Annotated in this window: 57 protein-coding genes and 2 pseudogenes; 46 read left to right on the top strand and 13 right to left on the bottom strand. The window is 48.4% G+C overall.

The features are described from left to right. Nucleotides 1-1,079: 1,079 nt before the first annotated feature. Nucleotides 1,080-2,471: an McrB family protein gene (locus Q0R17_RS18310; RefSeq protein WP_293937704.1), complete on the top strand. Its 1,392-nt coding sequence runs from the start codon at nucleotides 1,080-1,082 to the stop codon at nucleotides 2,469-2,471. Between the two features lie 2 nt (nucleotides 2,472-2,473). Next, the gene (locus tag Q0R17_RS18305) at nucleotides 2,474-4,804 is read left to right on the top strand and encodes a DUF2357 domain-containing protein (protein ID WP_293937703.1); all 2,331 of its coding nucleotides are present in this window, start codon (nucleotides 2,474-2,476) and stop codon (nucleotides 4,802-4,804) included. A gap of 512 nt (nucleotides 4,805-5,316) precedes the next feature. Here the strand turns inward: Q0R17_RS18305 and Q0R17_RS18300 are convergent. After that, a complete protein-coding gene (locus tag Q0R17_RS18300) occupies nucleotides 5,317-5,889 on the bottom strand; it encodes a DUF4337 domain-containing protein (RefSeq protein ID WP_293937702.1) in 573 nt (190 codons plus the stop codon). A 609-nt stretch (nucleotides 5,890-6,498) separates the two neighbouring features. On the opposite strand from Q0R17_RS18300, the gene Q0R17_RS18295 reads away from it, so the two are divergent. The 5 genes and pseudogenes from Q0R17_RS18295 to Q0R17_RS18275 all read left to right on the top strand — a co-directional run bounded on the left by Q0R17_RS18295 (nucleotide 6,499) and on the right by Q0R17_RS18275 (nucleotide 10,816). Continuing rightward, a complete protein-coding gene (locus tag Q0R17_RS18295) occupies nucleotides 6,499-8,445 on the top strand; it encodes an FAD/NAD(P)-binding protein (RefSeq protein ID WP_293937700.1) in 1,947 nt (648 codons plus the stop codon). 168 nt (nucleotides 8,446-8,613) lie between these two features. Then, a pseudogene (locus tag Q0R17_RS18290) lies at nucleotides 8,614-8,918 on the top strand (transposase); the annotation flags it as partial. A 594-nt stretch (nucleotides 8,919-9,512) separates the two neighbouring features. Continuing rightward, nucleotides 9,513-9,689 carry a hypothetical protein gene (locus Q0R17_RS18285; RefSeq protein ID WP_293937698.1) on the top strand — a complete coding sequence of 59 codons (177 nt, stop codon included), beginning with the start codon at nucleotides 9,513-9,515 and terminating at the stop codon, nucleotides 9,687-9,689. Nucleotides 9,690-9,762: 73 nt separating this feature from the next. Next, nucleotides 9,763-10,095, top strand: coding sequence for a hypothetical protein (locus Q0R17_RS18280; RefSeq protein ID WP_293937696.1), 333 nt, complete (start codon nucleotides 9,763-9,765; stop codon nucleotides 10,093-10,095). 4 nt (nucleotides 10,096-10,099) lie between these two features. Next, the gene (locus tag Q0R17_RS18275) at nucleotides 10,100-10,816 is read left to right on the top strand and encodes a conjugal transfer protein TraL (protein ID WP_293937694.1); all 717 of its coding nucleotides are present in this window, start codon (nucleotides 10,100-10,102) and stop codon (nucleotides 10,814-10,816) included. A 361-nt stretch (nucleotides 10,817-11,177) separates the two neighbouring features. Here Q0R17_RS18275 and Q0R17_RS18270 read toward each other — a convergent pair whose 3' ends face one another. The 3 genes from Q0R17_RS18270 to Q0R17_RS18260 are packed head-to-tail and all read right to left on the bottom strand — an operon-like array spanning nucleotide 11,178 to nucleotide 14,825. Beyond that, a complete protein-coding gene (locus Q0R17_RS18270) occupies nucleotides 11,178-12,209 on the bottom strand; it encodes a phage portal protein (RefSeq protein WP_293937692.1) in 1,032 nt (343 codons plus the stop codon). Continuing rightward, nucleotides 12,206-13,057: a terminase large subunit domain-containing protein gene (locus Q0R17_RS18265; protein WP_293937690.1), complete on the bottom strand. Its 852-nt coding sequence runs from the start codon at nucleotides 13,055-13,057 to the stop codon at nucleotides 12,206-12,208. Before Q0R17_RS18265 ends, Q0R17_RS18270 begins: the two co-directional genes overlap by 4 nt. 1 nt (nucleotide 13,058) lies before the next feature. Then, on the bottom strand, nucleotides 13,059-14,825 hold the full coding sequence (locus tag Q0R17_RS18260) for a terminase ATPase subunit family protein (RefSeq protein ID WP_293937688.1): 1,767 nt from the start codon (nucleotides 14,823-14,825) through the stop codon (nucleotides 13,059-13,061). Nucleotides 14,826-14,984: 159 nt separating this feature from the next. Here Q0R17_RS18260 and Q0R17_RS18255 point away from each other — a divergent pair, with 159 nt between their 5' ends. The 27 genes from Q0R17_RS18255 to Q0R17_RS18125 all read left to right on the top strand — a co-directional run bounded on the left by Q0R17_RS18255 (nucleotide 14,985) and on the right by Q0R17_RS18125 (nucleotide 35,156). Continuing rightward, nucleotides 14,985-15,815, top strand: coding sequence for a GPO family capsid scaffolding protein (locus tag Q0R17_RS18255; RefSeq protein WP_293937686.1), 831 nt, complete (start codon nucleotides 14,985-14,987; stop codon nucleotides 15,813-15,815). Between the two features lie 30 nt (nucleotides 15,816-15,845). Next, nucleotides 15,846-16,871, top strand: a complete 1,026-nt coding sequence (locus Q0R17_RS18250) for a phage major capsid protein, P2 family (RefSeq protein WP_293937684.1) — start codon at nucleotides 15,846-15,848, stop codon at nucleotides 16,869-16,871. A 2-nt stretch (nucleotides 16,872-16,873) separates the two neighbouring features. Beyond that, nucleotides 16,874-17,533: a phage terminase small subunit gene (gene gpM / locus Q0R17_RS18245; protein WP_293937682.1), complete on the top strand. Its 660-nt coding sequence runs from the start codon at nucleotides 16,874-16,876 to the stop codon at nucleotides 17,531-17,533. Between the two features lie 112 nt (nucleotides 17,534-17,645). After that, nucleotides 17,646-18,113, top strand: a complete 468-nt coding sequence (locus Q0R17_RS18240) for a head completion/stabilization protein (RefSeq protein WP_293937680.1) — start codon at nucleotides 17,646-17,648, stop codon at nucleotides 18,111-18,113. Then, nucleotides 18,110-18,316, top strand: a complete 207-nt coding sequence (locus tag Q0R17_RS18235; protein ID WP_293937678.1) for a tail protein X — start codon at nucleotides 18,110-18,112, stop codon at nucleotides 18,314-18,316. Before Q0R17_RS18240 ends, Q0R17_RS18235 begins: the two co-directional genes overlap by 4 nt. A 2-nt stretch (nucleotides 18,317-18,318) precedes the next feature. Continuing rightward, nucleotides 18,319-18,681: a putative holin gene (locus tag Q0R17_RS18230; protein ID WP_293937676.1), complete on the top strand. Its 363-nt coding sequence runs from the start codon at nucleotides 18,319-18,321 to the stop codon at nucleotides 18,679-18,681. After that, nucleotides 18,678-19,754, top strand: a complete 1,077-nt coding sequence (locus Q0R17_RS18225; protein ID WP_293937674.1) for an N-acetylmuramidase domain-containing protein — start codon at nucleotides 18,678-18,680, stop codon at nucleotides 19,752-19,754. Before Q0R17_RS18230 ends, Q0R17_RS18225 begins: the two co-directional genes overlap by 4 nt. Then, the gene (locus Q0R17_RS18220; protein WP_293937673.1) at nucleotides 19,751-20,245 is read left to right on the top strand and encodes a hypothetical protein; all 495 of its coding nucleotides are present in this window, start codon (nucleotides 19,751-19,753) and stop codon (nucleotides 20,243-20,245) included. The genes Q0R17_RS18225 and Q0R17_RS18220 overlap by 4 nt, the downstream gene beginning before the upstream one ends. Before the next feature lie 2 nt (nucleotides 20,246-20,247). Then, nucleotides 20,248-21,390, top strand: a complete 1,143-nt coding sequence (locus tag Q0R17_RS18215) for a hypothetical protein (RefSeq protein WP_293937671.1) — start codon at nucleotides 20,248-20,250, stop codon at nucleotides 21,388-21,390. After that, nucleotides 21,383-21,589 (top strand): hypothetical protein, encoded by a 207-nt coding sequence (locus Q0R17_RS18210; protein WP_293937670.1) that lies wholly within the window; start codon nucleotides 21,383-21,385, stop codon nucleotides 21,587-21,589. Before Q0R17_RS18215 ends, Q0R17_RS18210 begins: the two co-directional genes overlap by 8 nt. Next, on the top strand, nucleotides 21,586-22,065 hold the full coding sequence (locus Q0R17_RS18205) for a phage tail protein (RefSeq protein WP_293937669.1): 480 nt from the start codon (nucleotides 21,586-21,588) through the stop codon (nucleotides 22,063-22,065). The genes Q0R17_RS18210 and Q0R17_RS18205 overlap by 4 nt, the downstream gene beginning before the upstream one ends. Further along, nucleotides 22,058-22,498 (top strand): phage virion morphogenesis protein, encoded by a 441-nt coding sequence (locus tag Q0R17_RS18200; RefSeq protein ID WP_293937667.1) that lies wholly within the window; start codon nucleotides 22,058-22,060, stop codon nucleotides 22,496-22,498. Before Q0R17_RS18205 ends, Q0R17_RS18200 begins: the two co-directional genes overlap by 8 nt. A 13-nt stretch (nucleotides 22,499-22,511) precedes the next feature. Then, nucleotides 22,512-23,294 (top strand): DNA adenine methylase, encoded by a 783-nt coding sequence (locus tag Q0R17_RS18195; RefSeq protein WP_293937666.1) that lies wholly within the window; start codon nucleotides 22,512-22,514, stop codon nucleotides 23,292-23,294. Between the two features lie 65 nt (nucleotides 23,295-23,359). Beyond that, a complete protein-coding gene (locus tag Q0R17_RS18190) occupies nucleotides 23,360-24,037 on the top strand; it encodes a phage baseplate assembly protein V (RefSeq protein ID WP_293937664.1) in 678 nt (225 codons plus the stop codon). Next, a complete protein-coding gene (locus Q0R17_RS18185) occupies nucleotides 24,037-24,396 on the top strand; it encodes a GPW/gp25 family protein (RefSeq protein WP_293937662.1) in 360 nt (119 codons plus the stop codon). The genes Q0R17_RS18190 and Q0R17_RS18185 overlap by 1 nt, the downstream gene beginning before the upstream one ends. Beyond that, nucleotides 24,393-25,295, top strand: coding sequence for a baseplate J/gp47 family protein (locus Q0R17_RS18180; protein ID WP_293937660.1), 903 nt, complete (start codon nucleotides 24,393-24,395; stop codon nucleotides 25,293-25,295). The genes Q0R17_RS18185 and Q0R17_RS18180 overlap by 4 nt, the downstream gene beginning before the upstream one ends. Further along, on the top strand, nucleotides 25,292-25,741 hold the full coding sequence (locus tag Q0R17_RS18175) for a phage tail protein I (protein WP_293937659.1): 450 nt from the start codon (nucleotides 25,292-25,294) through the stop codon (nucleotides 25,739-25,741). The genes Q0R17_RS18180 and Q0R17_RS18175 overlap by 4 nt, the downstream gene beginning before the upstream one ends. Before the next feature lie 176 nt (nucleotides 25,742-25,917). Continuing rightward, entirely contained in the window at nucleotides 25,918-26,427 is a 510-nt protein-coding gene (locus Q0R17_RS18170) for a phage tail protein (protein WP_293937656.1), read from the top strand. Further along, complete coding sequence (locus Q0R17_RS18165; RefSeq protein ID WP_293937654.1) at nucleotides 26,424-28,046, top strand: hypothetical protein; 1,623 nt, start codon at nucleotides 26,424-26,426, stop codon at nucleotides 28,044-28,046. The genes Q0R17_RS18170 and Q0R17_RS18165 overlap by 4 nt, the downstream gene beginning before the upstream one ends. Continuing rightward, a complete protein-coding gene (locus Q0R17_RS18160; RefSeq protein WP_293937651.1) occupies nucleotides 28,046-28,303 on the top strand; it encodes a hypothetical protein in 258 nt (85 codons plus the stop codon). The genes Q0R17_RS18165 and Q0R17_RS18160 overlap by 1 nt, the downstream gene beginning before the upstream one ends. Before the next feature lie 74 nt (nucleotides 28,304-28,377). Further along, nucleotides 28,378-29,547: a phage tail sheath protein gene (locus Q0R17_RS18155; RefSeq protein WP_293937648.1), complete on the top strand. Its 1,170-nt coding sequence runs from the start codon at nucleotides 28,378-28,380 to the stop codon at nucleotides 29,545-29,547. 15 nt (nucleotides 29,548-29,562) lie between these two features. After that, nucleotides 29,563-30,069 (top strand): phage major tail tube protein, encoded by a 507-nt coding sequence (locus tag Q0R17_RS18150; RefSeq protein WP_293937646.1) that lies wholly within the window; start codon nucleotides 29,563-29,565, stop codon nucleotides 30,067-30,069. Between the two features lie 27 nt (nucleotides 30,070-30,096). Continuing rightward, nucleotides 30,097-30,393 carry a phage tail assembly protein gene (locus Q0R17_RS18145; RefSeq protein ID WP_293937643.1) on the top strand — a complete coding sequence of 99 codons (297 nt, stop codon included), beginning with the start codon at nucleotides 30,097-30,099 and terminating at the stop codon, nucleotides 30,391-30,393. Between the two features lie 8 nt (nucleotides 30,394-30,401). Then, nucleotides 30,402-30,518 (top strand): GpE family phage tail protein, encoded by a 117-nt coding sequence (locus tag Q0R17_RS18140; RefSeq protein WP_293937707.1) that lies wholly within the window; start codon nucleotides 30,402-30,404, stop codon nucleotides 30,516-30,518. Beyond that, complete coding sequence (locus Q0R17_RS18135) at nucleotides 30,515-33,667, top strand: hypothetical protein (RefSeq protein WP_293937641.1); 3,153 nt, start codon at nucleotides 30,515-30,517, stop codon at nucleotides 33,665-33,667. Before Q0R17_RS18140 ends, Q0R17_RS18135 begins: the two co-directional genes overlap by 4 nt. Nucleotides 33,668-33,669: 2 nt before the next feature. Next, nucleotides 33,670-34,113, top strand: a complete 444-nt coding sequence (locus Q0R17_RS18130; protein ID WP_293937639.1) for a phage tail protein — start codon at nucleotides 33,670-33,672, stop codon at nucleotides 34,111-34,113. Beyond that, a complete protein-coding gene (locus Q0R17_RS18125; protein ID WP_293937637.1) occupies nucleotides 34,110-35,156 on the top strand; it encodes a phage late control D family protein in 1,047 nt (348 codons plus the stop codon). The genes Q0R17_RS18130 and Q0R17_RS18125 overlap by 4 nt, the downstream gene beginning before the upstream one ends. A 91-nt stretch (nucleotides 35,157-35,247) precedes the next feature. On the opposite strand, the gene Q0R17_RS18120 is transcribed toward Q0R17_RS18125, so the two are convergent. Together Q0R17_RS18120 and Q0R17_RS18115 are read right to left on the bottom strand one after the other, a co-directional pair. Further along, the gene (locus tag Q0R17_RS18120; protein ID WP_293937635.1) at nucleotides 35,248-36,051 is read right to left on the bottom strand and encodes a hypothetical protein; all 804 of its coding nucleotides are present in this window, start codon (nucleotides 36,049-36,051) and stop codon (nucleotides 35,248-35,250) included. Beyond that, nucleotides 36,038-36,886 (bottom strand): hypothetical protein, encoded by an 849-nt coding sequence (locus Q0R17_RS18115; RefSeq protein WP_293937632.1) that lies wholly within the window; start codon nucleotides 36,884-36,886, stop codon nucleotides 36,038-36,040. Before Q0R17_RS18115 ends, Q0R17_RS18120 begins: the two co-directional genes overlap by 14 nt. Nucleotides 36,887-37,036: 150 nt before the next feature. Between Q0R17_RS18115 and Q0R17_RS18110 the strand changes: the two genes are divergently transcribed. Then, nucleotides 37,037-37,426 carry a helix-turn-helix domain-containing protein gene (locus Q0R17_RS18110; RefSeq protein ID WP_293937628.1) on the top strand — a complete coding sequence of 130 codons (390 nt, stop codon included), beginning with the start codon at nucleotides 37,037-37,039 and terminating at the stop codon, nucleotides 37,424-37,426. Between the two features lie 32 nt (nucleotides 37,427-37,458). Here the strand turns inward: Q0R17_RS18110 and Q0R17_RS18105 are convergent, their stop codons facing one another. The 4 genes from Q0R17_RS18105 to Q0R17_RS18090 form a co-directional block, all read right to left on the bottom strand. Next, nucleotides 37,459-37,761 carry a DNA-binding transcriptional regulator gene (locus tag Q0R17_RS18105; RefSeq protein WP_293937626.1) on the bottom strand — a complete coding sequence of 101 codons (303 nt, stop codon included), beginning with the start codon at nucleotides 37,759-37,761 and terminating at the stop codon, nucleotides 37,459-37,461. Further along, nucleotides 37,754-38,068 carry a DNA-binding protein gene (locus tag Q0R17_RS18100; protein ID WP_293937624.1) on the bottom strand — a complete coding sequence of 105 codons (315 nt, stop codon included), beginning with the start codon at nucleotides 38,066-38,068 and terminating at the stop codon, nucleotides 37,754-37,756. Before Q0R17_RS18100 ends, Q0R17_RS18105 begins: the two co-directional genes overlap by 8 nt. 95 nt (nucleotides 38,069-38,163) lie before the next feature. Beyond that, nucleotides 38,164-38,565 carry a type II toxin-antitoxin system HicB family antitoxin gene (locus Q0R17_RS18095; RefSeq protein ID WP_293937621.1) on the bottom strand — a complete coding sequence of 134 codons (402 nt, stop codon included), beginning with the start codon at nucleotides 38,563-38,565 and terminating at the stop codon, nucleotides 38,164-38,166. 51 nt (nucleotides 38,566-38,616) lie between these two features. After that, the gene (locus tag Q0R17_RS18090; RefSeq protein WP_308446366.1) at nucleotides 38,617-38,799 is read right to left on the bottom strand and encodes a type II toxin-antitoxin system HicA family toxin; all 183 of its coding nucleotides are present in this window, start codon (nucleotides 38,797-38,799) and stop codon (nucleotides 38,617-38,619) included. A 177-nt stretch (nucleotides 38,800-38,976) separates the two neighbouring features. Between Q0R17_RS18090 and Q0R17_RS18085 the strand changes: the two genes are divergently transcribed. Continuing rightward, nucleotides 38,977-39,342: a type II toxin-antitoxin system RelE/ParE family toxin gene (locus Q0R17_RS18085; protein ID WP_293937618.1), complete on the top strand. Its 366-nt coding sequence runs from the start codon at nucleotides 38,977-38,979 to the stop codon at nucleotides 39,340-39,342. Beyond that, nucleotides 39,335-39,670: a helix-turn-helix domain-containing protein gene (locus Q0R17_RS18080; RefSeq protein ID WP_293937615.1), complete on the top strand. Its 336-nt coding sequence runs from the start codon at nucleotides 39,335-39,337 to the stop codon at nucleotides 39,668-39,670. The genes Q0R17_RS18085 and Q0R17_RS18080 overlap by 8 nt, the downstream gene beginning before the upstream one ends. Nucleotides 39,671-39,722: 52 nt before the next feature. Here Q0R17_RS18080 and Q0R17_RS18075 read toward each other — a convergent pair whose 3' ends face one another. Together Q0R17_RS18075 and Q0R17_RS18070 are read right to left on the bottom strand one after the other, a co-directional pair. Then, complete coding sequence (locus Q0R17_RS18075) at nucleotides 39,723-40,880, bottom strand: DUF4875 domain-containing protein (RefSeq protein ID WP_293937612.1); 1,158 nt, start codon at nucleotides 40,878-40,880, stop codon at nucleotides 39,723-39,725. 117 nt (nucleotides 40,881-40,997) lie between these two features. After that, a complete protein-coding gene (locus tag Q0R17_RS18070; RefSeq protein WP_293937610.1) occupies nucleotides 40,998-41,837 on the bottom strand; it encodes a helix-turn-helix domain-containing protein in 840 nt (279 codons plus the stop codon). A gap of 171 nt (nucleotides 41,838-42,008) precedes the next feature. On the opposite strand from Q0R17_RS18070, the gene Q0R17_RS18065 reads away from it, so the two are divergent. From Q0R17_RS18065 to Q0R17_RS18025, 9 genes are all read left to right on the top strand, one after another. Next, nucleotides 42,009-42,209, top strand: coding sequence for a hypothetical protein (locus Q0R17_RS18065; RefSeq protein WP_293937607.1), 201 nt, complete (start codon nucleotides 42,009-42,011; stop codon nucleotides 42,207-42,209). Nucleotides 42,210-42,315: 106 nt separating this feature from the next. Continuing rightward, entirely contained in the window at nucleotides 42,316-42,564 is a 249-nt protein-coding gene (locus Q0R17_RS18060) for an ogr/Delta-like zinc finger family protein (protein ID WP_293937604.1), read from the top strand. A 78-nt stretch (nucleotides 42,565-42,642) separates the two neighbouring features. Next, a complete protein-coding gene (locus Q0R17_RS18055) occupies nucleotides 42,643-43,203 on the top strand; it encodes a replication endonuclease (protein WP_293937601.1) in 561 nt (186 codons plus the stop codon). A 3-nt stretch (nucleotides 43,204-43,206) separates the two neighbouring features. Further along, a complete protein-coding gene (locus tag Q0R17_RS18050; RefSeq protein ID WP_293937598.1) occupies nucleotides 43,207-43,671 on the top strand; it encodes a hypothetical protein in 465 nt (154 codons plus the stop codon). After that, nucleotides 43,671-45,599: a replication endonuclease gene (locus Q0R17_RS18045; RefSeq protein WP_293937595.1), complete on the top strand. Its 1,929-nt coding sequence runs from the start codon at nucleotides 43,671-43,673 to the stop codon at nucleotides 45,597-45,599. The genes Q0R17_RS18050 and Q0R17_RS18045 overlap by 1 nt, the downstream gene beginning before the upstream one ends. A 33-nt stretch (nucleotides 45,600-45,632) precedes the next feature. Next, nucleotides 45,633-45,878, top strand: coding sequence for a hypothetical protein (locus tag Q0R17_RS18040; RefSeq protein WP_293937592.1), 246 nt, complete (start codon nucleotides 45,633-45,635; stop codon nucleotides 45,876-45,878). Further along, nucleotides 45,875-46,420, top strand: coding sequence for a 3'-5' exonuclease (locus Q0R17_RS18035; RefSeq protein ID WP_293937590.1), 546 nt, complete (start codon nucleotides 45,875-45,877; stop codon nucleotides 46,418-46,420). Before Q0R17_RS18040 ends, Q0R17_RS18035 begins: the two co-directional genes overlap by 4 nt. Further along, on the top strand, nucleotides 46,413-46,664 hold the full coding sequence (locus tag Q0R17_RS18030; protein ID WP_293937587.1) for a hypothetical protein: 252 nt from the start codon (nucleotides 46,413-46,415) through the stop codon (nucleotides 46,662-46,664). The genes Q0R17_RS18035 and Q0R17_RS18030 overlap by 8 nt, the downstream gene beginning before the upstream one ends. A 197-nt stretch (nucleotides 46,665-46,861) precedes the next feature. Next, nucleotides 46,862-47,095 (top strand): DUF4224 domain-containing protein, encoded by a 234-nt coding sequence (locus tag Q0R17_RS18025; RefSeq protein WP_293937584.1) that lies wholly within the window; start codon nucleotides 46,862-46,864, stop codon nucleotides 47,093-47,095. Nucleotides 47,096-47,156: 61 nt separating this feature from the next. Here the strand turns inward: Q0R17_RS18025 and Q0R17_RS18020 are convergent. Then, nucleotides 47,157-47,289 (bottom strand): annotated as a pseudogene (locus tag Q0R17_RS18020) (IS1595 family transposase); the annotation flags it as partial.

Below are 47,289 nucleotides of genomic sequence, written 5' to 3'. Positions count from 1 at the left end.
GATTCGACTAGGTTCGTTTGATGAGCGACAGGTAACAGGTGCAAAAAATGATTACTTAACTTTAACGCGAAAAGTGTCACCTATGTCTGTGGACTAAAGTGTTACCTATGTCCTTGACCTTTACACCCCACGAAGCACGAAGGCCCCTCGCTGCGGATAATCAGCTCGGCGACAAAGGCTGCTCGCTCGCTGCCTCGCTACCCCTTTGCCGAAACCCCGAGCCGCTTATTCCTCGCTCAGCGTGCTTCAAGGGGACTTTTAAGCCCGATACTGAGATCATTGCTCTTGGGTTTTTACATTGTTTGCTAATGCAAAATCAAATTCAGTTAACGCGTATATGGTTTATTCCCGGTTCTATCAACTCAAGCTTATGTTGTTAAGAGCGGTGGGTTTCGTAGGGTGGGCAAAAGAGCTTTATCTTGCCCACGCGGGAGGTACAGCGTGGGCATAAAAACGTACCCACCCTACAAGTACTTATGTTGATCGGATTGGGTTTACCTCGTTTTACGAGAAAATGGATTCTGTTGATTAAAATATTTTCAAGCCCAGAGATCTGGCTTTTATCTCTATTCATGGCACGGGGCTTAAAAATCCCCTTGAAGCACGCCGAGCGAGGAATAAGCGGCTCGGGGTTTCGACAAAGGGGTAGCGAGGCAGCGAGCGAGCAGCCTTTGTCGCCGAGCCGATTATCCGCAGCGAGGAGCCTTCGTGCTTCGTGGGGCGGCCTTCTTTGCTTACTTTCTTGGCCGTTCAAGAAAGTGAGGCCCACGCGGGGGCACCCGCACCAAAATTAACGTGCTGAAAGCACTAAAAATAATTTACTGAATAGAATCTAGTAAGCAAAATTGAACCGCTATACTCAATACCGCTCATCAAGTACAATTCAAAAGATAATTTAATTGATAGTAAGCCTCTCAACTTTCTAGGGTCAATAAAACCAGGTTATGAATAATTTAAGCCTTTATTTGAAGCCAGGAACAAAAATTGGCTCTCGATCACCCACTTATACAATTGAAAAAACGACTCAAGAGCTAATCTATCTTCGCTCTGAGCCTAATGCAAAAAATACCAATGGAACTTTGCGTTTAATTCCAACGATTGTCGTGATTGACTTACTGAAAGCTATTTCAGAAAAAAAGATGTCAACCGATGAGATTAATAGAAAAAGAGACGATAACGAGTCGGAAAAGTTATTTCAAAAATTAAAACTAGATCACGATCCTTTTATTCTTGGTTATGAATCAACGATTAAGGCCATTTGCGAATACTGCATTAACAATCCGCTCAGCAACTTAGTAAGCACAAAATCACAAAAACTCCCCAAACCCTTCCTCCTCCTCGCTGGCATCTCCGGCACGGGGAAGACGCGGTTTGTGCGGGAGCAGGCGGCGGCTTCTTGCCCGGCGAGCATCAATAACTATGCGCTGATTCCGGTGCGGCCAGATTGGCATGAGCCTTCTGATTTGCTGGGCTATGTCTCCAGAATTGGCGGCACGCATTATGTGGCTACGCCGTTTTTGCAGTTTATGGCGGCGGCCTGGCGGGGTGCGGTGCAGCCTAATACGGGCTACGTACTCAAAGATACCCAGGAGATCACCCCATTTTGGGCTTGCTTAGATGAAATGAATTTAGCGCCGGTTGAGCAATATTTTGCAGATTATTTATCGGTATTAGAAACGCGGCAATGGGATGAGCAAGGCTACACAAGCGAGGCTATTTTTGCGCCAAGCGCCCTGCTGAAATCTGAAGCGCCCCAGGTCATCAGCAAGCTACGCACTGACCTAGGATTTACCGATGCAACATGGGATGGGCTGTGGGCGCATTTTCTGCAAAATGGTATGCCGCTACCGCCCAACCTGATTGTAGCTGGTACGGTGAATATGGATGAAACCACGCATGGGTTTTCTCGCAAGGTGATTGATCGCGCCTTTACCATCGATTTTGGCGAGTTTTTCCCAAATGAATTCGATGAATACTTTAAGCCCAAACGCCAAGCCGTAACCCTCAGCTTTCCGCTTGCCTCACGCATCGCCGACCCTGCTGAGCTGGCCACGGTGCTGGCCGACCCTGATGGCAAAAAGAGCATCGCGTTTTTAAAACAGATCAATCACACCTTGGCAAACAGCCCTTTTGCCTTGGCATTTCGTGCGCTAAACGAGCTGTTGCTGATGCTGAAGTGCTTTTCACCGCAAGATGAAGCCGCGCTGTATGCCGTGTGGGATGATTTTTTAATGGCCAAATTACTGCCCAGGCTAGAGGGCGATGAAGACAAGCTCAGCAATGAGAATGGCAACCTGCTGACGCAGTTAAATCACTTACTAAGCGCTCAATTTAAAGCCTTCCCCACCCGCCCTGATCTCTTTAATACCGAGAACGATGTTGCGCCGCAGATTAAATTTCGCTCGCTTATAAAACTAGATTGGATGAGTAAACGCCTTGAACGCGATCGCTTTACTTGCTTCTGGCCCTAGCCATGCCTGATCTGCTTAGGCTAGAAACCAGCGATTGGTCGCTTAATGTGTGGAGCCGCGATATTGCGCCCTCGCAAAAACAGCTCTCGGCTACCTTGGCCGCTAGGCAAGCCTCGGCCCTGCCTATGGCGATTCGGCTGCGGCCCTCTAAATTTAAAAGCTGCACCCCGCTGCCTTGCATTGCAGAACACGAGCTTTTGCTGCGCGAGCCTATTTTCTTTGAAAACCGCAGCTACGAATTTGAATTTACCTTTAGCCAAGCGATGGATACGGCAGAAATTCGCCATCGGCTGACTAGCGTTTGCGATGCATTTCGCTTCACCGGCAGCGCACTGCGTGGCACGCTCAATACTGGCAATGATGTAGGTTGGCTGCGCTTGGGCCTGCATTACTGCCGCCACGGCCAATGGCAAGAAGCGGCGCTGGCGTTTGAAGTGCTGCCGGTTAAAATGGTGATGGTGGATGATCTAGAAAAAATCAATGCCGCCATTGATCACAGCTATCCGCTGTGGCGCTTTGCCCTAGCGCAAAAGACCGATCACGAGCTAGCCCAATCCAGAAAACCGCATGAACGCTTCCCTTTGCTATGGCTGGCGCAATTTGCGGCACTGCGGGACGCCTTGCTTAAAGAAATCCACTATATCTGCAACGCCCCGCATAATCGGCTACAGACCAGCTGCCGCACGCTTCGCGCCGATCGCCTGCGAGGCAGAATGGGCTATCGCTTAGAAGAAAAAGTGGCCCAAGCGCTGGCAATAGGGGATACGCAGCGTCGCTTTAAAAGCAGCAGCCAACGCCTTTCTGTGGATACCCCAGAAAACCAATTTATTCGTATGGTTTTAGAATATAGCCGCCGCAGCTTGGCCCACTTTGCCAGCGCTGCTGCCGCACACAATACAGCGCCTGATCGCGAGCGAATTTCACCTGCATTTTTTGCTGAGCTGGCCCTATGGCAAAAACAGCTAGCCCAACGCTTGGCGCATCCCCTGTTTGATGAAGTCAGCGATTTTACTGGCTTGGAGCGCGAATCGCTGGTGCTGCACCAACGTGCGGGCTACGCTGGGGCGTATCGTATCTGGCAGCAATTAAAGCTGTATCTGGATGTGTTTGGGCGTCACGCTGCGATCTCCGTTAAGCCGGTTTCCGAGCTGTATGAAATCTGGTGTCTGCTAGAGTTACGCCGCCAACTCTTAGCCTTAGGCTTTGAAGAGCAAGCCAGTCATAAAGCATTGCTGCAGGAAAAAAATCTAGAAAAAGTATTGCAGAATGGCTTAGGTGCGTCCTTCAGCTTTAGCCGTAGCGATGGCATCCTGCTGCGCTTGGCCCATGAGCCGATATTTGGCAAACCTAGCAGTAGCTATAACCAAATTTACTCTTGGAATGCCACGCAAAAGCCAGATATTTTGCTAGAAGCCACCTTCCCCAATGGCGAGCAAATTATCTGGATTTTTGATGCTAAATACCGCATTGATCAAGCAGATAAAGCAAACACGCCAGACCTAGCCCCCGACGATGCGCTAAACCAAATGCACCGCTACCGCGATGCCCTGATTCATCTTAGCCAATCGCCTGAAGGCGCAATCCTAAAAAGCCGCCCTGTAATCGGTGCTTACGTACTTTACCCTGGCTGGCATCCGCAGCAAGATACCGCCTCAGATAACCCTTATCACAAGGCTATCGAAGCGGTGGGCATCGGTGCTTTTCCCGCCCTGCCAGAGCAGGCCAATGGCTGGTTGGCCGCATTTTTACTGCAACATTTAGGCGGCAAGCCAAGCGCTATCGAATACCGTATCGAAGCACCCGATGAATACCTTGCCCAAGATTCGGTGCGCATCGCGCCGGCTGGGCTCTACCTGCGCCGTAACGGCCAACTGGTGTTTGTTGCCCCCACTGGTGGTGGCCGCACGCCAGCTTATCTAGAGCGCTTTAGGCAAGGCACGGCCCGCTGGTATCACATCCCCGTTGATACCATCAACAAGCAGCAAACCTCGCACACCATCATGCAAGACATCGCCCACTGCGCCATTGCCATCCACAGCAAGGGCAAAACCTCAGTGATCGACTATGTGTATGACGTGCGCTCTGTTAAACGTGTGGAGCGTAGCCAGATTTCTGCTGAGCAAGCAGGCAGCAATAAAGCCGCAGGCAGCGGCCAATACTGGCTATTTGAACTAGGTGCATCCCATCGGCTGGACGCGCTACTACAGCTTAATACCCAGCGGCCATTCAAATTTAAAATCACCAGCATGCGCGATCTACTAAGCGCCAGCAATGGCGATATGCTCGCCAAAAGATACGGCTATTTGTATCAAGAAGCTGGGCTGGATGCCTAGTTTGGGCAAGAGCAAGCGGAAAACCACAAGTTGCCCTGCATTTTAGGCAAGCAAACTAAAATGCCATTATTAGCCTAGGGTCTGTTGACGTTTCATTCACAATTGCGCTGAGCCGAAAAATGGCTAGGCACAAGGCATGCGACGAAGGCAATAACGGGTTATTGTCGAGGAGTATAACGCAGTGAATGGCCATTTTCCGGCCCAGCCCTTCGGGTTTGACCCATTTTTGGGGCTGCTCAGCGTTAAAAATCGCTAATGGTACTCGTGCCATGTCGCAATTTTTGCCTTGTTCAGCCCCAAAACTGGGCCAAACGCAGCCGTGAATGAAACGTCAACAGACCCTAGGTAAACCCTGATTAAATCGTCATTCCCAAATATTTCATCGGCAATCCCGAGTAAACACTGGATTAGCGCATGTGTGATAAAAACGAAATTGAATAAATAAAAATTTACCTAGTTATTTTATAAATATATTCTACTTATAATAGAAGCCAACAAAGTCGATATCTTAATTAGCTTAATAAAGCGGCAAGCCAACCGGGATGAAATGCCCAACCTAAAAAACCAGATAAACCAAATAACACACCAAAGCCACCAGAAACCCAGGCTAGCCCAAGCAACAACCAATTACTCACCAGCGCAGATACCGCAGCCACGGCTAATGCAATGGCGAGCAGTGCATCCGACATATCAAACTGATCGTCGTGATAGTTCATTTCGTCATAACTTTTAGAAAATCCTTTGGCTTTTTCTTGTAGTTGAGCTGATTCTTTTTCATATTTTACAATGGCATTTTGCTGCGTCACAATTTCTTCAGCAAAGAGTGCTTTATTATCCACGTTGCCATTAGTGGCCTGTAGCAGCTTAGCCTGATGCAATGCAGATTCAGATAAATGCAGCTTAAGTTTTTTAGATTGGTACTCAGACCAAGTATCAATCGAATCGGCCTTTGCCTGCTGCATAGCTTGCACAATATTGTCGTCTTTTACTTTGCTTATTGCCATAAAAACAGAAAGCAACACCACGGTAATCGCCACTGCATTATTTAAACGAGTATTAGATGATGTATTTGTTTCGATATCCATTGCGTAATCCCCACTAGTTATTATTAAAAATTAATTGCTGATTTTTTACTACACTTAAAATATATAGGCACAGAACGATCAGCATAATAAGTCCTGATTATGTCTATTGCTCAATAACGCCTAAATAAATCATTTTTTAGAACAGCGCCCTATTTTTTTATTTATAAGGCGGGTGAAACTTGTGAGCAATGTTCAATAAATACGCGGGCTTTACCCAACCTACGATATTTATGCTGAGTTTAAACAACAGCCATAATCAGACTTAACAATAGCTAAGGTGGCCAAGTCTTTAATTATCCTTGATAGGATGCGATCAGAATTTCCGCTAAGCATGGCTTAAAAAGCCTGCTTAGGCATCTGCTCAGTATGCAACAGATTTTTGAGTGGCAACAGGCTATTTAACTTATATAGATTAGAAGCTTCTGGCTAAATAGATTTAGCCAGAAGCTTTTTATACTGCGCGCTTCAAAGCCAGAGGGCCACCTAATATCGCTTAATAAGTTATTATCAATCTCATTCCACTTAGATATGGCTTTAGCTTGCCCACTTCATAACGAAGCCAAGCCTATTCCATCTCCTTATTTAACTCTTCATATAGCAGGGACTGCCATGAGCATCACACGCAGAGACTTTCTAAACGGCGTAGCCATAGCGATTGCGGCGGGTGTCGCCCCCATTAGCCTGCTACAAGCGGCACAGGGCGGCAATGCACTGGCCCACAAGACGCTAAGCTATCCACCCGCCCTCACTGGCCTACGCGGCAACCATCCGGGCTCTTTTGAGCCCGCACACAGCATCGCCTTCGGCGGCAAGCAATACAACTTCAAGGCCGCCCCGCTCGAAGGTGAGTATGACTTGGTGATCGTAGGTGCTGGGATTAGTGGCCTAGCAGCAGCCTGTTTTTATCAGCAATTAATGGGTGCGGATAAAAAAATCCTGCTACTCGACAACCACGACGATTTCGGAGGCCACGCCAAGCGTAATGAGTTCACCACCCCTGATGGCTTGCTACTGGGCTACGGCGGCAGTGAATCCCTGCAATCCCCGCGCTCGGTCTTTAGCCCAGTGGCACTAGGCCTGCTTAAGGTGCTTGAAGTGAATATCGACGAGCTGGCTAAGGGCTTCCAGCAGACCTTCTATCCAGATTTGGGCTTGAGTCGCGGCGTCTATTTCGATGAGAAACACTTTGGCGTAAACAAGATAGTCAGCGGCGATCCTGGTCACAGCGTGGCCGATGACATCCCGCGCGATCGCCTCAACGGCCGATCGCTAGCCGCGTTTATCGGCGATTTCCCGTTTAACGATATCGACAAAGCCGCCTTACTGGCCCTGCATGAAGAGAAAACCGATTACTTAAGCGGCATGACTCAAAAAGAGAAAGACCTCTGGATCACCAAGAATAGCTACACCACCTTTTTGCGTGACAAGGTGGGCCTTAGCGAGCGGGCGATCACTTACTTCCAGCAGCGCACCAGCGACTTTCAAGCGGTTGGCATCGATGCCACTGCTTGTTCTGATGCGCGGCTCTGTGCCCTGCCTGGCTTTGGCGGCATGAACCTGACACCTCTTGATGCTGATGAACAAGCAGAGCTAGACGATCCTTACATCTTTCACTTCCCCGATGGTAATGCGGGGCTGACGCGCCTGATGGTGCGCAAGCTTATCCCGCAGGTGGCCCCCGGCCACACTATGCAGGATGTGGTGTTAGCCAAGTTTGACTACAGCCAACTCGACCAGCCTAAGCACAAAGTACGGTTGCGCCTTGGTAGCACAGCGCTGCAGGCAAAAAATATCCATCGCACCGATAAAAGCAAGGGCGTCGAAATCAGCTACATCAAAGAGGGCAAACTTTATCGGGTGCGGGCCAAGCAGTCGATCATGGCCGGTTACAATATGATGATTCCCTACATTGTGCCCGAGCTGCCGGAGCCTCAGAAAAAAGCGCTACACCAAAACGTGAAGGCGCCGCTGGTTTACGCCAATGTGGTCATCAAGAACTGGCAAGCCTTCGTTAAGCTTGGGGTGCATGAGATCTATTCACCTACGGCCCCTTATAGCCGAGTCAAGCTGGACTACCCCGTGAACCTCGGTGGCTATGAGCATCCAAAAAACCCTGATCAGCCAATGTGCCTGCACATGGTTTATGTACCAACCCTGCCAAATACGGGCCTATCGGCACGCGAGCAATCTCGCATGGGGCGCGCCACCCTCCTCGGCATGCCTTTTGAGCAGCACGAGCAAATGATCCGTGAACAACTACAGGGAATGTTGGGCGCCGCTGGCTTTAACCATGAGCAGGATATCCTCGCGATCACGGTAAACCGTTGGTCCCACGGTTACTCTTACACCACGAACACCCTGTTTGACGATGAAGAGCAGAGTGAAAAGTGCATTGAGCTAGCTCGTCAGCCCATCGGCAACATCACCATTGCCAACTCTGACTCTGATTGGAGCCCCTACGCCCACTCCGCCATCGATCAGGCCTGGCGCGCGGTTAACGAGCTGGCCACCATGAAACAAGGATCGGCGCTCAAAAAGAAGGTCACCAAAATCTAAAAATTGAATAGCATTTGGGAAGTTTGCTCAGGCCGATAAACTCCCCGCTTATATGATTGGCGGGTGATTTTATCTATTAAGCTGCGTAAGAATAAACGCATGAGCAAACCTGAACCGAGCAAATCCCACACATTGGAGCGCCTGTCACGCGGCACTTAAATCGCGCAATGGCATGCACTCTTAACAGGAAAAAGGGGATAGCAAGCTAAATTTAGCGATGCGGCCATTCAGTTTTGCTTAACTATCAAGTGCCTATTTAATCTGCCACTACGCCAAACAACAGGCTCTGTAGAAAGCTTACTTCGACTCGCCAGTGTAGATTGGAAAGTGCCAGACTCCCGCACGATCTGCCGACGAAAAAACGTCTTAAGGTCGTCATCTCGGCACAAAAAAACATGGGCGGCTTGCAATGATTGGTCGACAGTACGGGTATCAAGATGCTGGGCGAAAGCGAGCCCATGTGGAAAGTAAGAATATTTTGTATGCGTGGTTGTCACATAAAAATAAAACTCCATCCGTACAAAATCCGGTACACCACAAAGAAAAAGCCCCGCATAAGCGAGGCTAAGTCTTTGATACTATTGGTCGGAATGAGAGGATTCGAACCTCCGACCCCTTGCACCCCATACAAAATGGTCGTATCAGATAGTCAAATGATTTTATTCATTATTTCTAAAATCGTTCTAATAAAAAAACGTGCTTTTTTCATTCAAAGAGGCTTATTTTAATTGGTTTTTTAGATATAGTATTAGAACAAATGAAAAAAGTAAATTTATAGCGTTTAATTCTAGAAAAGAGCTTGACCATTTATCACGTTTTAAATTATGATTTGTTCATGTGTTCAATAGCACATACGAGTTTTGCAGCTCGGTTACAAAGGCGGATATACCGTCGCAATGACGGTTTTTTTACGTCCGTATTCTACTGGTTCGGCCACTTCTATGGCGGGCAGTAGTAGGGAGGCTTCGGCCTGCCGGTTACCTTTGTCCGGTCTGCAAACCTTGCTACTGCCTGTCACCCCGTTTTGCAGCGGGGGCGGGTTTACCCACTACAAAGGAAGCCGCACCATGTTTAAGTTCATCTCAAAAATCCTTCGCGCTCTATCCCCTCTTGTTTCGTCCCCTATTGCCTCATTTTCGTCCCGTGATGCCGCTTGCGAGCTTGGCGCTCAGCTGGTGGGCCGTGGTGAGCGCGTCGTTATTCAGCCTTCGGCTTGCGGTTTCCTTGTTTCTCGGGTTTTCTAAACACGCTCTAAACAGTTTCTAAACAGAAACTAAACAACGCTAAACACAAACAAAACACTTTATAAGCATGTTTATGGACGATGAGCTTTTAAATTTAGCCAATCGTAAACCATCAAGTAAAGCTGCCCAGCTTCGGGCAGCTTTGCCTGAGATTAATGCGGCGCTTGATGCCGGAGCTAGTCACTTAGAAATTTTGGCGGCCCTGAATAAGCGTGGTTTTAATCTTAAGTTTACTGTTTACCAGACGATGCTTTTTAGGATTAAAAAGCAGCCGAAAAAGGAAAAACACAATGCGGCCAAGGCCACAGACACCGCCGAAAAAACGCCAGCGAAACCAGAGCAAAAACCAATCAGTGGCAAGCAGCCATTTAAGTTTAAAAATACAGCAGAAAACAAATGGGAATAACAAAATGAATATTCATTTCATATTGCAGGGCAAAGGTGGCGTAGGGAAGTCTTTGGTCGCTTCATTATTGGCGCAATATTTAACTGATTCAGGTTCTGCATTGTTTTGTGCGGATACAGATCCCGTCAATGATACTTTTTCCCGATATAAATCAATTAATGCCGAACGGATTAATGTTCTAAATGAAAACCAAGAAGTTGATTCTCGTGTATTTGATTCACTGATTGAAAAATTAATTACACATGAGGGCTGCGCTGTTGTCGATAATGGGGCTTCGACCTTTATTCCCATGGCGGCATATTTGGCCGATAACGGCGTGGTTGAGCTGCTACAAGACATGGGAAAAACTGTGTACATCCATACAGTTTTAACGGGTGGGCAAGCGATGGATGACACTGTAAATGGACTGATTGCGCTGCTGAACAGCCAACCGGCCCAAGTGGTAGTCTGGGAAAATGAATTTTTTGGGGAAGTAGAACGCGATGGTAAAAAGTTTGTGGATCTCAAGCTCTATACGGCGAACAAAGCCAGGATAAAAGGCATTATCAATATCAAGCGCCGTAATCCTTCGACCTTCGGAAAGGACATCGAGCTGATGGTTAGCAACAAACTGACGTTTGCCGATGCGCTCGCCTCCGAACAATTTAGCCTTATGCCACGCCAACGACTGGCCACAGTCAGAAAAGAAATCTATCAACAGCTTGAAGCTGCAGGCTTATAAAAATGAAAAAAAGACCATGCAATGTGGTCTTTTAAAGCCTGAAGGCCATACTGCAACGGTATGGCCGCTTAAAACTGCCAGTGCAAGTGCTTAACTGCATAAATCTGCAAGTTTTTTCACCCCTCAAAACTCCCCATCAAAGCCACACAGCCAAAGGCCGCAGCGATATTTATGCAGGTGCATAAAAACTACTCGATTAAGTGCGCGGGCGAGGCGGGGCTTCGAGTGCGCGCGCTGGGTGCTGATGGCAGGTTTTCTTACAAAATCTCGAAAATATGCAAAAAAGCCTGAAACGATGCATAAAAGCGAAAAAAAACCGCCCGAAGGCGGTTGATACATGCATGCACGCACGCACTTAAAACTATGGGCTCAAGCTATAGGGATTAAAACGGATCACCTCTACCCCTAGCCACTCATTCAACTCCAACAATCTAGCTTGTAGTGGGCGCACTTCATTCTGGGCAAACACCAAAGCGGCTTTCTCTACATCACCAAAACCGCCCGTATTATGCGGAATGATGCCCATCAGTTGCGGTGGTACACGGTGCGCCGATAGCTGATCATCACGTGTTACTGACTTGATATTAAAGAACTCATCCTTTGCAGCAATATCAGCCACTGGGATCACCTGCAGGCCGTCTTTCTTCCCGTTAGGCGCATACATAAACAAGTTTCTGAAATTGCCCGGGCCTTTGCTGTCTTTCAATGCTTTACGCAGCGTATCCACATCATCCTGTTGCTGGGCCGGATCAGTCATATACAGAATAAACCCTGCGTGGCTGCCATTCTGGTAGTAGCGGCGGCGAAACAATGTGGCCGATTCATTGAGCCACACAGCATTTAAAGCGCTTAGGTACTCAGGAAGGCCATATACCTCTTGGCTCACATCGTGCTCCATTAAGTGAAAGATCGATCCTTTCTCGAATTCGTATTCATTTTGATAGCCTTGAACAAAATAGTAGCTATCCATATCAATACCGCGCCGTGTGTACTTCGCTAGGCTAGGCTTAAGTGCCAACAATCCCCCTAAGCGGTTGAGGCGTTTTTCCATATAGGCATTGCCGAACAACATAAATTCAAAAGCAAATCGGCCAAAATCAGAACGGCTTAAAAGGGGGTGCGGCTCAAACGTACCTACCAAAATATTACGCTTCACATAGATCGCACTGGAATGATGAACTGCAGCCCGAAACGTGCGCGTTAAACCATCGAGGGAAATAGGCGGCTCAAACCATTTCCCCATACGTGTGCACTCCACATAATCCAGCAACTCACGGCGATCAAGCACTGCCACCGGCTCACCAAAAGTAAACGCCTCAGCGTGGGTTTGTTGCGTAGCTAAAGCCTGTGGCGCTTGGGTTTGTGCCATACGTTTTGCATTGCGTTTACTCATTTCAATACATCTCCAGACTGCTGCTGTTTGTTTCGGTTGTGGCTACCGTCAATAAATTGGCAATAAAACAATTGCAACCATTCATCAGGGCTGAATTCAAGGCGCAATTGATCCAAGTCCAAGCCGAATAAATTGCAGCCGCCTGCCTGCGCATCTTCAATCGTAACGATCTGCCGCCACTGCCCATCTTCACAGCGCCTGCCTTTGCCCAGTGCCACGTAGCTCACATCCAGCGGCATCTGCTCTGATTTAGCTTCACCGCAATTTAGAGACGCTCCACTCCAAAAGGGATAAGCCTCATGCCTTAATGAGGAAGGCGTAGAAAAATACGTTTGTCGATACTGGTTCTGGCTGGCCAGATCTGCGGCCCATTTTTTTAATTTATGAGACCAGTTAAACCAAAAATACTCATCCACATAAAGATTGCCGTGGTAGATCTGCTCACCCTCGCATTCAGTATCCAAAAAGCACAGATCACATTTAGAGCCTAAAAAAATCAATTCAGCCTTATTAGGCAAAACAATTTTTTTGCCTTTTAATTCAATACCGGCATATGCATAAGCAAATTGCTGAATATATGATTTAAATTGATGAGCCTGCCCCTTACTAGCAGCCAAGAAAATCTGATTACGGCCTGTTTCCAGAGCATCAAGAAAGGCCTCATGTGCAAAATAAGAGGTAGCGCCAATCTGGCGGCTTTTTAGAATATTGCGGATTCGTTCAGTCTTGCCCGCCTGATACCAGGTCAGCTGGTGATCAAATAGTCCTGCCATAAATGCGCTAGCCAATTTGCTACGCTGGGTATTGCTGATAGAAACAGATATGCGCTTATTACTGCGTTTATTCATATTAATAAATCTCCATAATGCTGCTGTTTGTTCCGGTTGTACCTTCGATAGGCTCATTGGCCATGGCGTGCATCGTTGCCCAAGCCAAATCCGCATGGCTGGCCTCTTCACTACGGCCAGCCATAAACGTCACTTGGCGGCCAGATGGGGTAATGGTTTTTTTGATAGACATGAATGCGGCCGCAATTTCGGTTTGAGCGCTGTCGAACTCCAAGCGCCCCTTGCTGATAACATCCAGCGCCTTAAACACAAGCCGTGACTTCACTTCGGGGGAATAGTTGAAACCGCGCGCTGCAGGGAAAAACTGCTTAACAAGCGGAAAAACCGCCTGGCCAATACCTGTGGTATCGATGCCGATATAGCTGACGTTATAGCGCTGCGTCATTTTCTTGATCGCCTCAGCCTGAGCCGCAAAATCCATGCCCTTCCACTGATGGCGCTCAATAATTCGAAACTTGCCCCCCGCCACCAGCGGCGGGGCTAATACAACGCAACCGGCGTTATCACCAGTTAATGCCGGATCGTAGCCAATCCACACCTGACGATAGCCGAGGGGGCGCGCCGCAAATGGCTTGTAGTCATCTGCCCACACATCCCAGCTATCCACCATGCACTTTTGCATCATGGCAAAAGGGAAAACGCTCTCGCCATCATCAATAAACTGGCAATAAAATAGCTGCGCTAACTCGTCTGGGCTGTATTCCTGCCGCAATTGACCCAGGTCGAACAGATCGCAACCGCCAGCCAACGCATCTTCAATCGTAACGATCTGCCGCCACTGCCCATCCTCGCAGCGTCGGCCTTTTTTCAATGCCGCATGAGCAATATTTAGCTGGATCTGATCTTCTTTTGACCGGCCACGGTTAAACAGCGCTCCACTCCAAAATGGGTAGGCCTGATGGCTAAGTGATGATGGTGTAGAAAAATAGGTTTGCCGCCATTGCTTCTGGCTGGCCATCCCCGATGCAACCTTGCGCAGCTCTTGATATCGAGGGATCCAGAAGTATTCGTCTAAATACAAATTACCGTGATAACTCTGCGCCGTGCGCCCATTGGTACCCAAGAAAATAAGCTCAGCTTCATTAGGTAAAACAATTTTTTCACCTTTCAAATCAACATCAGCGGTTTCACGGGCAAATTGCTGAATGTAGGATTTGAACTGGTGGGCCTGAGCTTTAGATGCTGATAAGAAAATCTGATTGCGCCCTGTTTGCAGCGCATCAATCAAGGCCTCACGCGCAAAGTAATACGTCGCACCAATCTGACGGCTTTTTAGAATATTGCGGATTCGTTCAGTCTGGCCCGCTTCGTGCCAGGTTAGCTGATAATCAAATAGCCCCTCCATAAATGCGCTGACCAGCTTGCTATGCTGCTCGTCACTGATCGCATTTTGCTGTGGTCTTTGCCGTGGGCCTTTATTGCGATTAGCAATATTCGGATTTAAATCAGTTTCATTACCGCCATTGTTGTACTTGCGTACACGCGCGACTCGCTCGCTTTGCCTGCCAAGCAAATCAAGCTCTTTCAAATCGCGGCCTTCTTTTTTCTCCTTAAAAATAAGCTGTATTTGCCGCGCTTCTAAGGCAATTTCGACACGCTCTAGCGGGTCGGTCGCATCCCATCCATCGCGCCGTTTCCAGCTGTGAATCGTCACGGCTTTTAAATTCAGCTGCTCTGCAATACGAGATACGCGCCAGCCCTGCCAATAGAGAAGTCTGGCTTGGCGGCGCGGGTCTTGGTCGACATCAACAATAGATAGATTTTCCATGTCGCAAGCCTACGACGCGGCGCACCAATCATATAAACACTGCCTTTTGTCCCTGCGCTCAGTACATACGCCCCGCATTGCCGCACCTAGCGCCTGCCGCCGATGATGTGGTTTTTATTGACCACATTCCGACGGCTAACCCGACTAGGAACAGAACACATGGCAAAAAGTAAGTTTTTTCGCGTAGCTACTGAAGGCGCAACCACTGATGGTCGCAAGATTGACCGCACTTGGATTGAGCAAATGGCCGCCAATTACAACCCGGCTAAGTTTGGTGCGCGAGTGAATATGGAGCACATCAAGGGCGTTCTGCCAGATGGCCCGTTTAAAGCCTATGGCGATGTGATTGCCGTTGAAGCCCGCAAAGTAGAAGACAATAAAATGGCGCTATTTGCCCAGATTGATCCGACCAGTGATCTGATCGCCATGAATAAAACACGGCAAAAAGTATTTACCAGCATCGAGGTTGATCCAAGCTTTGCAGGCACAGGCCAAGCGTATCTGGTTGCCCTTGCCGTAACTGACAACCCAGCCAGCCTTGGCTGCGAAATGCTGCAATTCTCGTCTACAGCAGGCACAGGTAACCCACTGGCCTCCCGCAAGCAAAACCCTGAAAACCTCTTTACCGCCGCAGAAGAATTTAAGCTGGAACTGGAAGAAGAAAGCACCAACACCAACGGTGAAGGCTTGTTTAGCAAAGTAAAAAACTTGCTGAACTTTAAAGGCAAACAGGATGAAAGCCGCTTTTCAGATATTGGCCAAGCCGTCGAAGCCTTGGCAGAAAGCCAGCGTGATGTTTTGCAAGAACATGCATCGATGTCAACCAGCATCAAAGGTTTAAGAGATCGCCTTGATCTAGCTATTGCCGCCCAAGACAGCGCAGTCAGTGACTTTAATGGCCTGAAAACACAGCTAGGCAAAACAGATGCCAACTTCAACCAGCGCCCACCAGCCCAAGGTGGCGGCTCTGTTGTGCTGACCGACTGCTAATCCCCCCCAAAAAAAGCGAGCACAAACATAATGCGTAATGAAACACGATCTGTTTTTAATGGCTATACAGCGCAAATTGCCCAATTAAATGGCGTTGACGATGTAACCAAGAAATTTGCAGTCGCCCCAACGATCCAGCAAAAACTTGAACAAAAAATTCAAGAATCCAGTGATTTCCTTAAAAAAATCAATATGGTGCCAGTCACCGAAATGGAAGGTGAAACGGTTGGTATCGGTGTTTCCGGCCCTACAGCAGGCCGCACGGACACCACACAAAACGACCGCCAAACACGCGACTTAGCCAACTTTGAAAGCAAAAAATACAAGGTTGTTAAGACTGACTTCGATACGCATATTACTTACACAAAAATAGATCAGTGGGCAAAGTTCCCAGACTTCCAAGCGAAGATCCGTGATGCCATTACCAAGCAGCAAGCGCTTGATCGCATCATGATTGGTTGGAATGGGCGCAGCGTTGCAGTACAAACAGACCGGGCGGCTAATCCACTATTGCAGGATGTGAACATCGGCTGGTTAGAGCACTACCGCCAGGATGCACCAGCCCGCGTCATGAAAGAAGTAAAAGCTGGCACGCTAAAAGTGAAAGTCGGCCCAACTGTGGCGGCAGCTGATGGCTATAAAAACTTGGATGCCTTGGTGTTTGATGCCGTAAACGATCTGATTGATCCGATTTTTTCAGAAGATACCGGGCTGGTTGTCATTTGTGGCCGTCAATTGCTCAGCGATAAATACTTCCCAATTTTGAATGCAAACCAAGCACCCAGCGAGCAATTGGCTGCTGATATGGTGATCAGTCAAAAACGCATGGGGAATCTGCCGGTTGTCCGCGTGCCGTACTTTCCAGCAAACGCGCTGATGATTACTCGCTTAGACAATCTGTCGATCTACTACCAGGAAGGCTCACGCCGTCGCTCGATTGTCGATAACTCAAAGCGTGATCGTATTGAAAATTACGAATCCGACAATGAAGCGTATGTAATTGAAAATTACGCCCTTGGCTGCTTGGTTGAAAACATCGAGCTGGTGGCGGGTTAATCATGGGGCATGCGCGAGATCACTTTCTGCGTGAATCGGCAAAAACACTGGCCGATTCAATCGATAACCCATTAGTCAACGCCAACGGCTATGAGCTGATGCTGCATAAGCTGGCTTCTGATCGCCGTCGCTTAAAAGGCATCGAGTCTACCAAAGGCAAAGTAGAACTAAAGCGTGAGCTTTTGCCCGATTACCAGCCATGGGTAGAAGGCGCACTCGCTGGCGATGGCGGCGCGCAAGACGATGTACTGATGTCAGTTTTTGTCTGGTATATCGATGTGGGTGATTTTGCTGCAGCCCTTCCCATCGCAGAGTACGCGCTACGGCATCAGCTGCAATTGCCCGACCAGTATAAGCGCACGCTGGGCACACTGATTGTCGAAGAATTTGCAGATCAATCATTGCAGCAAAAGTGTGTGCCGGTCGAAGTATTGCAACAAGTCGATCTGCTCACACTTAGCTCAGACATGCCGGATCAAGTACGCGCAAAGCTCTATAAAGCGCTGGGCTTTATGTTGGCAGAAACGGATAAGCAACAAGCTTTCGATTACATGCAAAAAGCACTTGGTTTACATGACTCATGCGGCGTTAAAAAAGACAGAGACAAGCTCGAACGTGAGCTAAAGAACTTGGCCACCGCCAGCAATAACGGCGAAGGCTAAAAAAGGGCGACCCCGCAGCCGGGCGGCACGGGGTGGCGGTAGCAGCTTTTAAGCTTGCTTACCAAAACCCCGTCCACCGCCCCCCATTTCTGCAATACGTTCAAGGATTGCCATGTCTTTTATTGCACCCGCACCTGCGGAATCTATCGAAACACGCCCAATCCGTAATACAGATTTTTTCCCTGATTTGTATTTAGCCGCCACACGCGATGCGGTACGCCTAGATGGCACCGTGAGCGATTCTCGCCTGCGTGATGCCTTAATCACGGCGATGTTATCCGTGAATAAAGCCTTGGTGGGATGGAAACAAAAGCAGCTTGCTGCTGGTTTTAAAACCATTGCCGATGTACCTGCTGAAACGATCGATAACACCAGTGAATTTGTTCTGAATTATCGCCGTGCCGTTTATTGCACCGCCGCTGCCAATCTTAATGAAAAACTAAAAAATTTTGATAGCACAGCAAAAGGCCGCACTCAGGCCGAGCAGTTAAACGATCCAATCGACGATCACCGCCGGGATGCACATTGGGCCATCAATGACATTTTAGGGATCGGCCGCACAACCATTGAGCTGATATGAAAGTACGCGCAAAGCAAGGCGATACGCTGGATGCGTTGGTTTACCGCAACTTTGGCCGCACAGCAAAGCTAGTTGAAGTTGTACTGCAATTAAACCCCGGTCTGGCAGAGCTTGGGCCTGTCTTGCCACATGGCCAACTCGTTACCTTACCGGATAAAGCGCCCGCTCCAATCAAGGCCAATACCGTCAAACTCTGGGATTAAAAATGACAGAACCCGTTTCTACTTCGTATGCCACCAGCGCAGTGACCAGTCTGGCGGTGCTTTCCCTCTTCCCCGGAATCGATGCCGCTATTGTGCTTGGTGCATTCGCGGGTGCCGTGGTTTTCGTTATGACCTCCGATGACCTCACCATTTTGAAGCGTCTCGCCTTTATGGCCATCAGCTTTATCGCTGGCTGCCTTGCTGCTCAGAATGTAGCCAGCATGATGTCTAGTTTTTTACCAAAAATTGCCGTAAGCAATGGTGTAGGTGCTTTAGTCGCTGCAGCAATCAGCGTGCGCCTTCTGCTGTGGCTAATCAGGCGGGCCAATGACCCAAGCACGCTGCTGCCGGGGAAAGAAAAATGATCAGCCTTTTACAAACCACTCAAATCCTTGTTTGCAGCTTGATCGCCCTGCGGCTGCTTACGTTTCGCTCTCCTGCATCCAGCCACAAGCCACTACTGGCCGCGCTGGCTTATGCCTTAATCATTGCGGCTGCAGCTATCCCTATTAAGGCGCTCTTTCAAATTTCGTCACCTATTAGCCCTGCGGCCTTGTTCTTACAAATCGCCTTATGCGCTGCGCTGTTTTGTGTTCGCGGCAACCTAGCTCAATTATTTTTCAAAAAAAATAAGGATAAGAAAATGCGTATTTTAATTTTAGGTAGCCACGGGCAAGACGTTAGCGAGCTGCAATACCTCCTCACTGCCGCTGGGTTTAAAGTTGAGAGTGACGGCTGGTTTGGTGAAGCCACACAAGCAACTCTGTTGAAATTTCAAACCGATCGCGGCTTAGTCGTAGATGGTATTGCAGGCGTAAAAACACTCACCACACTGCGCTCTGGCAGCAGGGCTATACAGCATCTTTCTGAAGCCGATTTAATTAGTGCAGCAATAAATCTTGGTGTGCCTGTGTCAAGTATTCGCGCCATCAACACAGTAGAAAGCAGGGGTGAAGGTTTTCTAGAGAATGGCCGAGCCGTTATTTTGTTTGAGCGGCACAAGATGCATCAGTTTTTAAAAGAGGCCGGTTTAAACGCAGATGCCCTAGCTGAAAAATACCCCAATCTGGTCAATCCAAAGCGCGGCGGTTATTCCGGTGGCACAGCAGAATGGCTGCGCTTTGATATGGCCATGCAGATCCATGCAGAAAGCGCGATCAAAGCTACCAGCTGGGGCTTATTCCAAATCATGGGCATGCACTGGCACGCATTGGGCTATGAATCTGCGGAACACATGAAGCAGGCCATGGGTGAAAGCGAAGACCAGCAACTGGATGCCTTTGTGCGCTTTGTTAAAAGCGAAGAAGCACTGCTGAAAGCGATCAAAGCCAAGAAATGGGCCGAAGTCGCCCGCCTCTATAACGGCCCAGCCTACAAAGACAACTTGTATGACGTGAAACTGGCGCGAGCAGCTGAAAAATTCGAGGCAATGGCATGAGTTTAGCTTCGATATGGAAAGCACTCATTCTGTTCGCAGTTTTGCTGGCGTGTGCAGGCAGCTACTACCAAGGTATTAAAGATACGCAAGCCCGCTTTGTTGTGCAGCAGGCCACACAACAAGAACAACTTGCAAATGTGGTAGCAAAGGTGCATGAGCGAGAAAAAACCGCAATCGCCAGTGCCTCGCTGGCCGTGACCGATTTACAGGAACAGCTAAAAAATGAACAAACGGATAAAAACAGCTTGCTGCTTAATTTGCGCACTGAGCGCCGCCGCGTGCAGCTCACCCAAGCCGCCAGTAGCACTGATGCTTTGCCCACAATTGCCACCACTGGATACAGCGATCACACAAACTTATCCAGCGACTTACAAGCAACGGCTGAGCAAGATCTTGTCGAACTCGTCAGCGAGTGCGACCGGCTGGCAATCGTTCACCGAGGCGCACAGCGGCAACTGATCGCAGATCGGCAATTAGTTAATCAGGAATAACGATGAAAATGCTTGAGCAATTCACAACGACAAAAAGTATGCGAGAAGATACTGAGGGATCAAGCTTAGTATCTGGTATCCGTCAAAAATTTAGAGATGAGCTTTGCTGGCCAGCAGCTGAATTAAATACACGCTGGGGAGTAATAACATCGGATGGCGGGGTAGTTACTAAGAATGCGGGCGACATTACGCTGAGCAGTGGCGTTTTAGCCAGCGGCAATGCTGCAATTACCTTAGGCCTTACCGCAATTTCCCCATTCAAAGTAGCTGCAGCATTTAAGTTTTCTCAAGCTAGTCAGGTTAATTGTGACACTTTTTTTGAATTAATCGACAAGGCGGGCAATACAAAACTAGCATTCGCCTTTATTGGCGGGCTTAACCAATCCCAATGCAGAGTTTTATCATTTGAAGAAACAGGAATTGCTGCGTGGGAAAATGCCAATGTCACGCTTAATATCTCTGATCGGATAAGCACTGCGCGTATTTATGAAATTCAAGTTTATCCAGATGAAATCAGATTTAGCCAACGAGATCAAAACGGCATAGGCGGGCGATCTACAATTGCAATCCGCAATGTACGTATTCCAGATCCAAATACAGAATTAAGATTGCGTATTCGGATGACTAACATTACAACTCAAGCCATTGCAACCATGTTAAGTATTAGTAGCATATGCTTTTTAGATATTAATGAGCTACCTGTTGATTTAACGAATACAGGATCAGCCTCACCTGCTGAATCAATCCCCGTTACATTAACAAGCTATGTGACATCACTTCCCCTGCCAAGCCCCACATCGGGAAGCTATGCCATCCCTTATAGCTTAACGGCCACGGCGAGTACCAACGCCACACTAGTAAAAAATAGTGCAGCCAATTTAGGGGGAGGCGTTGTTACAAACACAAGTGCAGCAGCGGTGTGGTTAAAGATTTTTAATAAAAATACAGCGCCTGTCGTTGGCACTGATACACCCGTACTTACTGTTCAAATACCTGCCGGTGGCCAAGCAAGGGTCACCGATTGCATACCTGCAATAGGGATGCGGCTGCCATCTGGACTAGCCTTTTCCATAACGGCAAACCCAGCAAAAACAGATACAACAGCCATTGCTGCAGGCGTGATTGTGGAATTAATTTATGTATAAAAATGAAACTAAAACCGTTGAGGTTTTTGGTTGGCAGCATAGTGCCCCACACACCGCTGCTGGAGTCTGGCAAATTGAATTCAAGCCAGAAGAAGACACCCAAGGCCGAGGCTATCCAGACTGGATTCCAGAAAATAGCACCTTAGATCAGCCCCAAGTGGGTGCAGTACGCGATGTAGCCGCTAAGGTCTGGCGATGATTAAGCCCTCATCACTTCGTGGCCACCTCACCCATGCCTTGCCCTGTTTGGCTCAGAACCCGGATAAGCTGCATGTGTTTATGGATGATGGCCACATTGAATGTGGAGGTGGGTCGCTCTCATTTTTATACGTTTACACACTGACCCTTGTTGTCACGGATTGGGCCGAGCACGCAGATACACTGATCGTGCCTATCCTTGCCTGGTTATCAGTGAATCAACCCGAACTGCTGCACAACCACGAACGCTGGGCAGACGGATTTACATTCCGCGCTGAAATTCTGAACCACAGCAGTGCAGATATTGAAATCCAGCTCAAACTATCCGAGCGGGTAGGCGTAAAAAACACCGCTGGCAGAATTGATGTGACTCACTTCCCTGAGCCGCCACTTGATCCCTATGCACAAGTTGAAAACTGGCAGCTGTTTATAGGCTCAGAAAAAGTAGCTGAATGGGAGCAAAAACCTAATGGCTGATTTTCAAGAGTTGGAATCATGGGCAAGCGCTTTGCTCTCCAATGTTGATGCTAAATCCCGCAAAGAGCTTGCCCGCAAGATTGCAAAAGATTTGCGGCAAGCAAATCAAAAACGCATTGCAGCACAAACAGATCCTGATGGCACAGCCTATGCACCACGCAAGCCACAAAGGAGGCAAGGTGCCATTCGTCGTGGCATGTTTAATAAGCTACGGCTGGCCAAGTACTTAAAAGCCCAGAGTGGCCCTAATGCCGCCGTTGTAGACTTCACAATGCAAGTTTCCCGGATCGCAAAAGTCCATCAATTTGGCCTGCGTGATCGCGTAAGCAGAAATGGCCCAGAAACCCAATATACAGCCCGCCCACTGATCGGCATATCTCAAACCGACATCCAAAAAATCGGCGAGATGGTTATCAACACTCTCGCCAAGTAATCGAAGTTAATCCATGAATCCAATTATTCCCTGGCTAGGCGGCAAGCGTCGCTTAGCTGACCGTCTTATCCCTTTATTTCCACAACATGAATGCTATGTTGAAGTTTTTTCCGGCGGCGCTGCGCTGTACTTTCAACGCCCTGTCGCAGCAAAAACCGAAGTGCTGAACGATATCAACGGCGAGCTGGTTAATCTTTACCGGATCGTGCAAAACCATTTAGAAGAATTTATCCGGCAGCTCAAGTGGGCCTTATCAAGCCGCCAGATTTTTGAGTGGGAGAAATCCAAGCGGCCAGAAACGCTGACCGACATTCAACGAGCAGCCCGCTTTTACTACCTGCAGCAACACGCTTTTGGCGGGCGCGTTGATGGGCAAAGTTTTGGTACCGCCACCACCGGCCCGGCAATCAACCTGTGCCGTATCGAAGAAAAATTAAGTGCGGCATGGATGCGCTTGGCCGGAACGTACATCGAGAATTTACCCTGGCAAGATTTAGTGAAACGCTATGACCGCGACCATACCTTTTTTTACTGTGACCCGCCCTATTGGCAAACAGAAGGCTATGGCGTGGAATTTGGCTTTGAGCACTATGAGCAACTGGCTGAATTTATGCGAACTTGCAAAGGGAAGGTCATGGTATCGATCAACGATCACCCCGATATTCGCCGGGTGTTTGCGGGCTTCTGGATGGAAGGGCTGGATATCAAATACTGCACAACCGCCCATGGTGCGCATAAGACCAGCAAAGAATTAGTGATCTGTAACTTTACGCCTGAAGCAATGGGCTTATTTTAATGTCCCAAACATAAACACACCCCCGCCTGAATGACCGGCACACATAGCCATGACACGATTCGTGCATGGAACAAAACGCCGATATCGCCCGCCGCTTAGAAAGCATGATCCGCATAGGCACCATTGCCGAAGTGCGACACTATGCACCGCCCGCTTGCACCGTAGCAACGGGCGGGCTCACCACCACATGGCTACCCTGGCTAGAGCTACGCGCAGGCAAAACCAAAACATGGAACCCGCCCACCATTGGCGAGCAGTGCGTATTGCTTTGCCCATCGGGTGATCCTGCACAGGGCATTGTGCTGTATGGAATTGAATCCTCAAAAAACCCAGCCCCCAGCGGCTCGCCAGATGAAACGCTGACCGTGTACCCAGATGGCGCGCGCATCAGCTACAACCATGTCAGCCATGCTTTAGTCGCTATCGGTGTTAAAACCGCATTGATACAGGCTGCGTCGCTGGTAAAAGTAGATTGCCCGGAAACCGAAACCACCGGCAACCTCACCGTAAAAGGCAATCTAATCGTAGCGGGAACCAGCACCTTAAAATCAAACACCGATGTGCTTGGCCCGCTTAGCTATGCCGCCGGTTTATCTGGTCAAGGTGGGGCAGGTGGATCAACCACCATTACTGGCCCCATCAAACAAAGCGGCGGCGAACTCAGCTCCAATGGTGTAGTGCTTGCCAGCCATACCCACGGTGGTGTGCAAGCAGGTGGCTCCAGTACTGCGGGGCCAAAATAATGGCAGGCATGAATGCACTGACTGGCCAGCATATCGACGATATCGAGCATATCCGCCAATCCGTGGCGGATATTCTGCAAACCCCGCTTGGCTCACGCCTGCAGCGCCGTGAATACGGCTCGCTCATTCCCGAACTAATCGACCAGCCCTTTAATGGCGTCACCCGCATGCGTTTAATGTCGGCCACGGTGATGGCGCTTTTACGCTGGGAACCACGCATCAAGATTAGCCGCGTCAATATTCAAATGGGTGCAAGGCCAGGTGCCGTAACTTTAGATCTGACCGCTGCGCGCAAAGATGGCCCAAGAGGCGGGCAAATGGTCAATCTATCCATGCCATTGGCAAAAAGGCTTTCATGATTGATTTATCCCTATTGCCTGCACCTAGCGTAATCGAAAAAATCGATTTTGAAACACTGCTCAAAAAGCGCAAAGCCCGGCTGCTAGAACTAACCGCCCCTGAAAACAGGCCAGATTTGGCACGTGTTTTAGCGCTGGAATCAGAGCCTCTGGTGAAGTTGCTTGAAGAAAATGCCTATCAAGAAATGGTATTGCGTGCGCGGATTAATGACGCGGCAAAAGCGGGCATGCTGGCCTATGCCCAAGGTGCCGACTTAGATCATGCCTGCGTGTGGCTCAATGTAAAGCGGCTTCTGATCGATGCTGGTGATCCAACAAGCACCCCGCCTAAACCTGCCATTTATGAAAATGACACACGGCTACGCCTGCGCGCCCAAATGGCACTCGAAGGGCTTTCAGTCGCGGGTAGCCGTGGTGCATACCTCTTCCACACCCTGTCTGCTTCAGCGCAGGTAGATCACGCGCAAATTATCCAGCCTACTAGAGCAGACGCGGGCCATGTGAGAGTCATTATTCTGGATCAACGAGCAAATGGTATTGCAGATGCAAACCTAATTAAGCAAGTTTCAGATTACCTGTCAGCGGAAACCATCAGACCACTCACCGACTACGTGACGGTTGAGGCAGCTACCCCGATTAATTTTTCGGTAGTGGCCACATTAGAAATTGATAGTGGCCCAGATAGAACGCTGCTGCTTGACGCTGCGCGTAAAAACTTGGATAGCGCCATCGCGTCCTTTAGAAAAATATCTAAAGACGCGCCACGATCAGCGATTTATGCCGCATTACATGTGCCAGGTGTTAGCCGTGTTGTATTAACAAGCCCTGCTGCAGATGTGATTTGCAATGATGCAGAGTTTCCGTTCTGCACCAGCATTACGCTGAGCATCGCGCAATGAACTTACTCCCTCCTAATAGCAGCCCTCTTGAGCGTGCAACAGCATCTGCTCTCGCCATAGACCTGAATCCAGCCGTAATTAAAACGCTATGGAATCCTGAAAAATGCCCCGCAAGCCTATTGCCGTGGCTTGCCTGGGCCGTGTCTGCAGATGGTTGGGAACTGGCAACTACAGAACAAATGCAGCGTGATTTGATTGCTAACTCTGTACAAACACATCGAATCAAAGGCACTGCTGGGGCGGTAAAAGGGGCATTGGCCGCTTTAAATATCAATATTGATTTGGTCGAGTGGTGGCAAACACAGCCTAAAGGCACACCGCACACGTTTATGTTGACCGCATGGGCTAATGAGAATCGCAACGGCGGTGCGCCACTTAGCGCAGAAACATATCAAAAAATCAGAGCCTTGGTCGATGAGCTAAAGCCGGTGCGCAGCTGGTATTAGTTTGTAACCGGCTCTCGATTTACCCAGCCACTCAATATTGCAAGTACCAGCAACCTGGCAACGCTAAGTCAATTTGAAACCGAGATAAAAACGCCCCCGCTTGAATTTATGCAGCCGCTGGCTGCTGCTAATACATCAAATCTTTTTACACTGACTCGCGTAGCGATGGAGATTCAATGAGCATCATTATTCCAGTCATGACCGACGCTGGGCTGGCGGCATGCTTTAGGGCCGACAAACTGGGGCTAGATATAAAAATCGCGGCCATTGCGGTTGGTGATGCCGCATATAAGCCAGACAGAACCCAATTAGCTCTAAAAAATGAACGCGCCAGACGAATCATTACCGGCGGCAAAAAGGCGGGGCCAACGCAAATTAGCGTGAATACATTGCTGGATAGCAATGAAGACTTTTGGATTCGAGAAGTCGGCTTTATTTCTGATACCGGCATTTTGATTGCGGTTTGGAGTGATCCTGATACGCCGCTTGCATTTAACAAAGCAGGGCAAAAACACCTGCTTTCTTATGATTTGGCGCTGAGTGCTGTTCCAGCAAATAGCATCAATATTATTGCAATAGATGCGCCAATTAACTTAACGCTAGCTACAGAGTTTGCACAAATAGCATGTGCACAAATTAGTTTTCAAACCTTGTTTTTACAACAAATTAACCGGACAAAAATATGAGTTTAGAATCCACAATTGCTGATTTAGTTATCGTAAATCAGGGTTTAACCGCCGCCGCCGTAGCGGCTACAAATGCAGCAAATGACGTTTCAAAAAAAGTACAAAGTGGCGCTTTAGCATATGGATTGGACTCTGGTATTTCCAATGCATATCGCGTTGCATATGCACCTGAGGTGACGAGCTTAATTGATGGTATGGAGTTGAAATTTAGGCCATCAAATACAAATACTGGCGTAGCAACCTTTGCGCCAAATGGAGTTGCTTCTGCTTCAATTTTGTCACAATCTTTTCAACCCTTATATGGCGGGGAAATTGTAGCTGCAGGGTACATCGGCCTGACATGGAATAGCTCTAAGTCTGCGTGGATATTAACTGATAATTTTGGAGGAATGACACGAATTGGTAATGGGGTCGTCGAAAATGGCCTAGCATTTTATGGCGGCGTTCCATTGCCGAACTCAGTTGCAACAGGGCTTCAAATCGGGCAAACCAATAATAATGCGCGGGCGATCTCTACTCCTTCTGCTAGTGGTAGCCTCTCTTATGTGACGTGTGGAGCAGATGCAAATGTACTTGAATTGAGCTGTGGTAGTACATTGGGGTCTAAAAGTGGCTTTGCGATTTCACCCGCATATGCAGATGGCAAGTCAGACCCTGGGACAATCAAAATCTATATTGGTGGTACAACAAAAGCAACATTTGATAATAGTGGGAATTTTTTGTTGGGCGTACCTACGGGTAGTGCTCATGTGATTCAAAAAAACACGCTTGAAGGTTCATCTATTCTTGCTATTAATTCACAAGCATCGTGCTCAGCTGAGTTTTATTCAGTAGGTACTGGTGGACATCTAACTGGTGCCAATATGTTGGCAACCGGATTTAGGATTGGTAAAAATTTAACAACAGGCCGATCAATTGCAGCAACAGGGACAGTTAATGCCGCAGGGGCCGATTATGCCGAATATGAATACAAAAAAGCGTCTTGCTCAAGCATTCTCGCTGGGCAAATAATTGGTTTTGACATCGATGGTTTAATTACAGATCGTTTTGAATCCGCTGTATCGTTTGCAATTAAATCTACAAACCCGAGTATTGTTGGTGGCGACTCTTGGGGTGATGAAACGGCGATTGGTGCAAAGCCTGTTGAGCCTAAGCCTGTGGATTTACCAGGCTTACGAGCACAGCCTCAATTACCAGAACAAAGCCAGTTTATCGAAGTTGCAGAATATGCTTTGGCGGTAGCTGCTCATCAAGCCGACCATGCTAAGTGGCGTGAAGAACAATTCGCACATGTGCAATTAACGTTAGCTGCCGAATTAAAACACACCACAGCGATGCAGGAATATCAATCAGCCCTTGATGTATGGACTAATAAGCTTGAAGCCGTCCGCGCCACAGTGGATCGCATCGCCTACTGCGGTAAAGTGCCTGTGAATTTAACAGGGGCAAAGATTGGGGATTATCTGCTGCCGATCATGGCCAAAGACGGTGGTATTTCTGGTAAGTGGGTAACCAGTGCAGAGATTGACAAAGTGCCTGGTGATTACCGCCGAGCCATTGGCCAAGTACGCAAACTGCTGCCCGACGGGCGCGCGCTGGTTGTTGTGAAGCCAATCTGATGAATATTCCTAACGATAAACTCATGCACTTCACCGGCGGGGCAATCATTTTTATCCTTGCCGCCCTTCTCCTGCCGCAATCCATAGCGGCGCTGCTGGTTTGGGCTGTGGCCGGTGGTAAGGAGCTTTACGATCAGGCACATCCGGAGAGCCATACTTTTGACGGTTGGGACGCTTACTGGACGGTTGCTGGTGGTGTTTTAGCCGCCATCTTGCAATGGCTATGGTTTAAATCTGGCTTCCTTTTGTCCCTCTAAGCCCCACACGCCCCACTTACTGCACCGTTTAATCAACATCGGCATTCTCTCTCCAGCCCCTAAAGGAGAGAGAAATGCCCTCATATCACCACGGTACGCGCGTCATTGAATTAAATGATGGCACACGGCCTATCCGTACAGTATCCACCGCCGTCATCGGCCTGATCGCTACGGCCAGCGATGCAGATGCCGCAGCATTCCCGCTTGATACCCCCGTTTTAATTACCAATGTAAACGCCGCTATCGGCAAAGCAGGCGTGCTTGGCACGCTGGCTAAATCACTCGATGCGATTGCCGACCATGCCAGCCCAGCCATTGTGGTTGTCCGCGTGGCAGATGGCGCAACACCAGCAGAAACGACCAGCAAGCTGATTGGCACAACAACTGCAGACGGCAAGTTCACCGGCATGAAAGCCTTTCTTTCTGCTGCAGTGAAGGTGGGCGTTAAACCTCGCATTCTGGTAGCGCCCGGTCTGGATAGCCTGCCTGTAGCTACCGAGCTGGTCAGCATTGCCAAAAAACTACGCGGCTTTGTTTATGCCAGCGCATGGAACTGCAAAACCAAAGAAGAGGTGATCGCGTACATGGCTAACTTCGGCCAGCGCGAAATCATGATCATCTGGCCTGATTTTTTATGCTGGGATACGGTTGCCAACGCCGAAACCATTTCATGGGCTCCCGCCCGCGCTGCTGGTTTACGCGCCAAGCTGGATGAAGAAGTCGGCTGGCACAAAACGCTTTCAAATGTCACGGTTGAAGGCGTAACCGGCCTGACGCGCGATGTGTATTTTGATTTGCAAACGGTCGGCACCGATGCAGATTTTCTGAATGAAAAAAACTGCACTGTCTTGATTAACGCCCAAGGCTTCCGCTTCTGGGGCTCGCGCACCTGCAGCTCAGATCCGCTGTTCGCCTTTGAAAACTACACCCGCACCGCGCAAGTGCTGGCCGACACCATTGCCGATGCCCATTTCTGGGCCAATGATCTGCCAATGACCACGATGCTGGTAAAAGACATGCTCGAAGGCATCAATGCCAAATTCCGTGAGCTTAAAACAGCGGGCTACATCATCGATGGCAAAGCTTGGTACCAAGAAGACATCAATACCAAAGACACGATTAAAAGCGGCAAGCTCACCATCGATTACGACTACACCCCGGTGCCTCCATTGGAAGATCTAACCTTCCGCCAGCGCATTACAGATAAGTATCTGGTGGACTTTGCCAAAAAGATCAACGGCTAAAACTAAGGAAAAATAATGCTTCCTCGCGTACTAAAGAATTTTAATTTATTCAACGATGGCGAAAGCTTTGTTGGCCAGGTCGCTGAAGTAGAGCTGCCAAAACTGTCCCGCAAAATGGAAGAGTGGCGCGGCGGTGGCATGTCCGGCCAGGTAAGCTTAGATATGGGTATCGAAAAGCTGGAAATGGGCCTCACCTGCGGCGGCTTTATGCGCAAGCTGTTTAGCCAGTTTGGTATCGCCAAAGCCGACGGCATTTTACTGCGCTTTGCCGGTGCGTATCAGCGCGATGACACAGGTGAAGTGGATGCGGTCGAGGTGGTTGGCCGAGGCCGGATTCAAGAGCTGGAGCCGGGCAACGCAAAAACTGGCGACAAATCAGAAATGAAAGCCAAGTATTTGCTTACTTATTACAAGCTCACCATCAACGGCCAAGACCTGATCGAGATTGACCTGATCAATATGATTGAAATGGTCGACGGCGTAGACCGTCTGGCCGAGCAACGCCAAGCAATCGGCTTTTAACTCCCCCTATATAAAAGGCAAAACATCATGACCGACAAAAACATCATCACCCTCGATACCCCGATCAAACGCGGCACACAAGAAATCACCGAAGTCACCCTGCGTAAACCTAAATCTGGCGAGCTGCGTGGCTTGTCTCTTTCCGACGTTCTACAAATGGATGTCGCTGCGCTTAGCAAAATGCTACCGCGTATCTCCAGCCCCACACTTACAGATAACGATGTCGCTAATCTAGACCCCGCCGATCTACTACAGCTGGGAGCAGTGGCCGTTGGTTTTTTATTGCCGAAAGCGGCACAGGCCGAGGCTTTCCCGACCGAGTAGATAGTGTGATGGCCGATATTGCGCTGGTGTTCCACTGGCCACCGTCGGCCATGCAAGGCATGGAATTAGCTGAATTAATGGATTGGCACGAAGAGGCCAGAAAAAGACACGGGGCGGATGAATGAGTAAATTAAAACTAGAAGTTATTTTAGCGGCAATTGACCGTGTAACCGCCCCGCTCAAAGGTATTTCAAGTGCAAGTAAAGCAGTATCAAGCGAAGTAAAGGTACTACGTGAAAAACTAAAAGAACTTAATGGTACCCAACTAAAAATAGATGGATTTAACAAGCTACGTGAACAAGCCAAGAAATCAACCGAACAAATGCGGGAGCTAAAAGACTCCATTAAAGTAAATGAATTAAGGGTAAAACAATCTAGGACACTGCAAGCGCAACTTGCAGATGAAGTTAAAGGCACACGTAGAAGCTATAAAAGACTATCCGAAGAGATAAAAAAAACCCCTGAACCATCAAATGCTCAGTTACGATCTCTTGCCCTGCTAACTGCCGAATTAGAAAAAGTTGAGCTTAAATACCAGCGTGCACAATATGCCACCAGACGTCATAGTGCCGCTCTGCATGCAGATGAACAGGCACTAACTCGTAACCGAGGGCAACGCCAAAATCTAAGTAGGTCATTAAGCGAATCTCGCCAAAGGCTGCAAGATACCGGAATTTCAACTCGCCAGCTTGCCCAAGCTGAAGCGGAACTGAGAACACGCACCGAAGCCACAAACAGAACTCTGGCGCAACAGCGTCAACGACTCGAACAACTAGGGCATCAACAGCAACGCCTTAGTGCCGCTAGAGCCACTTATGATCGCCAAATACAAACACGCGACAAAATTGCGGGAGCAGGGGCAGCGGCCATGGGTGTGGGTACCGCGGTTGGATTGCCTATCATGCAGACCATCAATGAGGCCAAACACTTCAATACTGAAATGCAGCGCATCGCTGGTTTAGGCTTTTCCAAAGAAACCAATGCTGATGCCGAAGCCTATGCACGGGCCATGAAAACCTATGGCACCAGCGCCACAGAAAATGCCACCTTAGTGCGCGATGCCATGACGGTCTTTGCAGATCTGCATCATGCCGAGATGGTGGCTCCAGAACTAGCAAAAATGAAGTTCGCAAATACCGCTATTTTTGGCGCAGCAGACGGCGCAAAAAACGAAGAGCAATTTATTAATATGCTCAAGGTAATTGAACTGCGCGGAGGAACAAAAAACAAAGAAGCCTTTATGGGCGAAGCTAACCGGATTCAGCAAGTTATCGCTGCAACAGGTGGCCGTGTTGGGCCTGAAGAATGGAAAAACTTTATCCAAACCAGTGGTGTAGCGGGTAAGCAATTAAGCAGCCGATCCTTTTACAACATGATGGAACCACTCATCCAAGAAATGGGTGGTCATCAGGTCGGTACCGGATTGATGAGCGCATACAGCAATATCTATCAAGGTAAAACAACCGTAAGGGCCGCAAGGGAAATGGGACGCTTGGGACTGATCGATCCTAAGAATGTTGAATACGATAAGGTTGGCCAACTCAAGAGAATTAAGCCCGGTGCGCTCAAAGATGGCGAAACATTCAAAGCCAACCCCTTGGAGTGGTTAGAAAATACCCTATTGCCAGCATTAAAGGCGAAAGGAATTACAGATCAAGGCGCGATCAACGATACTATTTCAAGCATTTTTACCAATCGTACCGCCGCCAACTTAATGACCACCATGGTGCTACAGCGACAACAAATTCACAAAAGTGCCAAACTAAGTGAAGGCTCAGCAACAATTGACCAGCTCAACGCTTTAGCAAAAATAAGTACCGCAGGTAAAGAAGTAGCAGCACACAAAGGCTATGAAGACCTGAAGCTGGCAGTCGGTGAAAACGTTCTGCCACTCTACAACAGCCTGCTGGAAAAAATACTCGCTATTACCCAAGCTACCAAAGCATGGATGAACGAGCACCCCCAACTGGCCCGCGCGCTGATCATTGGCGCCGCGGCCTTAGCAGTATTTCTGCTGGTAATGGGAGCGGTCACCCTAGCCCTCGCCGCCATACTTGGGCCAATGGCTATGGTGAGGTTAAGTATGTCCACACTAGGGATCGGCCTGACTGGCCCCATAGGCTTAATCAGTAAATTCAGCGGTGGAATAGCAACCCTTGGACGCTCTCTGATGCCCTTGCTATTTACGAGCATTATTCGCATCAGCGCTATGCTTGCGCCATTAAGTGGCATGTTCGCTACGCTAGGCGCAGTCATTATGGCTACACCAATCGGCTGGATTATCGGCGGTATTGCAGCACTGATCGGTGTTGGAGTTCTGCTCTACAAATACTGGGCTCCAATTAAAGCATTTTTTACTGGTTTTTTTGGCGGATTAATCTCTGCAGCTTTACCGGCAATTAAAGCACTTTGGCAAGCCTGCACCCATTATTGGGGAAGTCTTGCAAAGCTACTCAGCGGCATCCCAATTTTAGGGCCAATCTTTAGCGTAATGGGGAGCATTGCCAGCGGAGCATTAAGCTTAATTTCTACTGCAGCACAAGGATTGTGGGGCTGGATAAAAGCTTTGCTACAACCAGTAAACGATACTGGAAATGCCGCGCAAAATATGGGGATTAGGTTTGGCACAGCCATTGGAAATATTGTTGCGCAACTGCTCAGCCTGCCTACTCAATTTGTGACGATTGGGGGCCAAATGATCGACGGATTAATTAGCGGCATTACATCCAAAATGGGTGCATTAAAAGAAACGATTACCTCTGTCGGGTCTGGAGCAACAAATTGGGTAAAAGAAAAACTAGGAATCCATAGCCCCAGCCGTGTTTTTGCAGAGCTGGGTGGTTTTACCATGGAAGGCTTTAATCAAGGCTTAGGGAAAGGCCAAAACGCCCCGCTGGCCACACTTGATGGCATGGCTCAATCATTAATTGAGCAAGCTAAAAGGATCAATCTCCCACTACCTAACCTGCCAAGCGTGTCTGATGCACTAAATGGGATGCGCAGTTTTACCGGCCAACTTGCAGCAACCAGCGGCCTGACTCTGGGCGCCACCTTGCCAGCCTTGGCCAACGTACCAATGGATACGCGCCCGCCCATTTCTGCCAGCGCTCGCCCGGCGGCCGCGCCGGTTGCATTAGCGCCGATCACCATTCAAATCTATCAGCAGCCAGGGCAAGACTCTAAGCAGATTGCCCAGATGGTCGCAGCAGAAATTGAGAAAATTCAACGCGCCAATGCAGCCAAAGGCCGCTCGCGCCTATCAGATAAGGATTAGCCATGGAAACCAAGATGCTGGCCCTTGGCCAATTTGTATTCGAGCAAAAAAACTTGCCCTATCAAGAGTTTCAACAACAGCTTGCATGGCGGCATCCAGCAGGCAATCGGGTTGGCCAGCGCCCCGCCCACCAGTTCACGGGGCCAGAAGATGAAAAAATCACGCTGACTGGCGTGTTGATTCCTGAGCTAACGGGCGGAGAGTCCGCCATTGAGCAGATCAGGATCATGGGGGACGAAGGGCTTTCTTGGCCTCTAATTACCGGCATGGGCGATATTCTCGGAATGTTCGTGGTTGAATCGCTTAGTACCACCCGTTCGGTGTTTTTTCAGGATGGCACAGCTCGCCGTATTGAATACACGCTTAATCTATTGCGTGTTGATGATGACGACACTGCAGTAGAAGAGGACGAAATGGAATTCGATCAGAGAATGGAAGCCGCATGATTTATCACAACACAGAACCAAAGCCGATCTTTGCTATTCACCTAAATGGCAAAGACATTACTGGCCGTTTAGATGATCGTTTGGAATCTCTCACAATTACTGATAATCGCGGCGGTGAAGCTGACCAGCTTGATATAGTTTTGCAAGACCATGATGGTTTGCTGGAAATCCCACCGCGCGGAGCAGAGCTAAGCATCTCCATTGGATGGGAAGAAACGGGGCTCATCAATAAAGGTAGCTACAAAATTGATGAAGTAGAGCATAGTGGCAGCCCAGATAAGCTCACTTTACGTGGCCGCTCAGCAGAAATGAATGGCAGCCTAAATTTAAAACGAGAAAGAAGTTTTCACGGCAAAGTATTGGGCGATATTGTCGCCACAATCGCAAAACAAAATAAACTCAAATCAAAAATATCACCCTCCCTCGCAAAAAAAAACGTAGCGCATATCGACCAGACGAATGAATCAGATATGAATCTGCTGACCCGTTTGGGCGATCAATTCGATGCCATTGTCACAGTAAAAGAAGGGCATCTTTTATTTATGCCAACCGGCCACGGCGAAACAGTCAGCGGCAAGCCTATGCCTGCAATCACAATCACACGATCCAGCGGTGACAGCCACCGCATCAGTATTGCTGATCGGGAAAACTATACTGCCGTTAAAGCGAACTATCAAAACACCAAGGGTGCAAAACAAGGCGCAGTCACCTACGACAAAAATGGCAAGACCGAAAAAGCACCTGAAGGAAATATAAAAATACTGCGCCATACCTATGCAAGTAAGGCAACGGCAGAAAGGGCAGCCCGATCTAATTGGGCCAAACTTCAGCGGGGTGTTGCAGAATTTAGCATTAACCTTGCTCGTGGCCGCCCAGACCTCATGCCAGAAATGCCAGCCAGGGTTAGTGGCTTTAAACCGATGGTTGATGATGCGGAATGGATTATCAGCAAAGTGACACACACTTTGAGCGAAACAGGACTGGGGACTTCTTTGGAGTTGGAAGTAAGGCTGGAGAAGCTGGCCGATGATGACGAAGAATAAATGCCTGATATTTAAGCAAGCTAATAGGCGGCCATCTGGCCGCCATTTTCTTGGCTAAAAATTAAGAACTACTCACAATTTTGTGGATAATTTATCCATACAGCCACTTAGAAACTTTCTCCACCGCATTTTGTGGCGTAGAAACGCTGGCATCAATTCCGCAGCGCTCACGCAGCATAGCCATTGCATGCGCAAGCTCTGCGCTCAATTCATTGGCATGATCAAGCAAAACTAAAAGTTGTGCAGGATGGTCACTTTGCATGGCCAGGCTAATACCCGCCTCAGTCACCGCATCTGCAGCGAGTAAAGGATCATTTGCTGCTACCACGGCAGTCACACGCCCCCTGTATTCAAGCGTCGTTATATTGTTATCGTGGTTTTCATTCAATAGAGCGCCAAACACAGCCCGCAGATCTGCCAATACTGCAGACATTGCGGGGGAATCTGGCCGCTGGATAATGCCGCCCAGCTCTTGTGTTTTTACCGATGGGGGTAGCAAGAAATTCACATGTTTTGTCCACGCCCTTTGCAATGCAATGTCTGGCGATGGGTGCCGCCACAACACCTGCCTTGAATAGATCAAGGTATTAGGTGCGGGGGATTCTAAAATGCCGTGATCAAAAGCCCACTTACAGCGCAAAATCAAACTTTGCCATTGAGCAATCGTAGCTTCACTAAATTGCGGAGCCAGCGCAGAAGTGTCTGCAAACCGGTATAGCGTATCTGCAATAGGCTTACGCATAAATACCGCGACGCCATGCGCGCCATGCTCTGCACTGGATGGAATACCCCGGACAGAAATAGTGAGATAAAACCCTTCACACCAATCACTGGTATCAATTGCTTCAGGTGCAAACATCGATAAGCGTTCGGCAAAATCTTTACGAATAGGCATGAGCGAGCCTTGTTCTAAGCCAGATCATATTGCTACGTGCGCATAAGCATTGCATGATTAACTCCGCCAATTCTGCATCATCCAGCATTTCAGGTAACCAAAAATGCAGATACGGCGCACAAACTTGTAAAGCAGCCGCATGATGAGCAGCCCGGGCAAGCATTCTTTCTAAGGCGTATTCAGGCAACATTGCACCAAAAGCCGCTTTGCCTAATTTACTACGCCGCCGGCCACTTTTAGCGCTTGGCCACAGCGCTCGGATTGACTCCAGCGTCCAACAATCCCCTCCTAAAAAATTGCCACCATCCAAGGTTGCAAAATCAGGTGAGCCATTAGGCTGAACCAGCTCAATCAGATTACTAATATTGTCGTCGATATTTTCACCCCATTCGTCCAACGCCATCGTTGGAAGAAGCCAGCGCCATTTTTGCAGCGCGGCCTGCAGGACAGGGTCACCATGTGGAACGATCGGCATCGGTGGCGCAGCGCTGACCAATTGAGTAGTCGCCCAGCCAGGGATTAAATCCCGCTGCCATCCTTCGCGCCACGGGATATGCGGGTAAAGCTGCTCCACCATCACCAGCGGTACCTGACATAGAAAAGCCTCAATAGGCTGCGGGATGTTCATAGGCGCGGCTAAATGCCAGCGAAGTAAATCACCAGCAAGAATGGTCTTATCGGGCATGGTCACTTTTAAGTAAACAGCACGTAGTTCGCCAATCTCGTCATAAATATCAGCGAGACATACGCAGGATGATTCGCTATCAAAACCAGCAACAGGAATATCCAAACTAGCAATGCGATCGGAAGTAACAATAGGTAGTAAGCGGATCATTGAACCAACAAAAAGCGCGTAATTCTAAAGACTTAGCTGCAATAAAAACTAAACATTCAAATATTTACCGACAGCCGGACAAGCAATACACTAATATTAAAAAAAGTTTGACTGTTTGACGTGAGGCGCAAGGAATCATAAAAAGGGGGTATGAAAATAGGCTCCCGAATTATCCAAGCACGCGAAGCCCTAGGCTGGCAGCAAAAGACGCTAGCCCGCATGCTTGAGGATAAAAATATCATGACCCAGCAAACCCTTAGCGATTTAGAAAAGGGTAAAAATTCGTCTTCGCGCAAAACTTTCGAACTAGCAACAATGCTGGGGGTGAACCCCTATTGGCTTGCGACGGGAGAAGGTGAAATGAAAGGCAATGCAACAAGTGGTATTTGGCAACACAGTGACAGACTAGCACCGCTACTGGCCAGATTAGATCTACTTGATAAACATGATCAACTACCCACAGCAATGATTGAAGGCATGATGCGGCTGCTGGATGTGGTAGACGAAAAAAAACCGCCCTCGGCGGATATTCCTGAATAAACCCAAAACGGCGACCATCTGGCCGCCGTTTTTTATCTTAATGATTCTCTAATGATCTCTGGATGCCTTGCTGCAATTTTAATTAATGCATCAGCAGCACCAGAAGGTTTGCGCCTGCCTTGCTCCCACTCCTGAAGAGTGCGCGCTGAAATATGCAGAGCCTCAGCAAACTGAGATTGGGAAAGCCCCGTTTTAAGTCGGGCTGCCGCAACCTCATTGGGTGTAACCTGAGTAACCCTTGCCGTTTTACCGGCGGACATTTCACGGATCGATTGCAAAAGCTTAGCGCCTAGCTCTGCACCCGTCATTACGTCATGGTCTAGTGCTTTAGTCATTTTCAAGAGCCTCCCGAATAGACTTCAATAGATGAGCAGGAATACTCCCGCGAACGCTTTTTGCGTAAATGAGCAAAAGCCAAATTTCGCCGCAGGGCAAACGCGTAAAGTAAATCACACGAACACCACCACTTTTACCCGTACCAGATCTGGCCCAACGCACTTTACGGCAACCGCCACTACTTGGAATAACGTCCCCAGCTTCAGGGTAAGCTGCCAACCAAGCGCAAAATGCACCTCGCTCTTCCTCAATCCACAGCAAATTTGCATCTGCGGAGAATGTTGGCGTTTCAATTATTGTATGCATTCATCAATACTACGGCATTGACGTATAAAAAGTCAATCAACAAAAAAAAGGCGACCATAAAGGCCGCCTTTTTTATTTTTAACCAGCGTGATGACTTACGCCGCGTGAAGCTCACGAGCCATCTTTTCAATGGCAGCCTCTGCAAGCCAGCCACTCCGGTTATTGGTGCGAGCATCAATACGATGAATTAATAGCCCAGGTAATGTGACGTTAATTTTTTCTGATTTTCCAAGGTAACGGGAAACATCAATTTCTACCATTCCCCATACAAAGCCCGCGTACTCAGGGCTCCCAAAGTAAGCATCCACTCTGCTTGCTTCAGGGATCACTTCTTCGTCCTCTGCTAAACCTTCCAAGTGTAGAGAAATTGCCTCTTTGGCATTACTCAATGCTTCATCTAAAGTATCGCCAGCAGAATAGCAACCCACTAAATCAGGGACAATCACACCAAATGCGCGCTGATCATCACCGGGTTCAATTGCAATGGGATACAACATTTTCCGTACTCCATCTGATCCGAGAAAAGTGTATCAGGAAAAAAACCGGCCTTACTTCAGGCCGGCTTGCTTCTTGATACTGTTAAGGGTTCCGATTGGCAGGTCTTTTTTGGGGTGAGGCACTGTTACTCGACCAAGCTTCGTAGGGTGCTTAAACTGATGATGACTTCCCCTCGTTGCCACTTCATACCAACCGTCACTTATCAGCATCTTAATGAGTGCCTGGCTAGTCATGACGACCTCTACTCTTTGCTGACAGGGTTATTATAACCCCAAAAAGAACAAAAGCAATAACCCCAGAGTTATTTTAAACACTCTCCAGCTTCGGAAAGACAAACGGCGACCATCTGGGCCGCCGTTTGTCTTTTGCACACCACGAAATACTATTTCACATGGTGCAAAACAAAATAGATGTATACAATTTTATACATGAGAGAAAACAAAGCAATCCATTGGTCAGGATCCTCACGTGAAGACCTGATTAGCTTCCCAGAAGCCCCACGCAAAGAAGCAGGCTTTCAGCTCTCAAAAGTACAAGCTGGCTTGGAACCAGATGACTGGAAGCCCTTTGATGCCGTAGGCCGAGGAACAAAGGAAATTAGAATCAAAGATGCTACTGGAATCTTTCGCATCATGTACGTTGCCAAGTTTGATGAAGCAATTTATGTACTACATTGCTTTCAAAAGAAAACAGAAGCTACATCAAAGAAAGATAAAGACATCGCTGAGGCACGATACCGAGCCATCGTACAAGCAAGGAATACAAGCCATGAGTAATATCGACACTAAAATCAGACATGTCACCCAGCCCAGCGCAAACCTATTTGCAGAGCTTGGCTTTTCGGCTGATGATGCCCAGCGTTATCAGGCCGAATCCCTCGCACAAATCAATTCCACTTTAAAAATTAAAGAAGAATTGATTATAGAGCTGGGGTCATGGATTAAGAGCACTCAGCTGAGACAAGAGGATGTGGCTAAAAAGCTTCATATTTCAAGGCCAAGAGTCTCTGATGTGGTCAATAAAAAAACCAACAAATTTACGATCGACTCCCTCGTGTCAATGCTCATCCGTGCAGAAAAGCCCATAACAATCAAAGTGGGCTGATCCTGCTCATCCAACAAAAACGGCGACCATCTGGCCGCCGTTTTTGCTTTCATTAGCGAGACTCAAGAATCTCTATAACCTCACCATCTAACCCTACCTTAGCTTTAGTGAATCCTTTTACCACGCCACCGTAAGAATTCTTACCCCGATATTCGGTATTTATAATTAAATAATCCCCCATATCAAAATATCGGGTAGCGCTATGTTCATAGCTGCTTGGATCATTCATTTTTTCTTTGATCACGCGCTCAAGGCCACGATGCGCACCATCCCACGGGCTAAACTGGGCCTCAATCGACTTTTTTCTAGCCTCAAGAGCTTTAGCTTTTTCTGCCATGCGAGTCTTCGCTGCGGCTTCATCATCTGCTGAAGAATAAGCATTCATCGGCGTTAGCTCGCTAATAAATGGCAGGCTTATTTTTTCAGGAGTAGTGCCTAGTTTTTTGGCCAGAAAACGAGTTAGCTTCTGCTCATCAATATTGCCCGTTTTATCAATAAACCGTTTTTTATTGTTTTCCCATTCCCGCGAAATAGTCAGCTGTTCGGCGCTTACTTGTGAATCAGTCGCCTGAATTTCCCATTCCTTCCCGTCACATTCACGGCCAGAAAATCCACAACCATCTGCAAAATAATTGGCAGATGCCAAGTTATTGCCAGACCCAACTCCAGATTGATCAAACGCTAAAAAAACAACCTTGACCAGCTTCCCGGGCGCAAGCTCCATGGCTGCTTTTTTTACAGTTGCAGCCCGGTCTGCTTTGCTTATCGCATCAGGCGCCACAATATGAAACTTGGCTTTTCTGTTGTCTTGACCATCATCATCTTTTGCCACGGTATAAGGCTTAGCTACACCGACCAGATAATGATCATCAGCTTTTTTAGCCTGGCTATTTGATGGCGCAATCGCAGCGGCCTCACTTGCACTTGCCACTTGCTCAGCAGGCTTATCTGACTTTAAAGAGCTTCCTATATTAAAAGATCCAACGATGCACCACACCACATAACATATGGTCACACTGGAAGATTGCGAAACGAATGCAGACCACCCTTTAGTAACCCAATGCTGAACCAGTTTGCGGTAAACGAAAATCACACATGCAGTCTCAGCGACAAAAAGCAACCTTCCCCAGTTACTCGACGCAGAAAAAAACAAAATTAGAAAGGTAATACCTAAAAAACCAAAACAAGCCCATTTAATAATCTTTTTCATTTCTTTCTCAAACCATACAAAAATACAAGTGTAACATTAGCAAATCCTTAACAGCACCCGTAAAAATGGCCGCTTAATAAAGCGGCCGAAATTATCTTTAATTATCAATACGCTAAGTTATTTACCGGGCTTGCGACTAAACACCCCCATATCGATTTTGCCAGCTTGCCCCGATACGGCCAGCTCTTGCTTATGCTGTTGCAGCGCGGCATTGGCTTTTTCTACTCGCTCCCCAGCGGGCAGCGGTGCCGGGGTTCGGGTTTTTCTTGGGTTCATCTGGTCTGCCATTTTTACCCAAGTTTGCAGCATGGCCGGGTCCAGCGTGCGGCACATCCACAGATCAATAAACGAATCAAACAGCGGCTTGAGTTCTTCAGGCACGTAATCACTCACACGCAGATCATCGCTTTCCTGGCTGCTCATGCCCGCATGAAATTTCAGCGGCTTGGGGCTGCGCACGCCGTTGACGATGTAATACACATCCCAGCCCGCAAAGGCCAGGGCGGTTAAATAGGCTTGATCTGGCATTTGCAGCGCGTTTTCATACATGGCTTGCAGGTGGCGGGTGCTGCCTTTGGCCCCGCCTTCCTCAGCCAGCGCTGCCACATCGGCTTGCGATAAGCCTTGCTCCATGCGTAACTCACGCAGGCGATCACCAATAGGGCGCAGCTCATCCAGCGGGCGGCCTAACTCCACTAAGGAGAAATCAGCGAAAACTCCGTCACTAGGGGTAACGGGGGTAGACGATGAGCGACCCCCCATGATGATGTACTGGATATCAGCGCCAATTTTGGCAATAGCTGCCAAGTAATCCGTATTTGGTGCGCCATTTCCTTTCTCATAGAGTAATTGCGATCCTTTGGATACTCCACCAGATCGACCAAAATCGGCTTGGTTCATACCAAGACGGTTTCTCTCTTCTGCAATTCGCAGACCAATATCAATTTTTTGATCCATAAAACCCTTGCACGTATCAATATATTGATACATAATCCAATTCAGTCACGTAACGAGGTGACAAGAAACCAGCTTTCTGAACAAAGCTAGCTGTGCTTTAGGATAAAACTTGTACGCCTCTAGAAGCGGCCATTATGGCCCATTTTATCGCATGTAACATGAGATCAGAGTATGAAAAAGACCGGCTACAAAATCACAGCCAAAGGTGTAGAAAAAAACCAAATTGCTTTGCGTATGTATAAGCATGAAGTGGACGTCTTGAAGTACATGGCAGAAAAAGAATGTATGGGATGGGGTGCGCTGGCGCGGGTTTATGTGCTGGCAGGCATGAAAGCGATGGGCGTTCATGTAGAAGAACCCAGCAAGCAATAAAACGTAATGGAAGTAAGCGTAAGGCAAGAAATACCATTACACAAGTAACAATTTGCTTTCAAGCATAAGCAAGCGCTTAAAAACATAGTATCAGAGGGATGTAATAATGGCTTTAGAGATTCTTTGTCCTACATGTGGCGGTAAGACATCCACTCGCACCAGCGAAGAATTCGGCCCTCTGCTGAAAAAAGCCAAGCTGGTATGCAGAAACTGTGGTCGCCACAGCTACTTTACCGGCGAAATTACCGAGCATTTCGATATTGTGCTTTCGCGCAATATGGCTATTCATACCTTTGCTGAGCGCCCTGCTGCCGCCAATGATGGCGCTAAAGATCAGCTCAGCCTAACGCTCTAAGCCCTAACCCATAAATCCACGCCCAGAAAAAGCCCTTAAACGGGCTTAAGGGCACCGCTTTGCCTTTTGGAGCCGTAAATGAATATTGCCGAGATAAAAGCCAGGATACAGCGCACGAAAAAACGTGACTTATTTGTGGCGTGGGTGAGGGAAATGGAGCAATGCGCCGTAAGTGAAGGATTGGCGGGTTTTTTCGTGCAGCTGAAAGCGCCACCGTTCTTTTATCCGGATCACCCGGAGTTTGAGTTATTTGGTGCGCCATCGCCATGGAACACCCAGCAGTTTCTAAAGAATATTTTTGCCCGCACCTGCCGAAGCTGGCTAAAGCGAAATATCGCGGTGCAAGGCATTCGGCTGGTGCGCCCATCTGCTGGCGGTACCCCGGTTTGGACGCTGTATCTTTGGTGCCCAGCTAAAGATGCAGAGGAAATGATTGAGCTGTTCCACCGCGCGGTGCTTAAGGCGTTGGTCGTGGATAAGCATGGGCTTTTTAACGTGTGTGATGCCGCACCAGCAGAGGGCTATTTGCTCAAAGTGGCCGGCCAATACCGGCAGACCTTTGAAACACAAGATCAAGCCTTAGTGGACGCTTGGTCCAAACTGCATCGCATTAGCCAATTTCAAGTGATTGGGAGTTAAGCCATGAGCGCTCTTGCCCAACTTAGCCCCGTTGCAACAGCTAACCACGCCGACCCTAAACGCTGCCATGCAGAAAAAATTACGCTATCTGTGCGTGAAACGCTGATGGCGCAGGTAAGTACGTTTGCTAAGCATTCAGCGCCAGCGACTTGGGCACCGGCGCACGCGGAAAACATCCCTAAGTTGGAAAAGAAGGCGGATATCCCTTTAAGCGCGGATAACCGCGCCATCCTCGCCCAATTACAAGCCAAGGTTTTGGAATTTAACGCGGATATCAGACCACTGTTGATGGCGATTGGCTTTAGAGAAATAGACAACTTAAGCATGGCCCCGCTGATGCATTTATTAAACAGCAACGGCGGTGCGCTGGCCGAACTGAACCGGCGCTTTGATATTGATACTGCCGCCCGGATGAAAGCTCTGCGCCCAGCGCAAGCGGTGCGCGGCGAAGACAGGAGGGCCGCGTAATGATCGCCCAAAGCCAATGGCATCAAAAAATACACGCACAACAGGCGCGCCAGGAAGCGGCCAATGTTGAAAAGATGCTCATCGGCATCCCCGATCAGCTAAAGCACAGCTTGCGCAGTAAATGGCGCAAATTAAGCAAAGCAGCTGGCCTGGCTGCAGTGCCAAACGCCAATGATTTTGTACGCAAGTTTGCCAATAAATTACGCGCCAGCCTGCTGCCTATCGAGTGTGATGACATCGAGCTGGCCGATATCGCCAAGAAAGCGGCGCAACTATGCGGTGACGTAGTGAGTAAAGCCAAGGCAGGGCGTAAGGACGACGCACTTATGCGACCTTTCTTTATGTTGGAGGCGATTAATATTGCGGCCGATCACGGGCTGGAGCTGGATTTAAGCGGTATGGACTCTGAACAGCTGGAAGCGTTAAGCAAACGCCTGTGTGACCCTAAATGGTGGCGTGGCCGTCTAAAACGGGCGGTAACATTTACCGTGGAGCACGCGCATATCCGTTTGGGCGATGTAGGTAAGCAGCATGACCCTTACGTGACAGCAGCAACCGCGCTGCGCATCCGCATCCGCCATGAGAACAACCAAAAAGCACTGCAAAACGCAATTGCTACCAATGAAATTGGCTATGAAGCATCAGTTGCTGATTTAAGCCTGCGTGGCGTTTCTAACCCGGTATTGCGCCGTAAAGAGCTGATGACGCGCGTGCGCGGCATGGAAGAAATGGGCAATGAGTGGGGCATGAATAGCTACTTTATTACCTTAACCGCTCCCTCCAAATACCACGCTTGCAGCAAGAAATATAAAGCCTTTGGCGAGCCATCGCCGCGCGATACCCATCAATATTTGTGCAAGGTATGGGCTAATTTACGCGCCCTATGGAAGCACCGCAATTTAACCCCGTTTGGTATTCGCGTCGTTGAGCCACACGCCGACGGCACACCACACTGGCATTTGCTGCTGTGGTGCGAGCCAGAGCGTGCTGATTTGATGTTGGCGCTGTTTAAAGCCAAAGCGCTGGAAGAAGACGGCGACGAAGTGGGCGCAGATGAGCACCGCTTTACCGTGGAAAACATCGATCCACGCAAGGGCAGCGCAGTGGGCTACATCGCCAAATACCTGTGCAAAAACATCGATGGCGCGCATATGGATATTGACTATGACTCTGGCTATTCCGCGCCGATGGCTGCCGAGCTGGTACGCGCTTGGGCGAGTGTAAACCGCATTCGCCAGTTTCAAACGCTGGGCCAGCCACCGGTGACCATCTGGCGCAATCTGCGCCGTGCTGATCTTTTTGCCCAGGAAAACATGCTGATCCTGAACGAGTTTCATGCGGCCGCAGATGCGGGCGATTGGGCAGCCTTTGCCAAGGCGTTTAAACGTTTAAAAAGTGGCTACAAGATTGGCTATGAGCATGTGCTGGTACCCGATGAAATCACCGGTGAGCTGGTGAAGCCGCTGAATAAATACGGCGAGCCACGCAGCATCGCTGCCGCAGTGGTCGTCCGCGCGGCAAATGGCGAGGTGATCGAGCGCGTCCAGACCAAACTACATGAATGGGAAGTGAGCTGGGGCACGGATAAGTCACTGGGTAAGGTGATGGATCAGTCAGGTTATGGTTTTGACTTGGCCGTTGATTCTCAGCGCAGCGGCGAAGCCGCGAGCACTTGGACTTGTGTAAATAACTGTTCAACCCCTGAACATAAAGCCGAAATTCAGAGGCTTACAGATGCTTTCCGTATCGAAGATGCGGCCTACAAAAAAGATATTCCGCCTTATGTGCCTGATGGTGTTTGGGTAAAGAACAGCATTGGCCGTATGGAGTTCCGCCCTTTTGAGCGTAAGAGCAATTGGGAAGTAGAAATCACCGCAGTAGCAGACAAAAACGCGCCAGAGGCCTGGCTGATGGATGCCAGCTGGTAAATCACGTCTTATTGATAACGGAAGGAAATAAAAATGGAAATTGAAACAATGGAAAGCATGGCTAAGCGATTAGCCGGTTGTGGCGCTTCAGAACAAGTAAAAGCCGTAATAAAAGCAATCGCCATTATTAAAAAAGCGTCTGGCTATCTTGATACATCAAATCGCGTTACAGCACTGATCCATTTATCTGAAGCCTTGTCAGGGAAAGATCACGCGGCTGATACGCTGATTGATGCTGCATTTATGTTCGAAATGGAAATGGAAGAGAAAAACGCATGAAAACTTTATTTCTTGACCTCGAAACAACCGGGCTAAACAGCGACGGTAAGGATGAAATCCTAGAAGTCGCAATTGTTGATGAAGATGGCAATGTCTTGATCAATACCCTGGTTAAACCACTCAATAAAACTGAGTGGCCAGAAGCCCAGGCGATCCATGGGATTAGCCCGGAAATGGTCGCCGACGCCCCCAGTATGGATGAGTTGCAATGGATAATTTTAAATTTAATTGTCGAGCATGCAACAGATGAAGTTGTAATTTACAACGCGGCATATGACTGGGCATTTATGCCGCCAATGATTCAAGGTATTGGCACATACATAGAAATCGAATGCGCAATGGAAAGCTTTGCCGAATATAACGGCTTATGGGACTCAAAGCGTAATAACTGGAAAAGGCAAAAACTAAGCTTTGCAGCAGAACACTTTAATCACGTTTGGAATAGCGAAGCCCACCGCGCCTTAGCAGATACCCTAGCGTTAAAAACAGTTTGGCAAGGCTTGGCCAGCTGGCGCCTAAATAAGGAGTTTGTCAGTGAGTGATTCAATCGACAGAGCTAGTGACGTAGCTGAAATGATCCGCAGTAATGCAATTGCCAATCATTTTGCAAATGCCAAGCTTAGCCAGGACAAAACACCTCCCCCAAATGGCGAATGCCGCTGGTGCAGTGCAGAGGCCGCCAATGATGCCGTGTTTTGCTGCAGTGAATGCGCCAAAGACTGGCAAGAACAAAACGCCAGGCGACTAAAAGCCAAACAAATTGCAGGCCATACACATTATGGATAAGTTTAAAAGCCCACTCCAAAGAGAGCCAACCGAAAATTGTAATAGCAAAAGGCATACAGAGCTTGATCAAAGCGGGTGGTATTGGTGGCGATCAAACCCAATACAACGCTGGGGAATTATGTATATCGCTAATCCAAAACGATTAACTTATGGCATGGCGGCTTTTGAATTCGTTGGGCCAATACCGGAGCCAAAAAATGGGCAGCATCAGAATTAATAAAGAAGAACTCGTAGAGCTAACTGGTAAACATCAAAAAGGAGCACAAGTAAAATGGTTTAAAGAACATTTATTGGTTGATATTTCTTGCGATACAAAAGGCCCCATTATTAATCAAGATGTATATAGCGCTTTATTACAAAAACGCTATGGCCTTCTAGCTACAATGCCTACAGAAGTTAAACGTCCGCAAGTTCAGTTAAGAAAATCATGACAAGAAAACGCACAAGCAATAAAGCGCTGACTAACAGCAGAATATATATTAAGTTTCCTGATTATGTCTCTTGCTCAGTTAATCTCCCACGCGGGCAAGGCTTAGCTATGAGTAATGCATGTAGCATTCGTGGAATTAGGGCGCACAAATCAAAACGCCGATTAAATCGATACTGCATTTCTGCCAAATAGCGA

The organism is Iodobacter sp. (assembly GCF_025352645.1).
Classification (GTDB): Bacteria; Pseudomonadota; Gammaproteobacteria; order Burkholderiales; family Chitinibacteraceae; genus Iodobacter.
This window is presented reverse-complemented; position numbering and strand designations above follow the sequence as displayed.

What these genes read in the sequence shown, in the direction of transcription:
- Q0R17_RS18085 (WP_293937618.1), top strand. Translation starts at nt 38,977, where the DNA reads ATGTATACAATTTTATACATGAGAGAAAACAAAGCAATCCATTGGTCA.
- Q0R17_RS18275 (WP_293937694.1), top strand. Translation starts at nt 10,100, where the DNA reads ATGAATATTCATTTCATATTGCAGGGCAAAGGTGGCGTAGGGAAGTCT.
- Q0R17_RS18035 (WP_293937590.1), top strand. Translation starts at nt 45,875, where the DNA reads ATGAAAACTTTATTTCTTGACCTCGAAACAACCGGGCTAAACAGCGAC.
- Q0R17_RS18080 (WP_293937615.1), top strand. Translation starts at nt 39,335, where the DNA reads ATGAGTAATATCGACACTAAAATCAGACATGTCACCCAGCCCAGCGCA.
- Q0R17_RS18150 (WP_293937646.1), top strand. Translation starts at nt 29,563, where the DNA reads ATGCTTCCTCGCGTACTAAAGAATTTTAATTTATTCAACGATGGCGAA.
- Q0R17_RS18070 (WP_293937610.1), bottom strand. Translation starts at nt 41,837, where the DNA reads ATGGATCAAAAAATTGATATTGGTCTGCGAATTGCAGAAGAGAGAAAC.
- Q0R17_RS18120 (WP_293937635.1), bottom strand. Translation starts at nt 36,051, where the DNA reads ATGCCTATTCGTAAAGATTTTGCCGAACGCTTATCGATGTTTGCACCT.
- Q0R17_RS18125 (WP_293937637.1), top strand. Translation starts at nt 34,110, where the DNA reads ATGATTTATCACAACACAGAACCAAAGCCGATCTTTGCTATTCACCTA.
- Q0R17_RS18240 (WP_293937680.1), top strand. Translation starts at nt 17,646, where the DNA reads ATGTCTTTTATTGCACCCGCACCTGCGGAATCTATCGAAACACGCCCA.
- Q0R17_RS18060 (WP_293937604.1), top strand. Translation starts at nt 42,316, where the DNA reads ATGGCTTTAGAGATTCTTTGTCCTACATGTGGCGGTAAGACATCCACT.
- Q0R17_RS18255 (WP_293937686.1), top strand. Translation starts at nt 14,985, where the DNA reads ATGGCAAAAAGTAAGTTTTTTCGCGTAGCTACTGAAGGCGCAACCACT.
- Q0R17_RS18260 (WP_293937688.1), bottom strand. Translation starts at nt 14,825, where the DNA reads ATGGAAAATCTATCTATTGTTGATGTCGACCAAGACCCGCGCCGCCAA.
- Q0R17_RS18130 (WP_293937639.1), top strand. Translation starts at nt 33,670, where the DNA reads ATGGAAACCAAGATGCTGGCCCTTGGCCAATTTGTATTCGAGCAAAAA.
- Q0R17_RS18045 (WP_293937595.1), top strand. Translation starts at nt 43,671, where the DNA reads ATGATCGCCCAAAGCCAATGGCATCAAAAAATACACGCACAACAGGCG.
- Q0R17_RS18095 (WP_293937621.1), bottom strand. Translation starts at nt 38,565, where the DNA reads ATGTTGTATCCCATTGCAATTGAACCCGGTGATGATCAGCGCGCATTT.
- Q0R17_RS18195 (WP_293937666.1), top strand. Translation starts at nt 22,512, where the DNA reads ATGAATCCAATTATTCCCTGGCTAGGCGGCAAGCGTCGCTTAGCTGAC.
- Q0R17_RS18090 (WP_308446366.1), bottom strand. Translation starts at nt 38,799, where the DNA reads ATGACTAGCCAGGCACTCATTAAGATGCTGATAAGTGACGGTTGGTAT.
- Q0R17_RS18135 (WP_293937641.1), top strand. Translation starts at nt 30,515, where the DNA reads ATGAGTAAATTAAAACTAGAAGTTATTTTAGCGGCAATTGACCGTGTA.
- Q0R17_RS18225 (WP_293937674.1), top strand. Translation starts at nt 18,678, where the DNA reads ATGATCAGCCTTTTACAAACCACTCAAATCCTTGTTTGCAGCTTGATC.
- Q0R17_RS18270 (WP_293937692.1), bottom strand. Translation starts at nt 12,209, where the DNA reads ATGAGTAAACGCAATGCAAAACGTATGGCACAAACCCAAGCGCCACAG.
- Q0R17_RS18215 (WP_293937671.1), top strand. Translation starts at nt 20,248, where the DNA reads ATGAAAATGCTTGAGCAATTCACAACGACAAAAAGTATGCGAGAAGAT.
- Q0R17_RS18025 (WP_293937584.1), top strand. Translation starts at nt 46,862, where the DNA reads ATGGGCAGCATCAGAATTAATAAAGAAGAACTCGTAGAGCTAACTGGT.
- Q0R17_RS18050 (WP_293937598.1), top strand. Translation starts at nt 43,207, where the DNA reads ATGAGCGCTCTTGCCCAACTTAGCCCCGTTGCAACAGCTAACCACGCC.
- Q0R17_RS18155 (WP_293937648.1), top strand. Translation starts at nt 28,378, where the DNA reads ATGCCCTCATATCACCACGGTACGCGCGTCATTGAATTAAATGATGGC.
- Q0R17_RS18185 (WP_293937662.1), top strand. Translation starts at nt 24,037, where the DNA reads ATGGCAGGCATGAATGCACTGACTGGCCAGCATATCGACGATATCGAG.
- Q0R17_RS18040 (WP_293937592.1), top strand. Translation starts at nt 45,633, where the DNA reads ATGGAAATTGAAACAATGGAAAGCATGGCTAAGCGATTAGCCGGTTGT.
- Q0R17_RS18055 (WP_293937601.1), top strand. Translation starts at nt 42,643, where the DNA reads ATGAATATTGCCGAGATAAAAGCCAGGATACAGCGCACGAAAAAACGT.
- Q0R17_RS18065 (WP_293937607.1), top strand. Translation starts at nt 42,009, where the DNA reads ATGAAAAAGACCGGCTACAAAATCACAGCCAAAGGTGTAGAAAAAAAC.
- Q0R17_RS18220 (WP_293937673.1), top strand. Translation starts at nt 19,751, where the DNA reads ATGAGTTTAGCTTCGATATGGAAAGCACTCATTCTGTTCGCAGTTTTG.
- Q0R17_RS18145 (WP_293937643.1), top strand. Translation starts at nt 30,097, where the DNA reads ATGACCGACAAAAACATCATCACCCTCGATACCCCGATCAAACGCGGC.
- Q0R17_RS18230 (WP_293937676.1), top strand. Translation starts at nt 18,319, where the DNA reads ATGACAGAACCCGTTTCTACTTCGTATGCCACCAGCGCAGTGACCAGT.
- Q0R17_RS18075 (WP_293937612.1), bottom strand. Translation starts at nt 40,880, where the DNA reads ATGAAAAAGATTATTAAATGGGCTTGTTTTGGTTTTTTAGGTATTACC.
- Q0R17_RS18295 (WP_293937700.1), top strand. Translation starts at nt 6,499, where the DNA reads ATGAGCATCACACGCAGAGACTTTCTAAACGGCGTAGCCATAGCGATT.
- Q0R17_RS18280 (WP_293937696.1), top strand. Translation starts at nt 9,763, where the DNA reads ATGGACGATGAGCTTTTAAATTTAGCCAATCGTAAACCATCAAGTAAA.
- Q0R17_RS18300 (WP_293937702.1), bottom strand. Translation starts at nt 5,889, where the DNA reads ATGGATATCGAAACAAATACATCATCTAATACTCGTTTAAATAATGCA.
- Q0R17_RS18205 (WP_293937669.1), top strand. Translation starts at nt 21,586, where the DNA reads ATGATTAAGCCCTCATCACTTCGTGGCCACCTCACCCATGCCTTGCCC.
- Q0R17_RS18140 (WP_293937707.1), top strand. Translation starts at nt 30,402, where the DNA reads ATGGCCGATATTGCGCTGGTGTTCCACTGGCCACCGTCGGCCATGCAA.
- Q0R17_RS18180 (WP_293937660.1), top strand. Translation starts at nt 24,393, where the DNA reads ATGATTGATTTATCCCTATTGCCTGCACCTAGCGTAATCGAAAAAATC.
- Q0R17_RS18200 (WP_293937667.1), top strand. Translation starts at nt 22,058, where the DNA reads ATGGCTGATTTTCAAGAGTTGGAATCATGGGCAAGCGCTTTGCTCTCC.
- Q0R17_RS18160 (WP_293937651.1), top strand. Translation starts at nt 28,046, where the DNA reads ATGAATATTCCTAACGATAAACTCATGCACTTCACCGGCGGGGCAATC.
- Q0R17_RS18110 (WP_293937628.1), top strand. Translation starts at nt 37,037, where the DNA reads ATGAAAATAGGCTCCCGAATTATCCAAGCACGCGAAGCCCTAGGCTGG.
- Q0R17_RS18100 (WP_293937624.1), bottom strand. Translation starts at nt 38,068, where the DNA reads ATGCATACAATAATTGAAACGCCAACATTCTCCGCAGATGCAAATTTG.
- Q0R17_RS18250 (WP_293937684.1), top strand. Translation starts at nt 15,846, where the DNA reads ATGCGTAATGAAACACGATCTGTTTTTAATGGCTATACAGCGCAAATT.
- Q0R17_RS18235 (WP_293937678.1), top strand. Translation starts at nt 18,110, where the DNA reads ATGAAAGTACGCGCAAAGCAAGGCGATACGCTGGATGCGTTGGTTTAC.
- gpM (WP_293937682.1), top strand. Translation starts at nt 16,874, where the DNA reads ATGGGGCATGCGCGAGATCACTTTCTGCGTGAATCGGCAAAAACACTG.
- Q0R17_RS18170 (WP_293937656.1), top strand. Translation starts at nt 25,918, where the DNA reads ATGAGCATCATTATTCCAGTCATGACCGACGCTGGGCTGGCGGCATGC.
- Q0R17_RS18175 (WP_293937659.1), top strand. Translation starts at nt 25,292, where the DNA reads ATGAACTTACTCCCTCCTAATAGCAGCCCTCTTGAGCGTGCAACAGCA.
- Q0R17_RS18265 (WP_293937690.1), bottom strand. Translation starts at nt 13,057, where the DNA reads ATGAATAAACGCAGTAATAAGCGCATATCTGTTTCTATCAGCAATACC.
- Q0R17_RS18285 (WP_293937698.1), top strand. Translation starts at nt 9,513, where the DNA reads ATGTTTAAGTTCATCTCAAAAATCCTTCGCGCTCTATCCCCTCTTGTT.
- Q0R17_RS18305 (WP_293937703.1), top strand. Translation starts at nt 2,474, where the DNA reads ATGCCTGATCTGCTTAGGCTAGAAACCAGCGATTGGTCGCTTAATGTG.
- Q0R17_RS18190 (WP_293937664.1), top strand. Translation starts at nt 23,360, where the DNA reads ATGGAACAAAACGCCGATATCGCCCGCCGCTTAGAAAGCATGATCCGC.
- Q0R17_RS18210 (WP_293937670.1), top strand. Translation starts at nt 21,383, where the DNA reads ATGTATAAAAATGAAACTAAAACCGTTGAGGTTTTTGGTTGGCAGCAT.
- Q0R17_RS18165 (WP_293937654.1), top strand. Translation starts at nt 26,424, where the DNA reads ATGAGTTTAGAATCCACAATTGCTGATTTAGTTATCGTAAATCAGGGT.
- Q0R17_RS18115 (WP_293937632.1), bottom strand. Translation starts at nt 36,886, where the DNA reads ATGATCCGCTTACTACCTATTGTTACTTCCGATCGCATTGCTAGTTTG.
- Q0R17_RS18105 (WP_293937626.1), bottom strand. Translation starts at nt 37,761, where the DNA reads ATGACTAAAGCACTAGACCATGACGTAATGACGGGTGCAGAGCTAGGC.